Below are 56,732 nucleotides of genomic sequence, written 5' to 3' on the forward strand. Positions count from 1 at the left end.
ACCCAGCGCTCGCCACAAACGCCCGGCTGCACTGTCGCCACCCAGGGCCCGCCCGACCCCCGTCCCCGCACCGTCACCAGGCCCTACGACGTGGCCGGCGCCACCTGTCGCCGCTCCCACCACCACCTCCGGCCGCGGCGGCGGTTAGGCTGACCGTGTCGTACTCGCGGGCGAAGGAGAGGCGTTGGAGTCCAGTCGGTTGGACCTGCCCACTCCGGTGAAGGTGGTCGTGCTCGCCTCCGGCTCCGGCACCCTGATGCAGGCTCTGCTGGACGCGACGGCGAGGTCCGGATATCCGGCCAAGATCGTCGCCGCGGGCACCGACCGGGCCGGGGTCGAGGCGCTGACCAGGGCGGAGCGGGCCTCGGTCCCGCACTTCACCGTGCGGCTGACCGACCATCCGGACCGGGCCGCCTGGGACAAGGCCCTCACCGAGGCGGTCGCCGCATACCAGCCCGATCTGGTGGTCTCCGCGGGTTTCATGAAGATTCTCGGCCCGTCCTTCCTCGCCCGGTTCGCGGGCCGCGTGATCAATACGCATCCCGCGCTGCTGCCGTCGTTCCCCGGAATGCACGCGGTGGCCGACGCGCTGGACATGGGGGTCAAAGTCACCGGGTCCACGGTGCACTTCGTGGACGCCGGTGTGGACACGGGCCCGATCATCGCGCAGGAGGCCGTCGTGGTCGAACCCGACGACGACGAGTCCCGGCTGCACGAGCGGATCAAGACGGTCGAACGGCGGCTGCTCGTCGACGTGGTGGAGCGCCTCGGCCGAGGTGGATGCACGGTGGAAGGACGGAAGGTGAGTTTCCGGTGACAGGACGGCGGGCGATCAAGCGGGCCCTGATCGGTGTTTCGGACAAGACGGGGTTGCTGGAGCTCGGCACCGGCCTGCACGCCGCGGGCGTGGAGATCGTCTCCACCGGAGGCACGGCGAGGACACTGGCCGACGCCGGGGTGCCGGTCACGCCGGTCGAGCAGGTCACCGGGTTCCCCGAGTCCTTCGACGGCCGGGTCAAGACGCTGCACCCACGTGTGCACGCCGGCCTGCTCGCCGACCGCAACCGCGCCGAGCACGAGGAGCAGCTGCGCGAGCTGGACATCGCGCCGTTCGACCTGCTCGTGGTGAACCTCTACCCGTTCCGCGAGACCGTGGCCTCCGGCGCGAGCGAGGCCGACTGCGTCGAGAACATCGACATCGGCGGGCCCGCGATGGTGCGCGCCGCCGCGAAGAACCACGGCAGCGTGGCCGTCGTGGTCGACCCGAGCCGCTACGACTGGCTGCTGGAGCGCGTGCGGGACGGCGGATTCGACTTCGAGGATCGCAAACGTCTTGCCGCGCAAGCGTTCGCGCACACGGCGAGCTACGACATCGCCGTGTCGGCGTGGTTCGCCAACAGCTACGCGCCCGCTGACGACTCCGGCTTTCCCGACGTCACCGGCGCCACCTGGGAGCGCGGCGAGATCCTGCGCTACGGCGAGAACCCGCACCAGAAGGCCGCGGTGTACAAGCACTGGCGCGACGGTCTCGCGCACGCCGAGCAGTTGCACGGCAAAGCCATGTCCTACAACAACTACACCGACACCGACGCCGCCCGCCGGGCCGCCGCCGACTTCGCCGAGCCCGCCGTCGCGATCATCAAGCACGCCAACCCGTGTGGCATCGCGGTCGGCGCCGACATCGCGGAAGCGCACCGCAAGGCACACGCGTGCGACCCGGTTTCCGCCTACGGCGGCGTGATCGCCAGCAACCGGCCCATCACCCTGGAGGCCGCCGAGCAGATCGCCGAGGTGTTCACCGAGGTCGTGCTCGCGCCCGAGTTCGACGCGGATGCGTTGGAAGTACTGCAGCGCAAGAAGAACATCCGTCTGCTGAAGCTGCCCGCGCTGCGTGACCCCGATCCGATCGAGTTCCGGCCGATCTCCGGCGGCATGCTCGTGCAGACCGTCGACCGCATCGACGCACCCGGCGACGACCCCGCGAACTGGACGCTCGCCACCGGTGAGGTCGCCGACGCCGGCACGCTGGCGGACCTCGAGTTCGCGTGGCGGGCGCTGCGTTCGGTGAAGTCCAACGCGATCCTGCTCGCCAACGACCGGGCCACGGTCGGCGTGGGCATGGGGCAGGTCAACCGCGTGGACTCCTCGCGGCTGGCGGTGGCCCGCGCTGGTGAGCGGGCCAAGGGTGCGGTCGCGGCTTCGGACGCGTTCTTCCCGTTCCCCGACGGGCTCGAGGTACTGCTCGAGGCCGGCGTGCGAGCGGTGGTGCAGCCCGGTGGTTCGATCCGCGACGCGGAGGTGATCGCCGCCGCGGAGGAGGCCGGGGTGACGTTGTACCTCACCGGGACGCGCCACTTCACGCACTGAGCGCGGCTGTATCACCTCCGACGATCTGGTCGACGAACCCGTAGGCCAGTGCCTCGTCGGCGTCGAACCAGCGGTCGCGGTCCCCGTCGGCGACGATCCGCTCGACAGGCTGCCCGGTCTGTCGAGCGGTGATCTCGGCGATCCGGCGTTTCATCTTGCCGAACACCTCGGCCTGGATGGCGATGTCGGTGGCGGGGCCGTGGATGCCCGCCGAGGGCTGGTGCATCACGATGCGCGTGTTGGGCAGCAGAAAGCGCTTTCCCGGGGTGCCGGAACTGAGCAGGAACTGGCCCATCGATGCGACGAAGCCGAGCCCGAACGTCGACACATCCGGTTTGACAAGGCACATCGTGTCGTAGATGGCCATACCCGCGGTGACCGAGCCGCCCGGTGAGTTGATGTAGAACGTGATGTCCTTGTCGGGGTCGTCGGCGGCCAGTAACAGAAGCTGCGCGGTGATGCGGTTGGCGACCTCGTCGGTGACCTCGGAACCGAGGAACACGATGCGGTCGCGCAGAAGCTGTTCGTAGACGGAATCGGTGAGGGTCAGGCCGCTGCCCGGCGAACTCAGCCGGGGTAGCAAGTGGACGGTCATGGTGGCGCCTCTCGTCGATGATCGGGACCCGACCGACGGTATTCGGAATTGGTCGTCGCATGCGGCGCCGTTCGCTCTTGGCGAGCTAAGTTCGCTGGTGGCGATCACAGCGGCCTTCGGACGATCCGCCGTCTTGACAGCTCTGGCGGACCCGGGGCAGACTGAAACGGTCGAACACAAGTTCGACTCATCGTCTTCCCCGCGATGAGATTCTCCGGTTCTCGCGAATGACGGCGCGAGCACCGGCTGGACCTGTCGTGGGGAGGAGTCTGTGGTGACGGTCGAGGCACCGGTCGCGCGGTTGGCGGCATTGCCTGGAGTGAGCACGGCGAGCGGAGTCGCCGCCGTCGCCGAGCATGCCCAGGCCACCGGGCGTCTTCTCCCGGTACGCCCGGAACTGCGTGCGCTGCTGCCCGCGGGCGGCTTGCGCCGGGGCAGCACGGTCGTGGTGCGTGGCTCCACCTCCCTGCTGCTGGCGTTGCTGGCCGAAGCGACCGCCGCCGGAGCGTGGGCGGCCGCGGTGGCGATGCCGCATCTCGGGCTCGCCGCGGCCGGGGAGTCCGGGGTCGAGTTGAGCCGGTTCGCCCTGGTGCCAAGGCCTGGCGCCGAATTCGCCCCGGTGACGGCCGCGCTGCTGGACGGACTGGATCTAGTCGCCGTCGCTCCCTCGGACGCGTCCGTCTCGGTGGCGCGGCGGCTTTCGGCGCGGGCGCGGCATCGCGGAGCGGTGCTGCTCTCGCTCGGTCCGTGGCCGGGTGCCGAGGTCGATCTCGCCTGCGAGTCGGCCGAATGGTCCGGGCTGGAGGCGGGATACGGGCATCTCCGGGAGCGGCGGATCGAGGTGCGTGTCGCGGGCCGGGGCGCGGCGGCGCGGCCGCGGTTCGTGAAGCTGATGCTGCCCGGTGGCACGCCCGAGTCGTCCTGGCAGGAGAAATCGTGGGCCGAGGAGGGCGTGGGATGAGCACGAGGATGCTCGCACTGTGGTGCCCCGACTGGCCCGCGGTCGCCGCGGCCATGGCGGCGAACGTGCCGGCGCACCTGCCTGCCGCGGTGTTCGCCGCGAACCGGGTCGTGGCCTGCTCCGCGGTGGCCCGCGCCGCCGGGGTACGCAGGGGGATGCGCCGCCGCGACGCCCAGTCCCGCTGTCCCGAACTGCTGGTGTTCGGCACCGACGAAGGGCGGGACGCGCGCCTGTTCGAGCCGGTGGCGGCCGCCGTGGAGGAACTGGTGGTCGGGGTCGAGGTCGTCCGGCCGGGGCTGGTCGCGGTGCCCGTCACCGGTGCGGCGGGTTACTTCGGCGGTGAGCCGGAACTGGCCGAATTGCTGCTGGACCAGGTGTCCAGCCGTGCCGGGGTGGAGTGCCAGATCGGCATCGCCGACGGCCTGTTCGCCGCCACGCTGGCCGCGCATCGCTCGATGCTGGTGGAACCCGGGTCTACGGCCGGATTCCTTGCGCCCCTTGGCATCCACGAACTCGATGAGCCGGACACCGAGCGGGCGGATCTCGTCGATCTCTTGCGCCGCCTGGGTTTGCGCACGCTCGGCGCGTTCGCCGCGCTCACCGAACGGGATGTCGTGTCCCGGTTCGGCAGCGAGGGCCTGCTGGTGCACCGGCTGGCTCGCGGACTGTCGGAACGGCCGCCGTATCGCCGCAAGCCACCGCCCGAACTGTCGATCACCAAGGAACTCGACCCGCCGCTGGAGCGGATCGACGCCGCCGCCTTCGTGGCGAAAACACTGGCCGAGACGTTCCATGCCGGACTCGCGGCGCACGGGCTGGCCTGCACGAGGCTGGGCATCTACGCCATCACCGAGAACGGCGAGGAGCTCTCCCGCGTGTGGCGGTGCGCCGAACCCCTTACCCCGCAAGGGATCGCCGACCGGGTTCGCTGGCAGTTCGAGGGCTGGCTGCGCAGCGGCGGGCCGACGTCCGGGGTGAGCGTGCTGCGGCTGGTACCCGAGGAGACCGTCGAGGGGCGTTCGCTGCAACTGGGGCTGTGGCGCGGTGGCAGCCCGGGGCTCGAGGACGAGCACGCGGACAAGGCGAACCGGGCACTGGTCCGGGTGCAGGGCTTGCTCGGCCCGGACAGCGTGTTCACCGCGGTGCTCGACGGAGGCCGTGGTCCGGCGGAGCGGGTGCGGCTGGTGCCGTGGGGCGACCAGCGTGCCCTGGAAAGTCCTGCTGAGACGCCGTGGCCCGCACGATTGCCCCGGCCGTCCCCGGCGACCGTGTTCGACCGCGCCCGCCCGGCACGTGTGCTGGATCGCCGCGGAGTGGACGTGGAAGTGCGGCGCCGTCGGCAGCTCACCGCCCCGCCGAAGACGGTGGTGCTCGGTGGTGAACCCCGGCAGGTACTGGAGTGGGCGGGGCCGTGGCACGTGTCCGGCCGGTGGAGTTCCTCCGCCGGTGACTGGAGCCGGATACAGGTGCTGCTGGCCGGCGAGCCCGAGCTCGCGCTGCTGCTCACCAGGACGGCAGACGAAAATCCACAATGGACAGTTGAAGGAGTGTACGACTGATGGACGAGGAATACCTCCGCAGCATCCGGCACTGGCTGTGCGCCGAGCCGCGACCGCTGGAGGAACGGCTCGACCTCGAGGCCGAGATCCCGCTACCGAGAATCCCGGTGGACTAGCTCATGGGCTTCAGCAATCCGCCTGTTCCCTGGCGCACGCTGGAACGGACGCTGTCCGGCGATCCGGTGCCCGACGGCGGGGACAGTCCCGGCTACTCCCGGAAACGGGAGGGGTACCGGCGTCCCAGCGACTTCCCGGCGCTGGTGGCCGACGACCATTCCGGTGGCCGCGTCCGGTTCCCCTACGCCGAGTTGCACTGCCATTCCAACTTCAGCTTCCTCGACGGTGCGAGCAGTCCCGAGGAACTGGTGGAGGAGGCGGCGCGGCTGGATCTGGACGCCATCGCGCTCACCGACCATGACGGAATGTACGGGGTGGCGCGGTTCGCCGAGGCGGCGAAGGAACTGGCCGTGCGCACGGTGTTCGGCACCGAGCTGAGCTTCGGGCTTTCCGCGCCGCAGAACGGGATTCCCGATCCCGAGGGGCAGCATCTGGTGCTGCTCGCCAAACAGCAGGACGGATACGCGGCGTTGTGCCGGGCCATCACCGCGGGCCAGTTGCGGGGGCACGACGTGGACCTGCCGCCCGAGGAACGGGCGGAGAAGGGGCGCCCGGTGTACGACTTGGAGGCGGTGGCCGGCGAGGTGCGCGACAAGGCCGTGGTGCTCACCGGCTGCCGTAAGGGTGCCGTGCGCCAGGCGCTGGTGCGGGAAGGCCCGGCCGGCGCGGCACGTGAACTGTCCGGCCTCGTCGAACTTTTCGGGCGGGACAACGTGTTCGTGGAGCTGATCGACCACGGCAATCCGGAGGACAGCACGTACAACGACGCGCTGACCCTGCTGGCGGAGGACCACGGCCTGCTGACGGTCGCCACCAATGCGGTGCACTACGCGCTCCCGGAACAGGACCGGCTCGCGGGGGCGATGGCGGCGATCAGGGCCCGGCGCGGGCTGGACGAGATGGAGGGCTGGCTGCCGGGCGGCGGGATGGCGTTCCTGCATTCCGGCGAGGAGATGGCGACCAGGTTCCGGCGTTATCCGGGTGCGGTGCAAAGAGCCGCGTTGCTCGGCCTGGAGTGTGAGTTCTCCCTCGACCTGATCGCGCCGAAGCTGCCGCCGTACCCGGTGCCCCAGGGGGAGACGGAAGCGACCTTCCTGCGTGAAAAGGTCTACCAGGGAGCGAAAAGGCTTTACGGCACAAGGGAAAAACGCCCGGACGCGTACCGGCAGATCGAGCACGAGCTGGAGATCATCGAGCGGCTCGGCTTTCCCGGCTACTTCCTCATCGTGTGGGACATCGCGAAGTTCTGCCGGGACAGCGGCATCCTGTGCCAGGGCAGGGGATCGGCCGCCAACTCCGCGGTCTGCTATGCCCTGGATATCACCAAGGTCGATCCGGTGGAGTGGAAGCTGCTGTTCGAGCGCTTCCTCGCGCCGGACCGCGACGGCTACCCGGACATCGATCTGGACATCGAGTCCGACCGTCGCGAGGAGGCCATCCAGTACGTCTACGAAAAGCACGGCAGGTTGTGCGCGGCGCAGGTGGCCAACGTGATCACTTATCGCGCCAAGTCCGCGATCCGCGACGCGGCCCGCGCGCTCGGTCATTCGCCGGGACAGCAGGACGCGTGGAGCAAGCAGATCGATCGCTGGGGCCCGTTGCAGGACACCAAGAACGACCACGATCACGACATCCCGCGGCCCGTGCTCGAACTGGCCGCCGCGTTGGAGGACTTCCCACGTCACCTCGGCATTCACTCCGGGGGAATGGTGATCTGCGACCGCCCGGTGAGCGAGGTCTGCCCCATCGAATGGGCACGGATGGAAAACCGCAGCGTTCTGCAGTGGGAGAAGGACGACTGCGCGTCGGTGGGGCTGGTCAAGTTCGACCTGCTCGGTCTCGGCATGCTGTCCGCGCTGCACTACATGATCGATCTGGTGCGAGAGCACAAGGGTGTGGAGATCGATCTGGCGAAACTGCCTCTGGACGACGAGAACATTTACGAAATGCTGCGCCGCGCCGACGCGATCGGTGTCTTCCAGGTGGAAAGCCGTGCCCAGCTGGCGACCCTGCCCCGGCTCAAGCCGGAAAAATTCTACGACCTCGCGATCGAAGTCGCGCTGATCCGGCCAGGCCCCATCCAGGGCGGTTCGGTACATCCCTACATCCGGCGGAAAAACAACACGGAGGAATGGGAATACGACCATCCGCTGCTGGAGCGAGCGCTCGGCAAGACGTACGGGGTGCCGCTGTTTCAGGAGCAGATGATGCAGATCGCCCTCGACGTCGCGGACTTCACCCCGGCGGAGGCGGACGAACTGCGGCACGCGATGGGGGCCAAACGATCGACGAGGAAGATGGAACGGCTCCGCAAACGGTTCTACGAGGGAGCCGCGCGAAACGACATCGGCGAGGAACTGGCCGCCCGGATCTTCCAGAAACTGATGGCGTTCGCCAACTTCGGATTCCCGGAAAGCCATGCGCTCAGCTTCGCCTACCTGGTTTTCGCCAGCGCCTATATGAAGTACTACCACCCCGAGGCGTTCTGCGCGGGGCTGCTGCGCGCCCAGCCGATGGGGTTCTATTCGCCGCAGTCGTTGGTCGCCGACGCGCGGCGGCACGGGGTGACGGTGCACGGGCCGGATGTGAACGCCAGCCTCCCGCACGCCACGCTGGAGCCCTACGGCGGTGAACTCGCGGTGCGCGTCGGGCTGGGAGCTGTCCGGCTCATCGGCTCGGAACTGGCCGAACAGCTTGTCGCGGAACGGGACCGCGGTGGCGAGTTCGCCGGCATGGCCGATGTGGCGAGACGGGTGCGGCTGACCAGACCGCAGGTGGAGGCGCTGGCCACCGCCGGCGCCTTCGGCTGTTTCGCGGAGGTCGGTACCGACCGGCGCAAGGCGCTGTGGGCGGCCGGCGCGGTGGCCGAGGAACGGCCGGAGAAGCTACCGGGCAGCGTGGTCGGGGCGAGCGCGCCCACCTTGCCGGGCATGGACGAGATCGACCTCGCCGTCGCGGACGTGTGGGCCACCGGGATGTCGCCGGACAGCTTCCCGACGCAGTTCATCCGGGACCGGCTGGACGCGCTCGGGGTGGTCACCGCGGAGAAGCTGCTCGCCGTCGAGGACGGCACACGGGTGCTCATCGGCGGCGCGGTCACGCACCGGCAGCGGCCGGGAACCGCAGGCGGGATCACGTTCCTCAACATCGAAGACGAGACCGGCATGGTCAACGTGGTCTGCTCGAAAGGCTTGTGGGCGCGCTACCACCGGATCGCCCGCAACAGTTCGGCACTGCTGGTTCGTGGGGTCGTGGAGCGAACGGAGGGGGTGGTGAGCCTGCTCGCGGACAAACTGCAGCATCTTCCGATGCGAATCCCGTCGAAGTCCAGGGACTTCCAGTGATGAACTCGCCGATCATGACCAATCCGGCCACAGCCACGGCTGTCCGGCTTGCGTAGCAATAGGCTCCCCGCATGGACGACGAAGCGGAGACCGGGGCCGACTACCGCGACGCGGTGCTTCCTGGTGCGCAGTGGGAGAAGCGCCGGTTCGTGCGCTGCGATTTCACCGAGGCCGATCTGCGGGGACTCGTCACCAGCGGATGCACATTCGACGAATGCGACTTCACGCGGGCCGATCTCGGCGAGTCACGGCACACCGCCTCGGCGTTCCGGTCGTGCGTGTTCGACCGGACCGTGCTCACCGACATTTCCTGGCGGGGATGTTCGCTGCTCGGATCGTCCTTTGTGGACTGCCGGATGCGTGCGATCACGGCCCGGGACACGGACTTCACGCTGGCCGGCCTGAGCCGGCTGGACATGCGCGAATGCGGTCTGTCGGGGCTGCGGTTCAGTGAAGCGAACCTCGTCGATTCGAACCTGTCGGGCGCGGACCTCACCGAGGCCGACCTGAGGGGTGCGCGCCTGCGTGGCACCGATCTGTCCGGTGCGGATCTGCGTGGCGCCAAGCTCGACGCGAACGGTCTGGTGCAGGCGAAGCTCGGCGGCGCACACGTCGACATCGACACCGCGATCGCCTTCGCCGTGGCGCATGGTCTCGTGATCGGCTGACGGAAGAGGGCCCACCGGAGCAGGCCCTCTTCGCGGTCAGTCGATGGGTGGTTCGCCGGGGTCGAGCTCGATGAGGTCGCCCTCGGCCACCAGTTCCTCGATGGAGGCCGGCAGCAGGTAGGCCGAGCCGCCGCCGGGCTGGTTGAACCACGGGATCGCCACACCCGCGAGTGCTTCCAGCGGCCGCTGGACGCGGTACACGTGGTACGGGCGGCTGACCCATTCCGGCACCAGCGACCGCTCCTCGAACGGGGTGCCCGCCACGTAGGTGAGGTTGCCGTTGGGCGCGCCGAAGCGGTCCAGTTCGCTACCGGGCGGCAGCTCGCGCATCTCCTTGCCACGGAACAAGGTCAGCGGCGGCTCTCCGGGCAGCGGCTGGATCGGCCACTGGCTGCTGCCGTTCTGCGCGGAGGAGGCCGCCGGGCGCGCGGGTTCGCGCCGCTGTGGTTCGCGGCGGGCCGGAGGCGGTGCCACCGGCGGCGACAGCATGGTCGGCGGTGCCCCGAGCGCGGGTTCCTCCAAGCGCTCCGCGACGGACTCGGGTGCCTGGTGGACGGGGTCCGGCTCCTCGACGCGGCTGCGCCGGCCACCGTTCACGGGGGCGGCGTCCGGCCGTTCGCCGCCGGTGACCGAGATCGCGTTCGGGATCGGCACCGAGATCGACGACGGCGAGGCCTCCCGCCCGCGCGGGTCGAGCAGGAGCTTGCCGAGCATGAACGCCGCGGCGTCCTCGGGGTCGCCGAAGACGGCGGGGTTGGTGAGCTTGTCGTCGTACCAGCCGACCCGCCAGCCGGCGTCGACCTGCTCCATGCTCCAGCCGTGCTCGGCGGGCTCACCGATGCGGTACGCCGACTCCGGAATGCCGAGGTCGCGCAGCCTGGTGCGCAACGTGTTCACGGCGGGTTCGGGGTGCTCGGGGGCGGGCTGGGGCGCCAGCCGCGGCGAGGCGGGTGGCACGAGCCGTGTGGATGACGGATTCGCCGCGAAGGGTGCTTCGGGCTCGTCCTTGATGGCGGGCTGAACCTGTGTCGGCGCACCCGCACTGGGGTCCACTGCCGGGGTGAAGGTGGTCGGCTGCTCGACCGGCGGCCGTGGCTGATCGGCAGCCTGCTCGCCGGTGTCGTAGCCGCCGCGCCCGAAGTCCCCGTGGGGTCCGGCCGCGGCTGCGGCGTAGTCGCCACGTGCGTCGGCTGCCTGGCCGCCCCGCGGGTCCGTTATGGACGGATCGCCGTCGGGGTCGGCAGGGTTGCCGCGGGCGTTGGCAGGATTGCCACGGGGGTCGGCAGGGTTACCCAGGGGGTCGCCAGGATTGCCGCGTCGGGGTCCCGCCGTTGCGTAATCGCCGCTGCGCGGGTCTGCCGCGTGGCCGGCCTGGGCGTCGGCTGCGGCGTAGTCGTCCCGGGGGTCGGTTACGTGCCCAAGCCTGGGATCGGTCGCGGCATAGTCGGCCTGGACGTCGGCGGCGTGGCCGCTCCTGGGATCGTTCGCGGCGTAGTCGGGCTGGACGTCCGCAGCGTGGCCGCCTCGGGTGTCGGCTGCTGCTGCACGGCCGCCGCGGGGATCGGTTGCCGCTGCCTGGCCACCCCTGGGGTCACCTGCCGCTGGGTTGCCGCCCCGGTCCTCGGCCATGGTCGCGTAGGCGCCTTGGGCATTGGCTGTTGTCGCGTAATCGCCTCTGACGGCGGCGGCTGCCGCGGTCTGGGCGTCGGCGAACTCGCCCGGTGCGGCGTACTCGTCCCGGCCCGTGTGGTCGGCGCGCGAATCAGGGCCTCGGAAAGCGCCGGGCGCTGCGGGCGCGAAGTCGCTCTGGGTGCCGGCGGCGTAGTCGCCACTCGCAGGCTCGGGGGCCCGCCGTCGGCCGGATTCGGGCTGTCCCTGCTCGCGCCCGAACTCCGGCCGGGCCTCGCGCCCGAACTCGGCCTGGGGATCGCGCCCGAACTCGGATTGGGGATCGCGCTCCGACCCGGACTGCGGATCGCGGCCGAAGTCGGCCTGGGGCACGGGCTCGAAGTCGGACTGGGCGTCACGCGCGAACTCGGAGCGCGACTTTTCGTGCGCGAAGTCGGGGTGGCCGGTCTCGGCGTGTGCGGCATCCTGCTGCCCGAAGCCAGGGCCGCCTCGACCGGCCCGGCCGAAGTCGGGGCGGCCCTGACCACCGGGAGCGAAGCCGGGCTGGTCGTGCCCGCCGCGAGCGAACTCCGGCCGCTCCCGGTCGCTGCTGCGGAAGTCGGGGCCGTCCTGGTCGCCGCGGAAGCCGGGACGGTCCTGGTCGCCGCTCCGGAAACCCGGGCGGTCCTGCTCTCCGCGCCCGAAGTCGGGACGATCCTCGTCCGTGCCTCCGAAGCCGGGCCGGTCGCGGCCGAAGTCCGGATGCTCCTGCTCGTCACCGCCGAAGTCCCGGCGGTCCCGGTCGCCGCGCCCGAGGTCAGGCCCGGCTTGACCGTGCCCTTGGTCAGGTGCGTCGTGTCCATGGCCGAACTCCGGCCGGTCTTGCTCGCCGTGGCCGAAGTCGGGGCCACCGCGTTCGCCGTGGCCGAAGTCCGGGCCACCTTGCTCACCTCGGCCGAAGTCCGGGCGGTCCGGACCACCCTGCTCGCCGCGCCCGAAGTCCGCGGCGGGTTGGGGGCGGCCGCGCTCACCGCGGCCCAAGCCGGTGATGTCCGTGCGACCCGGTTCGGTCTGGTCGGGGTCGTCGTGGTCGCTCTCGTCGCGGCCGAAGGCCGAGCGCGGCGGGAGTTCGCGGCCGTAGTCGAGCGGCGGCGTCTCCGGCTGCCCGAACCCGGGCCCCGGCTGATCGAAGTCGGCGCCATGCCCCGGCTCCGCATCGGGCGCCTGGCCGGGAGCCCGACCCGGCGTGTCCGGTGCCAGCGCCCGCGCCATGTCGACCGCACCTGCACCCGCCTCGGCGGCGGCTCGGACGCCCGGGGACGGCGAGCCCTCGCCACCGGAGACGGCGTCCGCCTCGGGGGAAGGCGCGCCAGAACCGCTCCGGACGGCCTCCGCGGGGACGGCGACGCGCGTCTCTTCGGCGGCGGACGTGTCGGACTCGAACTCGGGGCGGGTGATCTCCGGGCGGGTCTCGCGCGGAGCCTCCGCGTGGTCCTCGGTGCCCGGCTCACCGGCGGCCTGCTCCGGCACCGCCGACCGCGACGGCATCGGCGCGGCGGGCTGGTTACCGCGGGTCAGGTACGCGTTCGCCGCCTGGAGGGTCTGCTCCGAGACCTCCGCCGCACCGAAGCCGGTCCCGCGGATGTGCGCCACCAGGTCGGCCTCGGGCGCGATCCCGTATTCGTTCAGGTAGTAATTCGTCGCCGCGGGCCAGATCCACGTGCCGTCGGTGTGGTAGGCCACCGGCACCTTGGGCGTGGGCGGCGACGCGAGGCGGTCCAGGTCGAGGCCGCGCTCGGACAACACGACCGGCGCCGTGTTCAAATACGTGAGCACCCGGTCACGCTCGTCGGCGTCGATCTCGGGGCGGTTGATGATCGGCCTGCCATCGGGGCCCTGACCATCGAAGATCCGGGCGATACGGAAACGCGGCCCCGACTGCTCGGGCCCGAGGCCGGACATGCGGCGCATCAGCCAGTCCGGCACGTTCTCCTCCGAGCGGGGGAACATGCGCAACTCGTCGACGTAGGCCTGCGGCGGTGGCTGCAGATCCCAGTGTGGCTCTTCCCGGTCGTACTCGAGGTTGTAGCTCGATGGGTGGTCGAGCTGATAGTGCGCGTTGAACCACGTACCGCGCCCCTCGCGGTACATCCCGGCACGCAGGCGGCCGAACAGCGTGGTGATGTCGTGGGTGGCCATCCACTCGGCGACGTTGCCGTCCTCGAGCACCACCTCCCCGGTCAGCTCGTGGTAGCGGCCGACAGCCCGATAGTGGGCCGTCACCCTCCGCCAGTCACGAGGGGCCGCCCGCAGCAGGGCCAGCCCGATCTGCTTGACCAGGGTGTCCTGCTCGGTCGCATTCAGCTGGGTCGTCGGTTGAGCCACCAAGCCATTTTGACGGGTCGACCGTGCGAATGCACATCACCCGGATGCTTAGCTCACAGGAGGTACTCACTGTCCATCGGAAACTACTCGCAGTGTCCTCTGCCAGAATGGACCGCGTGACGGCGACGGTTCTCGACGGTAAAGCGACCAAGGACGCCATTTTCGCCGGGCTGAAGCCCCGCGTGGCCGCGCTCGCGGAGCGCGGAATCACCCCTGGGCTGGGCACGGTACTCGTCGGTGACGATCCCGGCTCGCACTCCTACGTCCGGATGAAGCACGCCGACAGCGCGAAGGTCGGCGTCAACTCGATCCGCCGCGACCTGCCCGCCGACATCACCCAGGCCAAGCTCGAGGCCGTGATCGACGAGCTCAACGCCGATCCCGCCTGCCACGGCTACATCGTGCAGCTGCCCCTGCCGAAGCACCTGGACACCGGCCGCGTCCTGGAGCGGATCGCGCCGGAGAAGGACGCCGACGGCCTGGCCCCGATCAGCCTCGGCCGCCTGGTGCTCGGCCAGGAGGGGCCGCTGCCGTGCACCCCGTTCGGCATCATCGAGCTGCTGCGCCACCACGACGTGCCGATCGCGGGCGCGAACGTCACCGTGGTCGGCCGCGGGATCACCGTCGGCCGGACGATGGGCCTGCTGCTCACCCGCCGCAGCGAGAACGCGACCGTCACCCTCTGCCACACCGGCACCCGTGACCTGGCCGCCGAGGTCCGCCGTGCGGACATCGTGATCGCGGCCGCGGGCGTGCCGGGGATCATCGAGCCGGACATGGTCAAGCCCGGCGCCGCCGTGCTCGACGTCGGCGTGTCCAAGGTGGACGGCAAGCTGGCCGGGGACGTCGCGCCCGGCGTCGAGGAGGTCGCGGGCTGGCTGTCGCCGAACCCCGGCGGTGTCGGCCCGATGACCAGGGCGATGCTCATCACCAACGTCGTGGAGGCAGCCGAACGTGCCCTCGCATCGCGGTAGCGGTACGCGCCCGGCGTACCTGGAGCAGGTGCCGTTCGGCATCGTGCTGACGCTGGTGGCGGTGGCGGCGGTGCGGGTCGCGCAGTACCACTGGCGGCAGGGCGCCGCCATCGTGGGCGGCGCCCTGCTCATCGCGGCCGTGTTCCGCGCGGTGCTGCCCAGCGTCCGGGCCGGGCTGCTCGCGATCCGTGGCCGCCCGGTGGACGTGCTGAGCTACACGGGCCTGGGCGTGCTGCTGCTCTTCCTGGCCTTCACCATCACCGACGGCCCGTTCGGCTCCTAGGCCGGCACCGGCACCGGCTGCTGCTGCTGCTCGCGGCGGTCCAGCACGCCGGAGACCGCGGCGATGGACAGGCCGAGCACCGACAGCGTCGCCCCGACCACGTTGGGCGCGACCAGGCCGAGCCCGCCCGCGATCACCAGGCCGCCGAGGTAGGCGCCGATCGAGTTGGCGGTGTTGAACGCCGACTGCACCGCCGCCGACACCAGCGACGGGCTGCCACCGGCCTTCTGCATGATCCTGGTCTGCATCATCGGGCCGATCATGAATCCGGCGATGCCGACCGCGAAGATCGTGATCGCCGCGCCGACCTTGCTGTGCGCGGTGATCGTGAAGATCCCGAGCACCAGCGCGAGCGCGAACAGTGCCACGTACAGGCTCGGCATCAGCGCCTTGTCGGCCAGCCTGCCGCCGAGCAGGTTGCCGATGGTCATGCCGACCCCGGCCAGCGCGAGCAGCAGCGTGACGTTCGCCGGGTCGTACCCGGCGACGTCGGTGAGCATCGGCGTGACGTAGGACAGCGACGCGAACACCCCGCCGAACCCGAACGTGACGATCGCCAGCGCGAACCACACCTGCGGACGCAGGAACGCGCTCAGCTCGCCGCGCAGCGAGGCCTGCTCCGGGCGGCCCTGGTGCGGGATCAGCTTGACGATCGCCGCGATCGCGACCAGGCCGATCAGCGCGACCACGCCGAAGGTCGCGCGCCAGCCGACCTGCTGCCCGAGCAGGGTGCCCAGCGGCACGCCGACGACGTTGGCCAGCGTCAGGCCGAGGAACATCATCGACACGGCCTTGGCCCGGTCCCCGGGCTTGACCAGGCTCGACGCGACGACCGCGCCGGCGCCGAAGAACGCGCCGTGCGGGAGTCCGGCGAGGAAACGGAACGCGACGCCGAACTCCTGGTTCGGCGACAGCGCGAAAAGCGTGTTGCCCAGCGTGAACAGGGACATCATCGCCAGCAGCATGGTCTTGCGCGACAGCTTCACGGCGAGGGCGGTCAGCAGCGGTGCGCCGACGACGACGCCGAGCGCGTATCCCGTGATCAGGTAGCCGGCGGAGGGGATGGACACCCCGAAGTCGGCTGCCGTCTGCGGGAGCACACCCATCATGACGAACTCGGTGGTGCCGATTCCGAAGGCACCGATGGCCAGCGCGAGCAGCGCGATGGGCACGGTTCTCCTCTCGAGGGACTGGATCGATTAAGGACAGGTGCACAAATATGGACAGCTCCATCCGCCCGCTGTGGCGGCCGAGCTGTCCGGCAATCAGTTCAACCGATCATGGACACGCTGTCATCCCGGCATCGGCGTGATGCTTCCCACGGCGCGTGGTCAATCACACACGACAACGACCGCGCGCGACGGCCATGCCCTCCTCGCGCGCGGCCGCTCGTGCCGGGTCAGGACTTGCCCGAGTCCACTTCGCAGTCGGACCCGGGAAAGACCAACCCCTCGTGCCCGTCGGTGAACTTCACCAGGTAGGGCGGCTCACCGTGCTCGCCACGCACCTCGACGATCTGGCCGGTCTGCTCGACCGAACCGACGGTGCGCCCGTGTACACGGATCCGGTCGCCAACGGTCGCGTGCTTCATTCGCCACCTCCGCGGGGACATCGACTTCCGCGTATTTCAGCGTAGTTGTGCGGCCCCGCGCAGTCGAGATTCGGCAGGCCGATGAAAAAACAACTAAAATGACTAGCCGAACTAGGAGGTGTCCACGCGTCGTGTGTGGAATCGTCGCCGCGGTTGGCGAAGTCGATGTTCAGCTCTGCCGGGAAATGCTGGCCCGTATCAAGCATCGAGGGCCTGACGACACTGGGGAAATCCGCAGGGGAAATGTGTGGCTGGGCCACCAGCGTCTATCCATTATGGACGTAGCAGGTGGCCATCAGCCGATGACCGATACCGAACGCACCACATATCTCGTCACCAATGGCGAGATCTACAACCATCGCCATATTCGCGAGGATCTCGGGCATGACCTGTTCGAGACGGGGTCCGACAGCGAGGCGGCGCTGCACGCGCTGATCGTCGACGGCCCCGCCGGACTGGCCCGGTTGCGCGGCATGTTCGCGCTGGCGTTCATGACCGAGGACGGGGACTTCCTCGTCGCCCGCGATTCGCTCGGCGTCAAGCCGCTGTACTGGGCGCGCCGGGACGACGTGACCCTGTTCGCCAGTGAGCTGCGCGCGTTCGACCCCGCGGACCGGCCGCTGGTGGAAAGCTTCCCGCCCGGCCATTGCTGGAGCCCGAACGGCGGACTGGTGCGCTTCGCCGACGCGGTGCCCGCACGGGTGCGCCCGGCGCGGCGGGCCGAGGAGCCCGGTGTGTGGGACGAGGCGCTGCTGAAGTCCGTGCGCGAGACCATCGTGACCGCGGTGGAGAACCGGATGATGAGCGACGTCGGCATCGGCGTGTTCCTCTCCGGCGGGCTCGACTCGGCGATCGTGGCGGCGGTCGCCGCCGAGTACGCGCGCAGGCACAACCAGCCGCTGCCGACGTTCGCGGTCGGCGCGCCCGGCAGTTCCGATCTCGCCGCAGCGCGGATCGTCGCCGACTACCTCGGCACCGAGCACCACGAGATCGTGATGAGCAAGGAAGACGCGCGGGCCGCGTTGCCCAAGGCGGTACGCGCGATCGAGCACTATGACCCGTCTCTGGTGCGCAGCTCCGTGCCGAACCTGCTGCTCGCCGAGTACGCCTCGAAGCGTGTGCACGCCGTGCTGACCGGTGAGGGTGCGGACGAGCTGTTCGCGGGCTACTCCTACTACCACGAGGAGCCCTTCACCGATCCGGATGCGCTGCAGGCCGAGCTGGTGCGCACCGTCAAGGAGCTGCACCACCTGAACCTGCAGCGCTGCGACCGCACCACGATGGCCTTCGGCATGGAGGCGCGCGTGCCGTTCCTCGACCGCGACGTCATCGAGCTGGCGCTGTCCATCCCGCCCGAGCACAAGCTCGTGACCCCGGAGAAGAAGTTGCTCCGCGAGGCGTTCGAGGGCTGGGTGCCGGAGGAGATCCTCTGGCGCGGCAAGGAACAGTTCGGCGACGGCTCCGGTGCGAAGGACGTGCTGGAGGACGCGGTGCGCACGTCGCCGGACGTGCGCGCGGCGGACGGGGTCGAGCTGCGCACCCGTGAGGAGGCGGCGTTCTACTCGATCTGGCGCGAGGAGCTGGCGGGGATTAGGTCGGAGTCGACGCTCGGACTGTTCGCCACCACCTGATCGCGGCGCCCAGGTTGCCGGTGCCGGTGGCCGCGCGCACGCTGAGGCCATGGCTAAGTGCGATGTATGCGGCAACGACTACCCGATGTCCTTTGAGGTGCGCACTCTGACCGGTGACACCTACACCTTCGACAGCCTGGAATGCGCGGCCCAGCGCATCGCCCCGGTGTGCGAGCACTGCGGCTGCCGCATTCTCGGGCACGGTGTTGCCGTCGAGGGCCGGTTCTTCTGCTGTGCGCACTGCGCACGGGAAAGCGGGTCCGGCCTTGGCACCGAGATCCGCGACACAGTGGGCGCGAATTCCTGAAACCCGGCCGCGCGGGCCTGGCGGAATGTCCGGCTCGAACGGTTAGAGTGCGGCGAGTCGGACCGACTCGCGAGGGGGCAACGCGCTCATGACTTATCCGCCGCAACAGCCCGGTGGCCAGGATCCGTACGGCAACCAGGGCCAGTGGGGTCAGCAGCCCGGCGGCTATCCGCCGCCTGGTGGCCAGCCCGGTCAGCCCGGTGGGTACCCGCCACCGCCCGGTGGCGCGCCTGGCTACCCCGGCGGCCAGCCCGCCGGCGGGTTCCCGCCTGGTGGGCCCCAGCAACCCGGCCAGCCGGGCCAGCAGCACTGGGGCCAGCAGCAGCCGTGGGGACAGCCCGGTGAGCAGCAGTCGATGGGCCATCCGGGCGGGTTCGGCGCCGAGCCGCCCAAGAAGAAAAAGACCGGTCTGATCATCGGGATCGTCGCGGCCGTGGTGGTCCTCGTCGGTGGTGGCGTCACCGCGGCGGTACTGCTGCTCGGCGGTCCGGACCTGTCGACGCCGGAGGGGCTGCAGGAAGCCGTCGTCGACGCGTACAACGGCAGGAACGTCGACGACTTCCGTCCCCTGCTCTGCGCGGCTCCCAGCGACGGGGACATGAAGAGCCTCGGTGACGTGCTGGCCAAGATCCCGGCCGGCGTGACCTATTCGGTCGCGAAACCGCCCGCGGTCAAGGGCGACAGCGCCCAGCTGACCCTGCAGGCCGGGGCGGGCGGGCAGCAGAAGTCCTTCCCGCTGCCGATCAAGAAAAACGGTGACAAATGGTGCGTACCCAACTCCTGAGCTTTCGGCGTTGTGGACCGGCCGGCCGGTCTTGAGCGTTAGAGTGCTGCACGACGACTGGGGACTCCTGAAGTCGGCACATCCGATCCACCGATTTCCAAGGAACGAACGCGCTCATGACCTATCCGCCGCAACAGCCAGGGCCCTATGGCGGCCAGAACCCGTACGGCAACCAGGGCCAGTGGGGCCAGCAGCCGGGCCAGCCCGGTGGCGGCCACCCGCCCGGCGGTGGCCAGCCCGGCGGCGCCTATCCGCCCAGCGGTCCGCAGCAGTTCGGCCAGCCGGGCCAGCCAGGACAGCAGCCTTGGGGGCAGCAGCCGGGGCAGCCGCAGCAGGGCCAGTGGGGCCAGCAGCCCGGCCAGCCCGATCCGTGGGGTCAGCAGCCGACCATGGCCTACCCGGGCGGGCCGGGCGGTGAGCCGCCGAAGAAGAAGACCGGCCTGATCATCGCGATCGTGGCGGCGGTCGTGGTCGTCGTCGGTGGTGGTGTCACCGCCGCGGTGCTGCTGACCGGCAATGACAACAACACCGCCGCGCCCGCGCCGAGCAACACCGCGCAGCCGCCGGCCGCCAGCAGCAAGAAGAGCTCCGCTTCGAGCAGCTCGGCGCCGTCCTCGAGCGGAGGTGCGGGCGGGACGATCGGCGTCGCCTCGCCCGAGCTGCTGCAGCAGGGCATCATCGACATGTTCCAGACCAGGGACGCGTCGAAGGTCACGCAGCTCGTCTGCGGCGGTGCCAACCAGCAGGAAGTCCAAAGCCTCCAGCAGATTCTCAACGCGTCGCCGCAGGACGCGCAGTACAGCTCCCCGGCGCCTCAGGTCGACACGACGGGCGGCACGGGCACGCTCACGCTCCACGGTGAGAGCGCCTCGACCGGGAAGAAGAACGACAGCTCCATCAAGATCATGCGGGTCGGCGGCAACTGGTGCTTCCAGAACGAGTGAGCCCGGCTACTTCGCCTTGACGGCGGCCTTCGCGGCCTTCTTGAACGCGCGGACCTCGGCCAAGGACTCGGCGCTGGTGACGTCGGCGATGGAGCGGTGCGAGCCCTCCTCGCCGTACGCGCCGGCCGCCTCGCGCCAGCCCTCCGGGGTCACGCCCAGCTGCTTGCCCAGCAGCGCGACGAAGATCCGCGCCTTCTGGTCGCCGTAGCCGGGCAGTGCCTTCACCCGCCGCAGCACCTCCTTGCCATCGGGCTTGCCGGACTTCCAGACCTTGTCCGTCCTGCCGTCGTAGTGCTCCAGGATGTGGTGCGCCAGCGCGTGGACCCGCCGGGCCATCGAGCCTCCGTAGCGGTGGATGGCGGGCGGCTGCACGCACAGCTCCACGAACTCCTCGACCGGAGTCTCGGCGATCTTGGTGATGCTGAACCCGTCCATCCGGTCCGCGATCTTCTTCGGCCCCATGAAGGCGTGCTCCATCGGGAACTGCTGGTCGAGAAGAAGACCGGTGAGCAGCGCGAACGGGTCGCTGCTCAGCAGCTTGTCGGCCTCTGCGTCACCGGTCAGGCGGAGTTTCTTCGGCATGTCAGCAGCATCTCACGCGAGTGGTGCCAGCGCGTTCGCCAGCGGTTCCAGTACGGCGGGCTCGGCGTTGTGCGGCAGGTTCAGCACGACCAGGTCCGCCCCGGCCTCCCGCCACGCGGCCGCGTCCTCGGCGGCCTGCTCGACACCGCTGTTCATTCGCACGTTGACCGAGCAGGTGATCTCGGCGGGGTCGCGGCCCACCTCGGCGCAGTGCGCGTGCAGTGTCTGCTTGAGCTCTCGCCACTCGGCCTGGTTCAGGTTGATCGCGTTCCACTGTTGCGCCCACCGCGCCACCGCGCGCAGCGTGCGCTTCGGGCCGCGGCCGCCGATGACGATCGGTGGGTGCGGCCGCTGCACCGGCTTCGGTTCGCAGCGGGCGTCGGTGAGCCGGAAGTAGTCGCCCGCGAAGGTCGTGGTCTCCTGCGACAGCAGCCCGATGATCACCTGCACGCCCTCGTCGAACTGGTCGAACCGCTCCCGCAGCGGCGGCAGTTCGATGCCGTAGGCGTCGCATTCCTGCTGGTTCCAGCCTGCGCCCAGACCGATGTCGAGCCGTCCGCCGGAGATGATGTCGACGGTCGCGGCCATGTTCGCCAGCACGGCCGGATGCCGGTAGATCATGCCCGTGACCTGGCAACCGATGCGGATCCGCCGGGTGGCCTGCGCCATCGCGGCGAGCATCGTCCATCCCTCGTGGTTCGGTCCGGCGAGGTCGCCGGAGAGCGGATAGAAGTGGTCCCAGTTCCAGGCCGATTCGAAAAGCTCGATGTCGTCCGCGGCGACCCACACGTCGCGCATCCGAGCCCAGGTCGTGTGTTCCGGTCGCGTCTTGATCCCGAACCGCATGAGAGGCAACCTACGCCGAAGGTGGAACGAGCACACCTGCGAAACTGGCATTCGTCACGCTTTGCGGCGCCGGACGGTGTGCTAGCAGTACGCTTGTACCGCATAGACGCATGTGCTGAGACTACGAAACGCGAGGATCCGCGAGAGGAGCACCGCTGCTCATGGCCAAAATCAAGGTCGAGGGCACCGTCGTCGAACTCGACGGCGATGAGATGACCCGAATCATCTGGCAGTTCATCAAGGACAAGTTGGTCCACCCGTACCTGGACATCAACTTGGAGTACTACGACCTGGGCATCGAGGAGCGGGACCGCACCGACGACCAGATCACCGTCGACGCCGCGAACGCGATCAAGAAGCACGGCGTCGGCGTCAAGTGCGCCACCATCACCCCGGACGAGGCGCGGGTCGAGGAGTTCGGCCTCAAGAAGATGTGGCGGAGCCCCAACGGCACCATCCGTAACATCCTCGGCGGCGTCGTGTTCCGCGAGCCGATCATCATCCAGAACATCCCGCGGCTGGTACCGGGCTGGACCAAGCCGATCATCATCGGCCGTCACGCGCACGGTGACCAGTACAAGGCCACCGACTTCAAGGTGCCCGGCCCCGGCACGGTGACGATCACCTACACGCCCGAGGACGGCTCCGAGCCGATGGAGTTCGAGGTCGCCAAGTTCCCCGAGGGCGGCGGCGTCGCGATGGGGATGTACAACTTCCGCAAGTCCATCGAGGACTTCGCGCGCGCCTCCCTGCAGTACGGCCTCGATCGCGGGCTGCCGGTCTACCTCTCGACGAAGAACACGATCCTCAAGGCCTACGACGGTCAGTTCAAGGACGTCTTCGCCGAGATCTTCGAGAACGAGTTCAAGGCCGACTTCGACGCCAAGGGCCTGACCTACGAGCACCGGCTGATCGACGACATGGTCGCCGCGTCGCTGAAGTGGGAGGGCGGCTACGTCTGGGCGTGCAAGAACTACGACGGTGACGTGCAGTCCGACACGGTCGCGCAGGGCTTCGGCTCGCTCGGCCTGATGACCTCGGTGCTGCGCACACCGGACGGCCGCACCGTCGAGGCCGAGGCCGCGCACGGCACCGTGACCCGGCACTACCGCCAGCACCAGCAGGGCAAGCCGACCTCCACGAACCCGATCGCGTCGATCTTCGCGTGGACCCGGGGTCTGGAGCACCGCGGCAAGCTGGACGGCAACTCCGAGTTGGTCGGCTTCGCCAACAAGCTGGAGCAGGTCGTCATCGAGACCGTCGAGAGCGGCAAGATGACCAAGGATCTGGCGCTGCTGATCGGCAAGGACCAGCCGTTCCAGACCACCGAGGAGTTCCTCGCGACGCTGGATGCGAACCTGGCCGCGAAGATCAACCGCGGCTGAATCCCCGTTCGCCGCAAAGGGGCGCGCACCGGTTCGCCGGGCGCGCCCTTTTCGTATCGTTTCCTGGTGCTGATCAAGGACGGCGACGGCAGGCAGTGGTCGGTCAAGCGGCGGTTCACCGTGGCACCGGGTGGTCCAGCCCCTGAACATCGCCGCGGGGGAGTACGTCCGCTACCGGGTGCGGCCGCCGCCCGAAGAACGCGTCACGGCGAAGGAACGCAGGCAGCAGCGCAAGCAGCGGCGGGACGCCCGCTTCGGTGACCGGGAGCTGAAGGGCTGGCAGTGGCTGTTGTTCCCGGTGCTGCTCGCCGGCGCGCTCGTCGTCGGTTTCGTCGGTGAGGCGGTGGAAGCGCTGGTGGCCCTGTTGCGGCTGGTGGTCTGGCTGGTGCTGTTGCCGTTCTGGTTCGCCGAGTTGCTGGCGCGGGGTGCGATGGGTGTGCCGCTGTGGCTGGCCAGGGTCACCGGGCTCGCGGGCGAACGCCGCCGGGCCGTTCGATGCCTACCGTGAGCCGGTGCTCGCGTCGGCCCGGGCGGAGGTCGCGGAGCACGCCACCATCTGGTCACAAAAAGTAGTCACTCGGTAACTCTCGTTGGCGCCTCCGGGTGGTTTCGCCTTTTCGCCCTGTCCGCCGTCAACTGTGTGTGGCTACGCTTGTCGAGACGTTCGTGTGCGGCATTCGGCGAGGAGCCTCCCCGTGATCCTGGGAATTCCGAAGCGGGTCTTCATCATCGTCGTGGTCCTGGTCGGCATCGGCATCATCTACCTGATGGGCATGGACAAGCGGAACTCGGAGGCCACCGGCGGCTCGACCGGCTGCAAGGTCACCGTCACCGCGGACGTGCTGAACGTGCGCGCCGCTCCCGACGCGAAGTCCGACGTGGTCGGCAAGTTCAACCAGAACGCGGTCACCGGCGCCGAACCCGAGATCCAGAACGGTTTCCGCAAGCTGGCCGAGAACAAGTGGGCCGCGAACGAGTTCCTGCAGCCGGTGGCCAACACCAACTGCGGGTAGCCGCCTCATTCCCGGTGCGGGGCGCCGGCGGCCGCCACATCGTCGTAGTGGGGCAGGCCCACGAGGCTCGCGACCTTGCGTAGCTTGCTCGCCGGCGGAATGACCACCGTCAGGTCCCGCCGCGACAGCAAGGCGTCGAGCGCGGCGAACCCGGCGCTGTCGAGATAGTCCAGCCCGCCGAGGTCGAGGACCAACGGACCGGAAATCGCCTTCACCTCCGTCTCGAACTCTCCCGCGTTGACGACGTCGATCTCGCCGGCCACTCTCACCGTGACCGGCCCGGCGGTGCCGGGCTCGATGTGCAGTGTGTAGGCCACTGGTGCTTCCCTTCATCCACGGCGGAATCGCAGGGTCACGTGCGTGCCGCGCGGCGTCGGCGCGATGTCGACGTGCTCGGCGAGCCCCTTCATAATCGTGAGGCCCCGGCCGCGCCGCCGCGCGCCGGACGCAGAGTCGGCCGGCCACCGGCCCGTGTCGCTCACGGTCGCGGAAATGGTGTCCGCGTCGGCGAAGACCTCGACGAAGACCGTCTCCCGGCCCGGCCCGCTGCCGTGCTCGATCGCGTTGCCGACCGCTTCGCCGACGCTCGCCACGATGTCGTACCTCTTCTGCTCGCTGGGCTCCACCGTGGGCAGCCACGCACTGAGGCGCCCGCGCAGCGACGGCAGTTCCGTCACCTCGGCGGGCAACGAGGCCACGAAGCTTCTGGGGGCAGCACCCGAGGGGCGTACGGCCAGGATGGCGACGTCGTCGTTGTAGCCGCCGGGTGGGGCGAGCCGGGAGAGCAGTTCGGCGCAGACCTCGTGCACCGGCAGCCGCCACAGATCGCGGGCCGCCGCGGCGAGCCGATCGAAACCGTCCGAAATGGACTCTCCGGCTCGTTCGATGAGCCCATCGGTGTAGAGCACGACCAGCGATCCGGGCGGCAGCTCGGCCTGGCCGACTGGGCTCGAGGTGTGGAAGTTGGCCGCCGCCAGCGGTGGATGGCGGCCCTGTTCGAGGTAGCGCACCTCGTCGGGGGTCACCAGCAACGGGTAGGGATGACCGGCGCAGGCGTAGGAAATCGTGTGCGCTGCGGGAGCGAGCACGGCATAAGCGACCGTGGCACAGGTGGCGCGCGGCACGTCGGCGGCGTAGCGCTCGGTGAACTCCAGCACCGCGGAGGGCGAGGTGATGGTGAGCGCGGCGGCCCCGATCGCACTGCGCAGCCTGCTCATGACGGTGGCCGCGGCGAGCCCGTGTCCCACCACGTCGCCGACCGACAGCGCGATCCGGCCCGACTCGCCGATGGGTGTCACGAGGTACCAGTCGCCGCCGACGCGCATCGACTTGGTGGCGGGCTGGTAGACCGCCGCCACCACCGCGTCCGCCGAACTTCGGTCGAGATCGAGCAGTTGTTCCTGGAAGTCGGCGGCGATCCGGCGTTCTCGCTCCGCGGCCAGCATTCTTTCCACCGCGGGTCCGGCCAGCTCGGCGATCCGGGCCAGCAGCTCCAGTTCGGGCGGGTTCAGCGCACGAGGTTCGGCCCAGTGGAGGCTGATCGCCCCGAGCATGGCGCCGGTTTCGTCGCGGATCGGATAGGCCGCCTCGGTGCGGATACCGGCACCGGCTTGGCCTGCGTCCGTGATGATCAGGGGCTGCCCCGAGCGGATCACTTTCGCCATCGGCGCGGACGCGTCCAGGGGCACCGTGTGGTCGCGCTCTCGCGTTTCGGCGTGCCCGCCGCCCGCGTGGTCGACGCGGATCCGCGCGTGCGCGCGGTCGACCAGCCCGATCGCCGCCGAATCCGGCGCGAGAACGGGGGTGGCCACCAGGGCGGCGAGAATGTCGGGCACCGATCTCGCCGCGCCGAGCGCCGAACCACATCGTGCGAGCGCGGTGGCGCGCGCCGCCTCGGTCTCTTCCTGTTCCCGCGAGATGCGTTCCCGGTCGGCCGCGGTCAGCCGTGCCGCAACCCGGTTCACCAGATCCGCCGAGCTGAACGGTTTCGGCAGGTAGTCGTCGGCGCCGCTGGCGAGCCCCTCCCCGGCGGCCTCCACACCGGCACGGGCGGAGAGCATCAGCACCGGCGTGGAGGCCACCGCCGGATCGGCCCGGATCGCTTCGACGAGCTCGAACCCGTCCAGCACCGGCATCATCACGTCGGTCACCACGACGTCGGGCCGGTGCTCACGCAGACCACGCAGCGCGGACTCCCCGTCGCCGTAGACCACCGTGTCCCAGCGGGCGGACAGGATCCGTTCCAGGTGACGCCGCATGTCGGCGTTGTCGTCGGCGATCAGCACCAGCCTGCGCCCGGTCCGCGCGCTCGCGGCCGGGTCGTCGAGCCACTGCCGCACCTCGGCCAGATACGGGTTTTCCCCTGTCACAGCGGCAGTTTCGGCGACCGGGCCGGCGGGCACGGCGGGCAGCCGGACGGTCACAGTGGTGCCCTGGCCGAATTCGCTGTCGATGTCGATCGTGCCGCCGTGCAGTTCGACCAGCCCGCGCACGAGCGACAGACCGATGCCGCTGCCCTCGACGGTGCGGCCCCGCGTGTTGTCCGCCCGATAGAACCGGTCGAACAGCCGGGGCAGCTCCTCCGGCGCGATCCCGGTGCCGGTGTCGCGCACCGCGACCCGCACCCGCCCGTCACCTTCGGGCCCCACCTCGACGGTGATCGAACCGGACAGGGTGAACTTCACCGCGTTGGACAGCAGATTCAGCACGATCGTCTCCCACATCTGCGGGTCGACGGCGGCGAAGACCGAACGGCAGGCGAGCACGAGCTCGATCCCGGCCTTGCGGCACAGCTCGGTGAACGACGAGGCGATCTGGGCGGTGAGCGCGCCGACGTCGGCGCGGACCAGGTTCGCCGTGGCTCGGCCCGCTTCGGTGCGCGAAAACTCCAGCAGCGAGTTGACCAGGCGCAGCAGCCGTTGCGCGTTGCGGCGCACGATCTCCAGCCGTGCCAGCTGCGCCGGCCGGCCCCGCGCCGCGGCGATGGCCTCCTCGACCGGGCCGAGCAGCAGGGTCAGCGGGGTGCGGAACTCGTGGCTGATGTTGGCGAGGAACGCGGTCTTCGCCCGGTCCAGCTCGGCCAGCGCGTCCGCCCGCCGCCGTTGTTCCTCGTACGAACCCGCGGTGGTGAAGGCGGCGTTGAGCTGGTCGGCCAGCAGCCGGCAGAAGCCCAGATACCGCTCGTCCGGGTGCTGACGGGGGCTCAGCCCCAGCACGAGGGCGCCCGCGGCGGAGGCTTCGCCGACCGGGATCACCAGTGCCTGCTCCGGCGTCAGATCGTCGAGCCGCGCCGCCAGCCCGGGCACCCGCTGCCCGAGATCGGTCACCCGGCGGCTTTCCGGCACCGTGCCGTCCGTGGGCGGGAGAAGCTCATCGAGTGTCGCGGGCAGCAGTCCCTGCGCCGATGGGGTCACCCCACGCAGCACCGCGGTGTGCGTCGCCGGGTCTTCGAGATAGACGGCGGTGAACGGAAGATCGAGGGTCTGGTCCGCGCACGCGCCGATCAGGGCGCGCACGGCGTCTGCCACCGTTCGCGTCCCCATCAGGGCGGCCGCCAACGTGTTGAGGATGTCCAGCCGCCGCTGGCCGAGCACCGTCGCCGTGGTCTCGTGCGCGACGACCACGACACCGTCCACCACGCCGCCGGCTGTCACGATCGGGCTGAAGCTGACGGTGAAATACCGGTGGCAGAACCTGCCGTGATCGGTGAGCGTGTACAACACGTTGTCGAACTGGGTGGCCTCGCCGGTGGCGAACAGGCCCTCCATCGTCGCTTCGATGGTGTGCCACTGCTCCCACCACACTTCGCCACCCGATCTGCCCAGCGCCGCCGGATGTTTCTCACCGAGAAGCACGATGTAGGCGTCGTTGTAGAGCAGTAGCGTGCGGTCGGCGAACAGAAACAGCCCGATCGGAAGCGGTGAGGTGAGCGCCAGCGCGAGTGCGGTCCGTCGTGGCGGCGGCCACCGCGCGAGCGGCCCCAGTTCGTGGGTGTCCCAGTCGAACTCCGCGATCCGCCGGCCCATTTCACCGCCGAGCTTGATCGCCGCGGCCAGGTCCTCGGGTAGGTCTTCGCGCATCCGCCGCACACCTCCTCGAAGCCGTGCCGCGCGACGAGCGTAGCGCGGGAGCGGGGTTCGCGGTTCTGTCGGTGGTGCCGGGTAGCCTGCCGGACGTGCTTACCGTTTCCACCGTCAACGTCAACGGCATGCGTGCCGCCGCCAAGAAGGGCTTCGTCGAGTGGCTCGCCGCGAGCGGGGCCGACGTGATCGCCTGCCAGGAGGTGCGTGCCGAGACGAGCCAGCTTCCCGGGCACGTCGTGTCGCCCGAGGGCTGGCACACCTACCACGCGCCGTGTGCGACCAAGGGGCGCAACGGCGTTTCGGTGTACAGCAGGCAGGAGGCCGACGAGGTGCGCGTCGGCTTCGGCGAGGCGGAGTTCGAGGACAGCGGGCGCTACCTGGAAGTGCACCTGCCGGGGCTCGTCGTGGCCAGCCTGTACCTGCCCAGCGGCGAGGTCGGTACCGAGCGGCAGGACGAGAAGGAGCGGTTCATGGACGCGTTCCTGCCGTACCTGAGCGAGCTGCGCAGCAAGGCGGAGGCCTCCGGGTCCGAGGTGATCGTGGCCGGTGACTGGAACATCGCGCACGCCGAGGTGGACCTGAAGAACTGGAAGAGCAACCAGAAGAACTCGGGCTTCCTGCCGGAGGAACGGGCCTGGCTGAGCCGCGTGTACGACGACGCCGGTTTCGTGGACGTGCAGCGCAGGCTCGCGCCGGAGGGGCCGGGGCCGTACACGTGGTGGTCCTACCGGGGCAAGGCGTTCGACAACGACTCCGGCTGGCGGATCGACCTGCAGGTGGTCACGCCGGGCCTGGCGGAGCGTGCGGTACGGGCACGGGTCGAACGGGCCGCGAGCTACGCGGAGCGCTGGTCGGACCACGCGCCGCTGACGGTCACGTACGAGGGTGCGTGAATGGAGACGCCGCTGACCGGCCGCAATCCGCTGCCGGACGTCGGCGAGCGGCTCGGCGCCCAGCTACGGTTCCTGATCGAAGTGGACAAGCTCAAGACCGTGCTGCGTCAGTCGCCGCTGGCCGCGGCGTCGCGACGGGAGAACGACGCCGAGCATTCGTGGCATCTGGCCATGATGGTCACGGTGCTGGCGGAGTACGCCGACGAACCGATCGACGTCGGGCACACGATCACGCTCGTCGTGGTGCACGATCTGGTCGAGATCTACGCCGGCGACACCCCGCTGTATGACGACGAGGGCCGCGAAACCCAGGAGCGGCGCGAGCGCGAGGCGGCGGAGAAGCTGTTCGGGCTGTTGCCCGCCGACCAGGCGCGGGAACTGCGTGCGCTGTGGGACGAGTTCGAGGGCCGTAAGACGGCGGAGGCCCGGTTCGCCAAGGCGATGGACCGGCTGCAGCCGTTGCTGCTGAACTGGATGGCCCGCGGCGGCACGTGGCACACGCCGGGCGTCACGGCCGACACGGTGCGAGCGCGGAAGTCCGTCATCGGCGATGCCTCGGCTCCACTGTGGACGGCCGCGAGCGCGATCATCGCCGAGGGCGAGCGGCGCGGCTGGGTCGCGCCGGGGTCTTAGGACATTTCCGATGAGGCGGGCCGTCGCCACGTCGACCGGGTAGTCGCGTTCCTTGGGGAGGAACGCCCGCGCCGCATCGGGATCGGTCATGGCCCGGCGCCGGCTGCGGCCTCAGGTCGAGATCCTAGTCAGGGTCCCTGAGTCTCTTGTCCGTCAGCGCAATTCAGCCAGCCGATCGAGAAAAGGCACCTGACCTTTCACGATCTTCTCCCGTGCCTGCTCGACCGCGAACCATTCGACGCGGTCGATTTCCGGGAACTCGCGCATCCTGCCGGAGCCCTTCGGCCACTCCATCTCGAACGTGCCGGGCACGACGAGCGCGGGATCGAGGGTGCCTTCCAGCGCCCATACGGTCACCACCTTGCCGCCGGACTGGCGCACCTCGCCCAGTGTGACGAGTGCGCCGTCCGGGACCGGGAGCCCCAGTTCCTCCTGGAACTCCCGGCGTGCGGCCGCCTCCGGGTGCTCATCCGCGTCGTACTCGCCCTTGGGCACCGACCAGCCGCCGGCGTCGCGCCGGGCCCAGAACGGGCCGCCCATGTGTCCCAAGAGGACTTCGAGCTGCCCGTTCATCCGGCGGTACAACAGAATTCCCGCGCTGCGTTTCACCCGGCGAAGACTCCGTTCAGCCAGCTCTGCCACGCCTGCCCGGTCTTGTCGGCGTCGGCGCCCGCACCGAACAGGTGGTGCGTCGTATCCACGGTAGCGCCGAAGTGGTTGCGGCCGAAGACCCGGTGCAGCGCGTCCGGCGTGCGCAGCCCGATGAAGTACGGGTTGAGGTAGTCGACCACCGCGTCGACCGGGTCGGCGCCCGGCACGTCCAGTCGCACGGTCTGGCCTTCATGAGTGACGCCCAGCGCCCGCTTGACCTTCTCCAGCCCGTCTGGCGTCGAGGAGGCGGCGGGACCGGTCGTCTGGGCGAAGGCCGCGGTCCGGTCGGCGAAGTATGTCAGGTACTGGGCCAGCGTGTGGTGGTAGAAGTCGGTGTGCTTGCTGGCGCCGTCGTACTGGTTGTCCCAGTCGTCGGTGAACACTCCACTGTGGACGTACCGCAGCGTTGTGGTGCCACCGTCTCTGGCTTCGATGACGTATTCGAGTGCGTTGAACCAGTCGCCGCTCTCCTGGCGGAACGCGACGTGGTGGGGTGGCTCCCATACCTTGACCGCCGGATCGCCCGGCGAGGGCTCCGGGGTCGGGAACATCCAGTTGCCCGTGCCGGTGGTGGCCGCCGCGAACACCTGCTCCGGGGTGGCCGGCAGCACGACCTCACGCTTGATCTCGAATTCCTTGCCCATGTCAGTGCTCCTTCTTCTTCAAACTGGGGTGCAGTGCGACGACGAGGCGGTGCTTGCGGCCGGCCTCGGCGTGTTCGTCGTGGTACTTCCCGACGAGGTTCTTGACGGTCTCGCCGAGCTCCTCGGCGAACGCGGCGCGGTCGGCGGCGCTGGCGAAGCGGACCTCCGCGTCGATGGCGTAGGTCGCCAGCCGTTGCCGCGCGGCCGAGGCGCCGGCGATGAGGTCGCCGAGCTCGCGGACCAGCCGGGCGGCCAGCGCGAGCAACCAGCGCGCGGACAGCTCATCCGGCGCGCGGCCGGGATCGGGCGCGACGTCGGCGAGCGCGGTCGGGGAGATCACGTAGGAGGCGGCGGTGGCCCGCATGACGCGCTCGGTGACGTTGCCCTTCTTGCGTTCCTCGACCAGCTCGATCAGGCCGTGCTTCTCCAGCGCGCGCAGGTGGTAGTTGACCTTCTGCCGGGCGAGGCCGACCTGCGCGGCGAGCGTGGTGGCCGACCCCGGCTCGGCCAGCGCGGCGAGCAGCTTCGCCCGGACCGGGTCGAGGGAAACCTCGGCGGCTGCGGGGTCATCGATCACGGCGACTTCAAGCATGCGTCCACAGTCCCACCGACAACAAATTTTGTCAAGACAGCTTCCATTGTCGGTCCCCCCGCGCGAGTCGAGGCTTGCGGTCGCGCGAGTCCGGCTTTCCCGGCGTCCGAGTCGGGCCTTCCGGGCGCCCGAGTTGGGCTTTCCCGGCGCGCGAGGCGAACCCCTGAACGCAGACGCCGTCGCCACAGACCCCTGCGATGGCCAGCGGCCCGAATATGAACGCCGGCACCGAAGACCGCCCAGGCGGCTGCAACCACCCCAGCAGGAACGTCGCCACCGAGACTCGCGCGACGGTTGACGCCCCGAATACGAAGATCGCCACCGCCACTCCCGCGATGGTTGCCGCTCCGAATACGAACGCCCGCAAACCGCGCGCTGTCCAGGCGCGCCCGCGGCTCAGGCGGGGGCTGGCCGCAGGTGCGGACAGCGCGACGAGGAAGCCCGTGTTGGCGCCCCTGTGGCGGCCGTCGCGACCCCGAACCGGACTCGCGCGCCGGGGAAGGCCCGACTCGGGCACTTGGAAGGCTGGACTCGGGCACGCGGAGGGCAGGACTCGGACGCCGGGAAGGCTTGACTCGCGCGCTCGGAAGGCCCAACTCGCGCGCTGGGAAGTCTGGACTCGCGCAGCCGGAAGGCCCGACTCGGGCGCTGGGAAGTCTGGACTCGGGCGCTCGGAAGGCCCAACTCGCGCAGCCGGAAGGCTGGACTCGGGCGCTCGGAAGGGTGGACTCGCGGGGTGTGGTGGGAGCCGCGTGGGTGGGGTGTGGCTAGGGCCGTGTGGTGCCTCGTACTTCGAGGGTCGCCAGTAGGTCGGCCGTTGCCTTTTCGATCTCGGCCACGGCGCGTTCGAAGGCCTCGGCGTTGTGGGCGGCCGGCTTGCGGAAGCCCGAGATCTTGCGGACGTACTGCAGGGCGGCTGCCCGGACGTCCTCGCTGGTCACCTGCTCCGCGTAGGGCGGGCGGAGGGTTTTGATGCTGCGGCACATAACCGGCATTCTCCGCTCACCGGGCCCCGCACGACACGCCCACGACCGGACCCCTTGTTCCGTGCACTCGGATGGGCGCTAGTCTCTGCCCCCGTGCTGATCGGAAACGGCCGGGGTTGACACGCTCGGTAGTTTCCATCCTGGCAACCTTCACCCAATACGGTGACGGACGTGTGTGAACGGCAGTCTCTTCACTGGAGGCACCCGGTGCGCAACCGAACGACTGTGCTCAAGCGCTCCCTGTGCGCGGGCACGACGCTGCTGGCCTTACTGGCCTCGGGTACCGGCGTGGCCGGTGCGACGGAGACGGTCAACGCCGACACCGACACCTCGTTCGGTCTGCTGGGCCCGGTCGGCCTCGTCGCGGTGGTGCTGGGTGTGCTCGGCATGGCGCTGGGCGCCCTCCGCCACCGCCGCAAGGCCCAGGCCGTCGAACCGCAGCCGGCGGAACCGTCCGCCGAGGAGACCACCCGTCCCAGCCTCACGCCCTACAGGCAGCCTCCGTTCTGACCGCGCCGGCCGCCCGACGGGGTCGACCTGCGGCACGCGGTTCGCGCGTGGCCTGAAACAATCGGCGCGTGTCCGAAACTGAGCAGACTCAAGCCCGGTTGCGCGTGCTGTCCGGCATCCAGCCGACCGCCGACTCGTTCCACCTCGGTAACTACCTCGGTGCGGTGCGGCAGTGGGTGCGGTTGCAAGACACGCACGAGACCTTCTACATGATCGCCGACCTGCACGCGATCACCGTCGAGCAGGATCCGAAGGTGCTGCGGCAGCGCACGCGGGTCTCGGTGGCGCAGTTGATCGCGGCCGGCGTCGACCCGGAGCGCAGCGCCCTGTTCGTGCAGAGCCAGGTGCCCGAGCACGCGCAGTTGAACTGGGTGCTGGAATGCCTGACCGGTTTCGGCGAAGCCAGCCGGATGACGCAGTTCAAGGACAAGTCGACGCGGCACGGCAGCGACCACGCCAGCGTCGGGCTGTTCACCTACCCGATCCTGCAGGCCGCCGACATCCTGCTCTACCAGGCGAACGCGGTGCCGGTCGGCGAGGACCAGCGCCAGCACCTCGAGCTGTCGCGCAACCTCGCGCAGCGCTTCAACCACCGCTACGGCAAGACGTTCGTGGTTCCCGAGCCGCACATCGTCAAGGACACGGCGAAGATCTTCGACCTGCAGGACCCGACGGCGAAGATGAGCAAGTCCGCGTCCTCCCCGAACGGGCTCATCGAGTTGCTCGAGGACCCCAGGCGCTCGGCGAAGAAGATCCGCTCGGCGGTCACCGACACCGGTCGAGAGATCGTTTTCGACACCGAGAACAAAGCGGGCGTCTCGAATCTGCTCACGATTTACTCGGCGCTGACCGAACGGGACATTTCGGACCTCGAGTCGGCTTACGAGGGCAAGGGCTACGGCGATCTGAAAAAGGACCTCGCCGAAGTGCTCGTCGAGTTCGTCACGCCGTTCCAGGAACGGGTCCAGTCCTATTTGGGCGATATCGCCGAATTGGACAAGATCCTTGCGCGAGGCGCGGAACGGGCACGCTCGGTGGCGACGGAAACGCTTTCCGCCGTGTTCGACCGGGTCGGTTTCCTGCCCGCCGGCCGATAAACGAGTCTTTACCGAAAAAAGGCCGGATACACATCTGATTCACAGCTGGACGAGGAATTTTCTCAGACGCTTCTAAGAATGACGGGTAATGCTTTCGCCCGTCGGTTCCGTGGTGCAGAGAGAAGGTCCCCGTGCTGGGCAGACTCGGAAAAAAGAGAAGGTGGGCGATCGGCGGCGTCGTAGTCGTCGTCGTTGCCGCCGCAGGCGTGACGGCCTACCTCGTGACCCAGCCGTCCGCCGCGCCCAGTTACCGCTTGGTCGCCGCGAGCACGACCACGCTGAAACAGTCCGTCTCCTCGTCCGGCACGATCGAACCGGCGCAGGAAAGCGACCTCGACTTCGGGGTGTCCGGCCAGGTCACCGCTGTCGACGTGACGGTCGGGCAGCAGGTTAGCGCCGGGCAGGCGCTCGCCACGGTGCAGTCCGCGTCGCTGTCGGCGAGCGTGGCGCAGGCACAGTCGGCGCTGGCCTCCGACCAGGCCAAGCTGTCCTCCGATCAGAGCGCGAGCGCGTCCTCGGCACAGTTCGGCGCCGATCAGGCCGCGATCACGGCCGCGCAGAACCAGCTGAACAACGCCCAGAACGCGCTCAACGAGGCCACGATGACCTCGCCGATCAACGGCACCGTCGCGGCGGTGAACCTGACCATGGGGCAACAGGTTTCGGCGGGCTCGTCCTCATCCTCGTCCTCCTCCTCGGGCTCGGGAGGTTCCTCCTCCGCGACCAGCGCATCGGGACAGGGCGGCACCAGCGCCGGGGGCGGCCAGAGCGGCAACAACAGCAACAGCTCCTCCAGTTCGAGCAGCTCCTCGACCGCGCAGATCGTGGTGATCTCGGCCGGTTCCTACATCGTCAATGCGGGCGTCGACGACACCGAGGTCGGCCAGATCAAGACCGGCGACCAGGCCGTCATCACGCCCGACGGCTCGACCACCCCGGTCTACGGCACGGTCAGCTCGATCGCGGTCATGCCCTCCGGCTCGTCCTCGGTGCCGAGCTACCCGGTCACGATCACCGTCACCGGCAGCCCGGCCGGCCTGTTCGCGGGTGCGGGAGCGACGGTGTCGATCGTCGTCAAGCAGCTCACCGACGTGCTCGCGGTGCCGAGCCAGGCGGTTCACTACAGCGGCTCGCAGGCAACCGTCGACGCGATGGTGAACGGCAAGCAGACCAGTAAGCCGATCAACGTCGGGGTGTCGGTGAACGGGATGTCCCAGGTCCTCAGTGGACTGTCCGAAGGCGACCAGGTCATGGTGAGCACACCCGCGGGCGGCACCGGCGGTACGGGCGGCACCAACCGGACCGGAGGCGGCGGGCAGGGCAACCGCACCGGCGGCTTCGGCGGGCCGGGCGGCGGCGCCGGCGGTCGCTTCGGCGGGTTCGGGGGCTGATCGTGCTCGAAGCGGTCATCGACATCCGGGACGTGCGCAAGGTGTACTCGACCGGTGTGGTCGAGGTCGAGGCGCTGCGCGGCGTCTCGCTGCTCGTGGAAACGGGCGAGTACGTGGCGATCATGGGCCCGTCCGGCTCGGGCAAATCGACCCTCATGCACATCCTCGGTTGCCTCGACGTGCTCAGCACGGGCAGTTACGCGCTCGCGGGTGAGGACGTCAGCAACCTGTCCGAAATGGACCTGGCGGCGATCCGCAACCGGCGGATCGGCTTCGTGTTCCAGCAGTTCAACCTCCTGCCGGGGCTCTCGGCGTGGCGGAACGTCGAACTGCCGCTGTGTTACGCGGGGGTGCGGCGGGCCGAACGCAAGGCCCGCGCCATCGAACTGCTCGAACGCGTCGGGCTCGGCGACCGGGTCGAGCACCGGCCCAACGAGCTTTCCGGCGGTCAGCAGTCCCGCGTGGCACTGGCCCGCGCGCTGGTCAACCGGCCTTCGCTGGTGCTGGCCGACGAGCCGACCGGTGCGCTGGACTCGACGGCGACCGCCGACGTGCTGTCGGTGTTCGCCGAACTTCACCAGGCCGGCCACACCATCGTGCTGATCACGCACGAAGAGGACGTGGCCGCGCGCGCCGAACGCGTCGTGCGCCTGCGGGACGGGCTCATCGAGTCGGATACGGCGGTGCTGGCATGAGCTGGCTGGAGACGTTCCGCACGAGCCTCGAGGCGATTCGCGGGCACCGCCTGCGATCCGGGCTGACCATGCTCGGCATCCTGATCGGGATCGCCGCGGTGATCCTCACCGTCGGCCTCGGCGAGGGCGCGCAGGCGCAGGTCGCGTCGGCGATCAACTCGCTCGGTACGAACCTGCTGGTCGTGTCGCCGGGCAGTTCGACGAGCACCACCGGCGTGCGCGGCGGCAGCGGTTCGGCGACCACGCTCACCGCGCACGACGCCTCGGCGCTGTCCGCGCCCGGGGTCGCGCCGGACATCGCGGCCGTCGCACCGACCACGAGCCGCAGCACCTCGCTCGCGGTCGGCTCGAACACCTGGACCACCAGCGTCGTCGGCACAACGCCGCCGTGGCTGTCGGTGCGCGCCAGGACCCTGGACCAGGGCCGGTTCCTCACCGATGCCGACGAAACGAGCGAGGCGGCGGTCGTGGTGCTCGGCCCGACCACCGCGGAGGAACTGTTCGGCAGTACCAACGCCGTCGGCCGCACGGTGACGATCGGCAACACACCGTTCAGCGTCGTCGGCGTGCTCACCTCCGCGGGCACCTCCGCCGCGCAGAACCAGGACGACCAGGCCGTCGTGCCACTGTCCACCGCCGCCGACCGGCTCATCGGAGGCGCGACCCGCACGAGCGTCCAGTCGATCTACCTGGAAGCGTCCACATCGGACACGCTGTCCGCGGCGTACCAGGAGGCGAACCAGGAACTGCTGGCACTGCACCACATCACGAACCCGACTGCGGCCGATTTCACCATCGCCAGCCAGGAATCGCTGCTGAACACGGCCAGTTCGGTCAGCCAGACGCTGACCCTGCTGCTCGGTGGCGTCGCCGCGATCTCGTTGCTGGTGGGCGGAATCGGCGTCATGAACATCATGCTCGTGTCGGTCACCGAGCGGATCAGGGAGATCGGGCTGCGCAAGGCGGTCGGTGCGAGCCCGGTCGTGATCCGGCGGCAGTTCATGGTCGAGGCATCGGTGCTCGGCCTGGCCGGCGGCTTGCTCGGCGCGCTGCTCGGCATCGTCGGCGCACTCGTGCTGCCGCATCTGATCGGCATCCAGATAGCCATTTCCCCGTGGGCCACCGTGGTCGCGATCCTCACCGCGATCGCCATCGGCCTGGTCTTCGGGGTCTACCCCGCGAGCAGGGCCGCGCGGCTCGCTCCCATCGACGCGTTGCGAAACGAGTAGGAGAAATCATGTTCCGACGCCTTGTGCCTGCCGTGATCGGCGGCGCGCTCGTGCTGCTCGTGGCAGCGTGTGGCTCTTCGTCCGGCACTCCCACCGCGGCGGCCCCGACCAGTGCGGCACAGCCCTCGGCCGGCCGCGGGGGCGGCCCGGCAGCCTCCGGCACCGTCGCGGCGCTCGCCCAGTCGAGCCTCGAATTGCAGAACGCGAGCTCCGGCCAGGTCACCGTGAACTACTCCGGCGACACGACGTTCACCAACCGGGTCGCGGCCGCGCTGGCCGACGTGACCACCGGATCGTGCGTCGTGGTCACCGGCACGGGCACGCCGGTCGCCGCCAAGACCGTGGAGATCAGCGCGGCGACGGCAGGCGGCTGCACCGCCGGATTCGGCGGCGGACCCGGCGGGATGCGGCCGCAGAACGGCACCGGCAGCCGCGCGCCGCGGCCGTCGGGAACCAACGGCAACAACCCGGCGGGTGGCGGGCGCGCATTCGGCACGGTGACCGCCGTGAGCCCGACCGGATTCACCGTGCGGCAGGACAACCGCCAGACCGGCGCCACCACCGACGTGCAGGTCTCGGTGGACTCCTCGACCACGTACACGAAGTCGGAAGCGGCGAACTCGTCGGCGCTGAAGGTGGGCGAGTGCGTGGCGGCCACCGGGCAGACCGACGACACCGGCGCGGTCACCGCGAAGACGATCGTGATCAGCCAGGCCGGTCCGAACGGATGCGGAACCGGACGCCAGCGCAACGGCGGCCCGAACGCGGGCGGGGGCACGAATGGCTAAGCGCGCCATCGCCATCGCCATCGCCGGTGCGGTCGTGGTCGTCGCGGGCGGGGTCGTCTTCTGGACGACGTCGGCGTCCAGCTCACCCGGTTACCGCACGGCGGTCGCCGGGCCGGCCCCGGTGACCGCGACGCTCGACACGGCGGGCACGATCCAGGCCGTCACGCAGGCGGCACTGTCGTTCCCGACCAGCGGCCTGGTCTCCGCGGTCGACGTCGCGGCGGGACAACAGGTCACGGCGGGACAGCCGCTGGCACAGCTGGACACCACGTCGCTGGCCGGGCAGGTCGCCTCCGCACAGTCCACTTTGGCCACCGCACAGGCGAGGCTGGCGGCCGACCAGAGCGGGCAGAGCACGGCGGCGAGCAGCCGTGCCACGCCCGCGGTGTATCTGATGTCGGCGTCGGCGCCCTCGGATCTCAAATCGCAGCAGGACGCCGTGACCTCCGCGCAGCATCAGGTGGACGAGGACCTCACGGCCGCGTCGGCCGCGGTTTCGGCGCAGCAGAAGGCGTGCCAGCCGGTGATGGACGCGAAACAGCCGAGCGACCAGAACACCGTCGACGCGTGCACCTCGGCGATCCAGCAGGCGCAAAACGCCCAGCACACCACCGCCGTCGACGAACAGAAACTCGCCGACGCCGAGAACACGTTGTCGGCGACGCTGGCCGCGAACGCCGCGGCGAGCAAACCCGTCGAGCCCACCCCGAGCACCCCGGCACCGAGCACCCGCACGCCCAGCGCGCAGACGCCGAGCACGAAGGCGCCCAGCAACTCGGCGCCGAGCGGGGGCTCGTCCAAGAGTTCGGGCGGGAGCCAGTCCTCCCCGGGAACGAGCGGCAGCACGAAGACCAGCACCCCGGCCTCGGCGGAGCAACTCGCCGCCGACCAGGCCGCGATCGACGCCGCCAACGCGCAGATCGCGGTGGCACAACAAAATCTCGCGGCGGCCACACTGGTCAGCCCGATCACCGGCACGGTCGGCGAGGTCGGGTTCAGCGCGGGCAAGAACGCCTCGAACCAGCAGCACATCGTCGTGTTCGGGCCCGGCGCGAACCAGGTCAGTACGGCGGTCAGCGACACGCAGGCCGGGCAGATCAAACCGGGGCAGCGGGTGAGCGTGACCCCGGACGGCAGCGGCAAGCCCATCGACGGGCAGGTCGTGTCGATCGGGTTGCTGTCGAGCACGACCTCCTCGGGATCGCCCAGCTATCCGGTGACGGTGTCGTTGCCCGCCAGTACGGAACTGCACCAGGGCGCGACGGCCGCGGTGTCGATCATCACGAACACGGCGAACGCGGCCGTCACGGTGCCCACCTCGGCGGTGCACCTCGTCGGCGGCGGCGCCTTCGTGGAAACGCTTTCCGGCGGCGCGACGAGCGAGCGGCGGGTCACCCTCGGCGTGGTCGGAGCGTCGACCACCGAGGTCACCTCCGGGCTCAAGGCGGGCGACGAGGTGGTGCTGGCCGATCTGAGCCAGGCGTTGCCGACGTCGAACACCAACGCCCGCGGCTTGGTCGGCGGAGGTGGTGGCGGCGCGGTGCGGCGCGGCGGCTGAGCCAACCGTCCACTGTGGTCGAATTGCGGGCCGGGCCGGAGCTGGTTAACGTCCGTATGTGGCGGAGAAGGAAAAGCTCGTCCCCAGGTTGCGCAGGAAATACCCGTGGCTCGACCACGTGATCAGAGCGAACGAGGCCTTCGGGGAGCGCTACGGCAACCACTACGCCGCCGCGATCACCTACTTCAGCGTGCTGTCGTTGTTCCCGCTGCTGATGGTCGGTTTCTCGGTCGTCGGGTTCGTGCTGGCGGGCAACCAGGCCGCGCTCGACAAGCTGAGCCAGGGCATTCTCTCGTCCGCTCCGCCCGGGCTCGGCGGGCTGTTCAACCAGCTGGTCACGGCGGCGCTCGCGTCCAGGGGCGCCACCGGGATCATCGGGCTGCTGCTGGCGCTGTACTCGGGGCTCGGCTGGATGACCAACCTCCGCGACGCGCTCACCGCGCAGTGGGGGCAGGAGAAGAAGAAGCTTCCGCTGGTGAGTACCACGATCAAGGACCTGCTCTCGCTCGCCGGGCTCGGGGCGGCGCTGCTGGTGTCCTTCGGGCTGACCGCGGTCGGCGGCGGCGTCGGGAAGTGGCTGCTGGAGCAGATCGGGCTCGCCAACCAGGGCTGGGCGTTGTTCCTGCTCCGGGTGGCGACGATCGTGCTGGGGCTGCTGGCCAACATGCTGGTGTTCCTGTGGGTGCTGGCCAGGTTGCCGAGGGAGCGGGTCACCGTGCGCAGCGCGGTGCGTGGCGCGCTCATCGCCGCGATCGGGTTCGAGGTGCTCAAGCAGGTCGCGTCGGTGTACCTGGCGAGCGTCACCAGCTCGCCCAGCGGCGCGATCTTCGGGCCCATCATCGGTCTGCTGGTGTTCGCGAACCTGGTTTCCCGGTTCCTGCTGTTCGTCACGGCGTGGACGGCCACCGCGCGCGAGAACATCGTCCGGGTCGTCGAACCGCCGCCGCCCGCGGTGATCAGTCCCGTGGTCCAGGTGCGGCGCGGCCCCGGTGCGGGTTCGGTCGCGGGGGCCTTCGGGCTCGGCGCGATGCTCGCCTGGATGGGGCGGCGCAGGTCCTAGCTCGGACGTCGGGCGCGGCGCCGCACCCTAGTGGCGGGCGGTGGCGCGCCGGTGGTGCACGACGAACCCGGCGATGATCAGCAACGCCACCACGAGCGTGATGATCCAGCCGGTCACGCCGAACTCGTCGTGGGTGCTCGTGCTCGTGCCGGAATCCGACTGCGCGGCCACCGGCTGGGTGCCGTCGGACGAGGTGCTCTCGGTGGCGCTCGGCCGCACCAGTTCGCCGACCGGCGCCGCGCCGGCCTTCGCCAGGCCGAAGCCGTAGTCCAGCAGCTGCGCGGCCTGGTTGACCACGAGCGTCGGACGCTGTTCGGCGCGCACCATCACCACCGCGAGCCGCTTGCCGTCCTTCTCGGCGCCGCCCACGTAGGTGTGCCGCGCGTCGTCGGTGAACCCGGTCTTGCCGCCGAGAAAGCCCGGGTACACGCCGAGCAGTTTGTTGTCGTTGACGATCGAGAACGGCGGTTTGCCCAGCTGGGCGGGGAACTGGAAGCCCTTCGTGGCGACGGCGCCGGCGAACTCCGGCTGGTTCATCGCCGCGTGGAAGATCAGGCTCAAATCGTAGGCCGAGGTCGACATGCCCGGCCCGTCCAGCCCGGACGGCGTCGCGGCGCGCGTGTCCATCGCGCCCAGCGACACGGCCTTGGCGTTCATCTTCCGCAGCGTCGCGGGCACTCCGCCGAGCCTCGTCGCCAGCGCGTGCGCGACGTCGTTGCCCGAATGCATGAGCAGGCCGTGGATCAGCTGGTCGACCGTGTACGACCCGCCCGCGACCAGGCCGACACAGGTGCACTCCTGCTTCGCGTCCTCGTCCGTCGCGACCACGACGTCGGTGGGCTTGAGCTCGTCCAGTGCGACCAGCGCCAGCAGGGTCTTGATCAGCGACGCGGGCCGTTCACGCGCGTGCGGGTTCTTGGCCGCGACCACGGCGCCGCTGTCGAGGTCCTGGACGACCCAGGAGGCCGCCGTGGTCTCCGGCGGGGCCGCGGCGCCGGACGGGAACACGGCTGCGCACTCGCCCATCCTGGCGCCGCCGATGGGCTGCGCGGGCACCGGCAGGGCGGCGGGCACGGCCTGGCCGGGCGCCGGTCGTTCGGACGTGTCCACCGGCGGCGGCGGGGCCTGTTGATCAGGACAGGTCTGGACCGCTTGTGCCTGCGGTGTGCCCAGCAGAAAACCGGACAACAGGGCGACAACGACTCCCAGCGCCCATCGCGGGCTCAACCTGCGCACCAGGCGAGCGTAGAACACCACTCCAACAGTTCCCCGAAGCGGCGTGGCAATTCGATCGAGGGATACTCAAGGGCATGTCTTCGAAAGTCGCCTGGTTCCTGCTCGGTTTCGGTATCTGGTCCGGGATCATCTGGATCACGTTCGTGAAGAACCTGTGGGCCAGCGACAATTCCTGGGCACCTGACGGTTCGGCGACCGCGTTCTTCGTGGTGCACCTGATTCTCGCGATCGTGTCGTTCATTCTCGGCACGATCATCGGCGTGATCGGGTTGCGCGGCCTGCGTGCGCGGAAATCCGAGAAAACCGCGGCCTGAGCGGGCTCAGCCCAGCTCGTCCAGCCCGCCCCGCAGGATCGGCCAGTGCAGGGCGGACCCACCCGGCATCGACCCACCCACGAAAAAGGCCCGGCCGGGAAAACCGGCCGGGCCCTTCTGCGGGAAACTCAGACGCGCTTGAACAGCAGCGCGCGCTTGACCTCCTGGATCGCCTTCGTCACCTGGATGCCACGCGGGCACGCGTCGGTGCAGTTGAACGTCGTGCGGCAGCGCCACACGCCCTCGGCGTCGTTGAGAATGTCCAGCCGCTCCTCCGACCCCTCGTCACGCGAGTCGAAGATGAACCGGTGCGCGTTGACGATCGCGGCGGGGCCGAAGTAGGACCCGTCGTTCCAGTACACCGGGCACGACGAGGTGCAGCAGGCGCACAGGATGCACTTGGTGGTGTCGTCGAAACGCTCCCGGTCGGCCTGCGACTGGATGCGCTCACGCGTCGGCTCGTTGCCGTAGGCCATCAGGTAGGGCTTGACCGCGCGGTAGGCCTCGAAGAACGGCTCCATGTCGACATAGAGGTCCTTCATGGTGGGCAGGCCCTTGATCGGCGCGATCGTGACGACCGTCTGCTTGCCCTCCTTGGCCAGCAGGTCCTTCACCAGCACCTTGCAGGCCAGCCGGTTGATGCCGTTGATCTGCATGGCGTCGGACCCGCAGATGCCGTGCGCACAGGACCTGCGGAACGACAGGGTGCCGTCCACGTAGTTCTTGATGCTCATCAGCACGTTGAGCACGCGGTCGGTGGGCAGCGCCGGGACGTCGTAGGACTCCCAGTGCGGCTCCGAATCGACCTCCGGGTTGAACCGGAGGATCCGCATCGTGATGGTGACCGAGCCCTCCGGCGCGGGGACCTGCGACGTGTCGTTCGCGGTCGGTTCTGCTACTGCGGTCATCAGTACTTCCGCTCCATCGGCTCGTACCGGGTGAACACCACCGGCTTGTAGTCCAGCCGGATGTCGGCCGTGAACCCGTTGATACCCAGCGGGGCGTCCGGGTCCGCCTTCTCCGGCAGCATCTTGTACGACATCGAGTGCCGCATGAAGTTGACGTCGTCGCGGTTGGGGTAGTCCTCGCGGGCGTGCCCGCCACGGGACTCCTTGCGCGCGAGCGCCGCGTTGACCAGCGCCTCGGCCAGGTCGAGCAGGAAGCCGAGCTCCACGGCCTCGAGCAGGTCGGTGTTGTACCGCTTGCCCTTGTCCTGCACCGAGATCCGGCCGTAGCGCTCCTTGAGCCGCTGCACGTCGGTCAGCGCCGTCTTCAGCGTGTCCTCGGTGCGGTAGACGGCGGCGTTGGTGTCCATCGTCTGCTGCAGCTCGGTGCGGATGTCGGCGACGCGCTCGCCACCGTGCGCGGTGCGCAGGTGCTCGACCATGCCCTCGACCAGCCGCGCCGGGGTCTCCGGCAGCTCGACGTGCTCGTGGCCCTGCGCGTACTCGGCGGCGGCGATGCCCGCGCGGCGGCCGAACACGTTGATGTCCAGCAGCGAGTTGGTGCCCAGCCGGTTCGCACCGTGCACCGACACGCACGCGACCTCACCGGCCGCGTACAGGCCCGGGATGACGTTGTCGTTGTCCCGCAAGGCTTCCCCGTGCACGTTGGTGGGGATGCCGCCCATCGCGTAGTGCGCGGTCGGGTACACCGGCACCGGCTCCTTCACCGGGTCCACACCGAGGTAGGTGCGGGCGAACTCGGTGATGTCCGGCAGCTTGGTCTCCAGCACCTCGGCACCGAGGTGAGTGCAGTCGAGGTACACGTAGTCCTTGTGCGGCCCGGCGCCGCGGCCCTCCAGCACCTCCAGCACCATCGACCGGGCGACGATGTCGCGCGGCGCGAGGTCCTTGATGGTGGGGGCGTAGCGTTCCATGAACCGCTCGCCGGACTCGTTGCGCAGGATCGCGCCCTCGCCGCGGGCACCCTCGGTGAGCAGGATGCCAAGGCCCGCGAGGCCGGTCGGGTGGAACTGGTAGAACTCGATGTCCTCCAGCGGCAGGCCCTTGCGGTAGTAGATGCCCATGCCGTCGCCGGTCAGCGTGTGCGCGTTCGACGTGGTCTTGAAGACCTTGCCGAAACCACCGGTGGCGAACACGATCGACTTCGCCTGGAAGACGTGGATCTCACCGGTCGCCAGCTCGTAGGCGACGGCGCCGGAGGCGACCGGGCCGTCCTCGGTCTCGGTCATCGCGATGTCGAGCACGTAGAACTCGTTGAAGAACTCGATGCCGTGCTTGACGCAGTTCTGGTACAGCGTCTGCAGGATCATGTGACCGGTGCGGTCGGCCGCGTAGCACGCCCGGCGCACCGCGGCCTTGCCGTGGTCACGGGTGTGCCCGCCGAAACGCCGCTGGTCGATCTTGCCCTCGGGCGTCCGGTTGAACGGCAGGCCCATCTTCTCCAGGTCGAGCACGGCGTCGATGGCTTCCTTCGCCATGATCTCGGCCGCGTCCTGGTCGGTCAGGTAGTCGCCACCCTTGACGGTGTCAAAGGTGTGCCACTCCCAGTTGTCCTCTTCGACGTTGGCCAGCGCGGCACACATGCCGCCCTGTGCGGCACCCGTGTGCGAGCGCGTCGGGTAGAGCTTGGTCAGCACCGCGGTGCGGGCCCGCTGCCCCGACTCGATGGCGGCGCGCATTCCGGCGCCGCCCGCGCCGACGATCACCACGTCGTACTTGTGGAACTGCATATCCGCTTCCTTGGTGGTGGGGTCAGCTGGCGATGTTCGGGTCGAACGTGAAGATCACCAGTGTGCCGACGAACAGGATGATCGCCATGGCGACGTACAGGACGATCTTCAGCCAGAACCGGGTGACGTCCTTGCGGGCGTAGTCGTCGATGATCGTGCGGAGGCCGTTGCCACCGTGGATCTCGGCCAGCCACAGCATCGCCAGGTCCCAGAACTGCCAGAACGGCGACGCCCAGCGGCCTGCCACGAAACCGAAGTTGATGCGGTGCACGCCGCCGTCGAGGATGTTCATGATGAACAGGTGGCCGAGCACCAGCACGATCAGGGCGAGGCCCGAGATCCGCATGAACAGCCAGCTGTAGAGCTCGAAGTTGCTCCGCCGGGCCGCCGGGCGGCGCGGGGAGCGCGGCTTGTCGAGCGCGAGGGATTCGGTGCTCATCAGGAGGCACCTCCGAAGAACGTGCGCCACACCATCGCGAGCGCGCCGGGAATCATCACGACCACCCAGATGACGATGATCGCCCACAGCATGTGCTTCTGGTACTTGGGGCCCTTGGACCAGAAGTCGACCAGCATCACGCGGATGCCGTTGAGCGCGTGGTAGAGGACGGCGGCGACGAGGCCGACCTCCATCAGGTTCACGATCGGCGTCTTGTACGTCTCGATGACCGAGTCGTACGTCTGCGGCGAGACCCGGACCAGCGCCGTGTCGAGTACGTGGACGAACAGGAAGAAGAAGGTGAGTACCCCGGTGATCCGATGCAGGACCCAGGACCACATGCCGGGGTCGCCCCGGTAGAAGGTCCCTTTCCGGCGTGAGGCACCCGCCCGATCGCTCGCCTCCGCCGCCGGCTCAGCGGCGGGGGTAGCCGTGGTGGACATCGGTGAACGGCCTCCAACGTCGTGGTTGGACTGTGCCCGGTGAAATCGTCAACGAGCCTGGATAGACGGATGCTAAACCCGCGCGCGTGAGGGCACTCAACCTCGGGTTGTCGTGTGTGATCGACCAGACACGGTGCGCGTGTCCTACGTCACTCGCCCAGGTGATGTTTTCGATGATGTGCCGGATGGATAGCCGTGCCGCGACACAAGCAAACATTTAGGTTACAGGCGGTGGTATTCGCCTGGCGTAAAGCTCACCGGCCGGTAGCGTTCGCCCGTCGAACCCGGCCGACTCGCGCCGGGTCGTGCTCGGGTCCGCTGTAACTCAGCGGGGAGGGAGAGAAAAGCGTGCGTAGAACACGTGCCACAGCGCTGGCAGCCACCGCCATGGCCGGGGTGCTCGCGCTGGCCGGTTGCGCCAAGGATTCCGGCGGCAGCGGGAGTGGCAACACCAACAACGCGGCCGGCTCGTGCGTGACCAGTACCGCACCGGCCGCGCCGGCGGGGGCCACCTCGTCCAGTTCCACCGGCAACAAGCCCAACGCCGGCTCCATGCGGGTCGGTCTCTCGTTCGACATCGGCGGGCGCGGGGACGCCTCATTCAACGACGCCGCGGCCGCTGGGGTGGACAAGGCCAAGGCCGACTTCGGCATCAAGGACGTCAACGAGAGCACCGCGGGCCCGAGCGAGGACGAGGCGGCCAAGGAGCAGCGCCTGTCCCAGCAGGCCACCAACGGCTACAACCCGGTCATCGCCGTGGGCTTCGCCTACGCCGACGCCGTCAAGGCCGTCGCGCCGAAGTTCCCGAACACCAAGTTCGCGATCATCGACGACGACTCCATCACCCAGCCGAACGTCACGCCGCTGGTGTTCTCCGAGGAGCAGGGTTCTTTCCTCGTGGGCGTCGCCGCGGTCTACAAGAGCAAGAACTGCCACATCGGCTTCGTCGGTGGCGTGAACACGCCGCTGATCCAGAAGTTCCAGGCGGGCTACGAGCAGGGCGCGAAGGCGGCCTCGAACAAGGTCGCCATCGAGAAGGAGTACCTGACCCCGGCCGGTGACTTCACCGGCTTCCAGGACCCGGCCAAGGGCAACACGGTCGCCGCCGCCCAGATCAGCAAGGGCGCGGACGTGATCTACCAGGCCGCGGGCGCGTCGGGCAAGGGCGTGTTCGAGGCCGCGAAGTCGGCGGGCGCCATGGCCATCGGCGTCGACTCCGACCAGTACAACCAGGCCACCGTCGCGGCGAGCAAGGACGTGATCATCACGTCGATGCTCAAGCGCGTGGACGTCGCGGTCTACGACTACCTGATGGCGGTCGCGACCAACACGATCGGCTCGCTGCCCAAGCGGTTCGACCTCAAGGTCGACGGTGTCGGCTACGCCACCTCCGGCGGCAGGATCGACGACATCAAGCCGGTGCTCGAGGGCTACAAGTCGCAGATCATCAACGGCAAGATCACCGTTTCCTCCACTCCCAGCAACTGACCAAGGCAGTCCCGTGCGGGGCTCGGGAAGGCGACCCCTTCCCGGGCCCCTTACGCCTTTCGGGGAGCTTCACACGATATGAGCAATCCAAGCCCGGTCGTCGAACTGTCCGGGATAACCAAACGATTTCCCGGGGTCGTCGCCAACTCCGACGTGAACCTCACCGTCAACGCGGGCGAAGTGCACGCCGTCTGCGGTGAGAACGGGGCCGGCAAGTCCACCCTGATGAAGATCCTCTACGGCATGCAGCAGCCCGACGAGGGCACGATCACGATCAACGGCGGCCAGGTGCGGCTGCGCAACCCGCAGGACGCCATCCGGGCCGGGATCGGCATGGTGCACCAGCACTTCATGCTCGCCGACAACCTGACCGTGCGCGAGAACGTGCTGCTCGGCGCGGAAAGCCTGCACGGGATCGGCCGCAAGGCCGGCGCGCGGCTGGCCGAACTGGCGAAGCAGACCGGGCTGGAGGCCCCGCTGGACGCGCTGGTCGAAAGCCTCGGTGTGGCCGACCGGCAGCGCGTCGAGATCGTCAAGGTGCTCTACCGCGGCGCGAAGATCATCATCCTGGACGAGCCCACGGCGGTGCTCGTGCCGCAGGAGGTGGACGCGCTGTTCGACACCGTGCGCGAGATGCGGGAGCAGGGCTTCACCTTCATTTTCATCTCGCACAAGCTCGACGAGGTGCGCGCGATCGCCGACACCGTGACGGTCATCCGCCGGGGCACCACGGTCGGCACCGTGGACCCGAAGACGGTCAGCTCGCGGGAGCTGGCCGAGATGATGATCGGCTCGCAGCTGCCGAGCCCGCAGACGCGAGAGTCCACTGTGACCGATCGCGAGGTGCTGCGGGTGCGCGGTCTCGGGCTCAAGGCCGAAGGAACCGACCGCTCCGTACTGGACGACATCTCGTTCACCGTGCACGCGGGTGAGGTGCTGGGCATCGCGGGCGTCGAGGGCAACGGGCAGACCGAACTGGTCGAGACCATCATGGGCCTGCGCAAGCAGACCGCCGGCAAGATCGAGCTGGTCGACGCCGACGGCAAGGCACGCGAGCTGAGCCGGCTGGGCACGCTCGCGCGGCGCGAGGCCGGTATCGGCTACATCGCCGAGGACCGCACCCGGCACGGGCTGCTGCTCACACAACCGTTGTGGGCCAACAGGATTCTCGGCTACCAGTCCCGCGAGCCGGTGTCACGCGGGCAGCTGCTGGACATCTCGGGAACGCGTAAGGACACCGAACGGATCGTGCACGACTACGACGTGCGCACCCCCGGCATCGACGTGCCCGCCGGCGCGCTCTCCGGCGGTAACCAGCAGAAACTCGTGGTGGGACGGGAACTTTCCGGTGCGCCGGTGCTGCTGATCGCCTCGCATCCGACGCGCGGTGTCGACGTCGGCGCGCAGGCGCTGATCTGGGAACAGATCCGCCAGGCCCGGCACCAGGGGCTCGCGGTGCTGCTGATCTCGGCCGACCTCGACGAGCTGATCGGCCTTTCCGACACGATCCAGGTCATGCTGCGCGGCCGCCTGGTGTCCGAAGCGGACCCGGCGACGGTCACCCCGCAGGAACTGGGCTCGGCCATGACCGGAGCGGAGGAGGCCGCATGACTTCCTGGCGTACCAAGATCCTGCCGCCGCTGCTGGCGATCGTCTTCTCGCTGCTGATCTGCTCGGTCGCGTTGCTGATCTCCGGCTCGGATCCGCTGCGGGCGTTCGGCACGATGGTCGAACAGCTCTTCCGCGGCACCACCGCGATCGACACGCTCAACCTCGGATGCGTGTACTACCTCTCCGGGCTCGCGGTGGCCATCGGCTTCCAGATGAACCTGTTCAACATCGGTGTCGAGGGCCAGTACCGGTTCGCCGCGGTGATCGCCGCGATCGCCGGGGGCGCCATGCACCTGCCGCCGGTGATCCACACGTCCGTGATCATCCTGATCGCCGCGCTCGCCGGTGCCGCCTACGCCGCGCTGCCCGCGATCCTCAAGGTGACGCGTGGCGTGAGCGAGGTCATCTCCACGATCATGCTGAACTCGATCGTCGGCGGCATCGTGGCTTTCCTGATCAATCCGCAGCAGTTCGGCGTGCTGACCGGCAACAACCTGCGCACCCAGCAGATCGACAAGTCCGGCCAGGTGCCCGGCATCCCCATCGGCGGCGGTGAGCTGTTCGGGTTCGTGATCATCGCCGCGGTCATCGGGCTGGCGTACTGGTTCATGCTCAACCGCACGAGGTTCGGCTTCGAACTGCGAGCCAGCGGCGAGTCCGCGACGGCCGCCGCCGCGGGCGGGGTGAGCGCGAAGAAGATGACGCTCATCGCGATGCTGCTCTCCGGCGGTGTGGCGGGTCTGGTCGCGATGCCGGAACTGCTCGGCCGCGACTTCTCCTACGCGATCACCTCGACCCAGAACTACGGCTTCACCGGTATCGCGGTCGCGCTGCTCGGCCGCAACCATCCGGGCGGTATCGCGCTGGGCGCGCTGCTGTGGGCGTTCCTCGACAAGTCCGCGGTGTCGCTGGAACAGGTCGACGTGCCCAAGGAGATCGCGGTCATCATGCAGGGCGCGATCGTGCTGTCGGTCGTCGTTGCCTACGAGGTCGTCAAGCGTGCCGACCTGGCCGCCGCGCAGCGCCGCGTCGGGCGCGCGCTGACGGGCAGGCAGGCGAGCGTCGCCGAAGGGGGAGCGGTATGAGCATCACGACGGACGAGAACCCCTCGGCCACGCCGCTGACGGTGCCCACACCGCAGCGGAAGCGCCGGATTCCGGGCTGGGCAAGGGGATTGCTGTGGGCGGTCGGCGTCATCGCGATCCTGTCCACCGCGTCCTATCTGACCGGCGTCAACACGCTGACGTCCACCAACACCGCGCAGACCGCGCTACGGCTGGCCCTGCCGATCCTGCTGGCCGCGCTCGGCGGGCTGTGGGCCGAACGCGCGGGCGTGATCAACATCGGGCTCGAGGGCATGATGATCCTCGGCACGTGGGGTGCGGCGTGGGGCGCCTACTACGGCGGCGTGTGGGCCGGTCTCGGCGCGGCGATGCTGTTCGGCGCGCTGGGCGGGCTGCTGCACGCGATCGCCACGGTCACGTTCAACGTCAACCACATCGTCTCCGGTGTGGCGATCAACCTGCTCGGGCTCGGCGTCGCGAAGTACCTCGCGACGCTGATCTTCGAGCCGTTGTCGAACAACCCGCGCCAGTCGCCGCCGGTGCCGACCTTCGACACGTACTCGGCGACGTTCTTGTCCAACTGGCTCAGCCGTCTCGAGGCGCAGCAACGGGTCGGCATCTCCGACGCGGCCGGGCTGATCAACGGTCTGGTCACGAAGGTCTCGCCGCTCGCGATGATCGCGATCCTGCTGGTACCGGTCAGCTACTACGTGCTCTGGCGGACACGGTTCGGGCTGCGGCTGCGCTCGTGTGGTGAGAACCCGGTGGCGGCGGAGTCGCTGGGCGTGAACGTTTACCTGTACCGGTACATCGGCGTGCTGTTCTCCGGCGCGCTGGCCGGCATGGGCGGTGCGTCGCTGGTGCTGCTCGCCGGTGGCGGCGGCTACCTGGAGAACCAGACCGGCGGTCGCGGCTACATCGGCCTCGCGGCGATGATCTTCGGCAACTGGCGGCCAGGCGGGCTGCTCGGCGGTGCGGCGCTCTTCGGATACGCCGACGGGCTGCGGCTGTCCGGTGGTGGCACGGCCGTGCTGGCGCTGTTGTACGGCGCGGTGCTGCTGCTGGCCGTGATCGTCGTGGTGCAGCTGATCCGGCGGCGGTGGGTCGCGGCGGCGCTCGGCGTGGTCGGCGCGGCGGTGCTGTACTGGATCTACTGGGCCAACGACGACCTGCCCAGCGAGCTGACTCCTTACACCGCGCACTTCGTGACGCTGATCGTGCTCGCGGTGGCCTCCCAACGGTTGCGTCCGCCGAAGGCCGACGGGGCGCGATACCGGAGGGGGGAGGGCGACTGATGTCCACTCCGGACTGGGAGGCGCTGCGCTCCGCGGCGGTCGAAGCCGCGCGGAACGCGTACGCGCCGTACTCGAAGCTGCACGTCGGCGTCGCCGGCCTGGTCGACGATGGTCGCGTCGTGCTGGGCTGCAACGTGGAGAACGCCTCCTACGGCCTCGGCCTGTGCGCGGAGTGCACGATGGCGGGGCAGTTGCGGCTCACCGGCGGCGGCCGTCTGGTCGCGGTCGCCTGCCGGTCGGGCGCCGGCGAGCTGCTGATGCCGTGCGGGCGGTGCCGCCAGATCCTGTACGAGCTGGGCGGCCCGGAGTGCCTGGTCGACACGCCGTCCGGGGTGCTGCCCATGTCGGCGGTGCTGCCGGACGCCTTCGGCCCGGCGGATCTACCGTGATCACCGCGGTGGACGTCATCCGGCGCAAGCGTGACGGCGAACGGCTTTCCGACGACGAGATCCGGTGGGTGGTCGACGCGTACACGCGCGGCGCGGTCGCCGAGGAACAGATGGCCGCACTGGCGATGGCGATCTTCCTGCGCGGCATGGACGCGGCGGAGACGGCCACGTGGACGGGCGCGATGATCGACTCGGGTGAGCGGCTGTCGCTGCGGGTGGACCGGCCGACCGTGGACAAGCATTCGACGGGCGGGGTCGGCGACAAGATCACCTTGCCGCTGGCGCCGCTCGTGGCCACGTGCGGGGCGGCCGTGCCGCAGCTGTCCGGGCGGGGGCTCGGACACACCGGCGGCACGCTGGACAAGCTCGAGTCGATCCCGGGCTGGCGGGCGGCGCTGTCCACGGAGGAAATCGTCCGGCAGCTCAACACGGTCGGTGCGGTTGTCTGCGCCACCACCGAAGGCCTGGCCCCGGCGGACCGCAAGCTCTACGCGTTGCGGGACGTGACGGGCACGGTGGAGTCGATCCCGCTGATCGCCAGTTCGATCATGAGCAAGAAGATCGCCGAGGGATCGGCGGGGCTGGTGCTCGATGTCAAGGTCGGATCCGGCGCGTTCATGAAGACGCGGGCGCAGGCAGGCGAACTGGCGCGCACGCTGGTCGGCATCGGCACGGCACACGGGGTGGCCACCACGGCGGTGTTGACGGACATGAGCACGCCGCTGGGGCGGGCGGTCGGTAACGCGGTCGAGGTCGCCGAGGCGGTCGAGGTGTTACGTGGTGGCGGGCCTGCCGACGTCGTGGCGCTGACCGTCGCGCTGGCCAGGGAGATGCTGGCGCTGGCCGGACTGTCCGAAGTGGATCCCGCAGCGGTCCTGGCGTCCGGCGAGGCGTACGAGACGTGGGCGCGGATGATCCGGGCACAGGGCGGGGATCCCGCGGCACCGTTGCCCCGGCCCGCACATGTGCACGTGGTTCCCGCGCCCGCGTCCGGGGTGTTGTCCGCTTTGGATGCCTACGCCGTCGGGGTCGCGGCCTGGCGGCTGGGGGCCGGACGGGCGCGGCGGGAGGATCCGGTGCAGGCGGCGGCGGGGGTGCTGTGCCTGGCGAAGCCAGGGGATCCGGTCGTCTACGGGGAGCCGCTGCTGGAGCTGCACACCGACACGCCGGAGGCGGTCGCCGGGGCCTTGGAGGCGCTGGAGGGGGCGGTGCGGGTGTCGGCGTCCGCTCCGCCATCGGCGTCGTTGGTACTGGAGACCGTGCGGGGCCGTTGACGCGAAAAGGGCCGTCCCTCCGGAATCGGAGGAACGGCCCTTCGTGGCGCTCGCTCAGTTCTCGGTCGACTCGTCGTCGCTCTTGGGCTTCACCTCGGCGCCCTTGGGGGCGCGGCCGTTGCGGGCGCGACGGGGCTGGCGCGGAGCGGGGGGCGGCGCGGCGATCTGCGGGACGGCCGGGCCGCCGCCGAGCATCAGCTCCGCGAAGGTCGCCATCGCCTCGTCCAGCTGGCCGCCGATGCGCCGCTCGGACTCCTCGTTGTGCTTGCGCACCAGGCTGCTCACCGAATCGGTGTCCGGCTGGCCGGACAGCGTGCCCTCGACCCGCGAGAATCCGGTCTTGACCGTGCCGCCCAGGTCGCCGAACTGGGCGGTGACCCCGTCCTCGACCTTGTCGATCCGGCCGGCCAGCTCGTCCAGCCTGCTGGTGATCGTCTCCAGTTTGCCGGTCATCGAGTCCAGGCGCTCGGACGCGTCGATCATCTCGCCGGTCTCCTCCAGCGCCGTGCGCAGCGACTGGCCGGTGGCCTCGATGCGCTCACGGGTGGCGGCGTCCAGCGCCTCGACCTTCGCCCTGAGGTCGGCGTCACCCGCGTCTACCCGCGAGCGCAGGTCGGCGTCCCCGGCCTCGATGCGCTCCCGCAGGGTGGACTCGGCATGCTCGATGCGTTCCTTGACCGGACCGGTCACGGCGGCGGGCAGCGCGTCGATCTTCGCGTCCTGCTTGTCCAGGTGCGCGCCCAGCTCGTCGATCCGGCGGTGGATGCCCTGCAGCTTGTCCTCGAGCCCGTCCATCCGGCCGACCACGGCCTCGAACCGCGCGGCGACGCCGTCGAGCCGCCCGTCCAGCTGCGCGAACGGCTTCGCCAGCTTGTCGACGATGCTCTCCACCGCACGAGCCAGGTCCGCGATCGCGTTGTCCTGCGCCTCCAGCTTGGACATGGCCTCGTCCAGCCGCTCGGCCAGCACACTGACCTCGGTCCGGTCGGGCAGTTCGGACAGCCGCTTGCGCACGGCACCGAGCGAGTCGACCGGCGCCAGGCGCGCGTAGATGTCGTCGAGCGCGTCGAAGATCTGCTGCTGCTCGCTCTCCCGGACTTCGGCCGCGCGCACCAGCATGTTGCGCATCCGGTCGAAGGACGGAGCTCCAATGTGATTGTCAGTGGTCACTTCGATGTCCTTCGTCGGCGGGGAAAGAAGGGACGTGGGCCGAAGCTTAACCATTGGGAAATTGCTCTGAGTATCGCCCCCGTAAAGGCAGCTTCGGCTAGCCCTACTCGCATGGCCCATTCCACATGACTGTGTCGGAGCTGAGGGTTAAGTGGAGGCTGAGAGTTGTGCGGCCATGTAGGTGAAAAGCCCTGGGTACGGTGAGGACATGTCCTCTTCCATACCGCCGCTGACCTTGGACTCGATTCGGAGCGTGCCCAAGGTGTTACTCCATGATCACCTGGACGGTGGCCTGCGTCCGGGCACCGTGATCGAGCTCGCCGAGGCGCACGGATACTCCGCATTGCCCAGTACCGACGTCGCTGAGCTGGGCCGATGGTTCCGCGAAGCCGCCGACTCCGGCTCCCTGGAGTCCTACCTGGAGACCTTCGCGCACACGTGCGGAGTCATGCAGACCGAGGACGCGCTGGTCAGGGTGGCCGCCGAATGCGCGGAGGACCTCGCCACGGACGGTGTCGTCTATGCCGAGGTGCGGTATGCGCCGGAGCTGTTCGTCGAGCGCGGCCTGTCGCTCGACGCCGTCGTGGAGGCTGTTCAGGCGGGGTTTGCCGAGGGTGAACGTCGGGCCGCTGATCAGGGGAAATTCATCCAAATGGGTACTCTTCTGTGTGCGATGCGTCAGCACGCTCGCGCGCAGGAGATCGCCGAGCTCGCGGTGCGTTACCGCGACCACGGCGTCGTCGGTTTCGACATCGCGGGACCCGAAGCGGGATTTCCACCGACCCGCAATCTCGACGCATTCGAATATCTGCGGACCAATAATGCGCATTTCACCATTCACGCCGGTGAGGCGTTCGGGCTCGCCTCAATTTGGGAGGCAATTCAGCATTGCGGCGCGGAACGGCTCGGGCACGGCGTGCGCATTGTCGACGACATCAAAACCGATCCGGACGGCACCGTGCATCTGGGCAGGCTCGCCGGCTACGTGCGCGACCGGCGCATCCCGCTGGAGATCTGCCCCTCCTCCAATGTCCAGACCGGGGCGGCTTCCTCGATCGCCGATCATCCCATCGGGTTACTGGCCAGGCTCCGCTTCCGGGTGACGGTCAACACCGACAACCGGTTGATGAGCGGATGCACCGTCAGCAGCGAGTTCGCCGCACTGGTGGAGGCGTTCGGTTACGGCTGGGCCGATCTTCAGTGGTTCACGATCAACGCGATGAAGTCGGCGTTCATCGATTTCGACCGCCGCCTCGACCTGATCAACAACGTGCTCAAACCGGGCTACGCGCCGCTGGTGTGAAAATCCCGTTGCGGTAGTTAGCCGACGCAAGTAAAGTTCAAGATGTAAGACGATCATCTCGCATCTTGGGACGGGTGTCATGGCACTGGCGGCGGAGGCGAGCACGGAGAGCGCACGGCGGTGGGGCATCCTCGCGCTCGGGCTCGCCGCGCAGACCGCGAGCTGCTCGTTCCTCTACGGCATCCCGTTCCTGGTGCCGGAGATGCGCGCGGACGCGGGGTTCTCGCTGGCGCAGGCGGGCACGGTGGTCGCGGCGCCGAGCATCGGCCTGCTGTTCACGCTGATCGCGTGGGGCGCGGCGGCCGATCGTTACGGCGAGCGGCTGGTCATGGCCCTCGGACTGGGCGCCTCCGGTCTGCTGCTGCTCGGGGTCGGGCTCGGCGCACCGTCCGCGGGCCTGATGTTCGCGCTGTTCCTGCTCGCCGGGGCCGCCTCGGCATCGGTCAACGCGGCGAGCGGCCGCGCCGTGATGGGCTGGTTCAAACCGTCCGAACGCGGTGTCGCGATGGGTATCCGGCAAACCGCGCAACCACTGGGGGTCGGCGTCGCCGCGCTGGCGCTGCCGCCGCTGGCGCAGCACTGGGGTTTCCGCGCGGCGATGCTGTTCCCCGCCGGGTTCGCGATCGTCGTCGCGCTGCTGGCCGCCTGGCTGGTCATCGACCCGCCGCGGCCGGCGAAGAAGGCGGGCGAGGCCAAACCCGCCTCGCCGTACCGGCATCCCACACTGTGGCGGTTGCACGGGGCGAGCGCGCTGCTGGTGGTGCCGCAGTTCGCGGTGTCGGCGTTCGCGCCGGTGTATCTGGTCAGCGCGCACCACTTCAGCCCGCTGGCGGCGGGCTGGTTCCTGGCCGCGGTGCAGGCGCTGGGCGCGCTCGGCAGGCTGGGCTCGGGTTACTGGTCGGACCGGGTGGGCAGCAGGCTGCGGCCGATGCGGCAGCTCGCGGTGGCGAGTGCGGCGGTGATGCTGCTCGTCGCGGTGGGCGACGCGACGTGGCCGTGGCTGGTGCTGCTCGCGCTGGTGCTGGCCGCGGTGATCACGGTGGCGGACAACGGGCTCGGCTTCACCGCGTCCGCGGAGCTGGCGGGCATCTCGTGGGCGGGCCGTGCGATGGGCGCGCAGAACACGGCGCAGAACATCGCCGCGTCGCTGACGCCGCCCCTGCTGGGCCTGGTCATCGGCGACTCACGCTACGCACTGGCCTTCTGCGTCGCCGCGATCTTCCCAACCCTGGCCATCCCCCTGACCCCAGTACACGCC

The 56,732-nt window shown here is 69.5% G+C and carries 52 protein-coding genes; 34 read left to right on the forward strand and 18 right to left on the reverse strand.

Going from position 1 to position 56,732, the window contains the following annotated elements:
• The first annotated feature begins 199 nt into the window (after nt 1–199).
• Nucleotides 200–817: a phosphoribosylglycinamide formyltransferase gene (purN, locus tag HFP15_RS34195; protein WP_168521329.1), complete on the forward strand. Its 618-nt coding sequence runs from the start codon at nt 200–202 to the stop codon at nt 815–817.
• Nucleotides 781–2,367, forward strand: a complete 1,587-nt coding sequence (gene purH, locus HFP15_RS34200; protein ID WP_168521251.1) for a bifunctional phosphoribosylaminoimidazolecarboxamide formyltransferase/IMP cyclohydrolase — start codon at nt 781–783, stop codon at nt 2,365–2,367. The genes purN and purH overlap by 37 nt, the downstream gene beginning before the upstream one ends.
• Here the strand turns inward: purH and HFP15_RS34205 are convergent.
• Nucleotides 2,357–2,962, reverse strand: coding sequence for a ClpP family protease (locus HFP15_RS34205; RefSeq protein WP_168521252.1), 606 nt, complete (start codon nt 2,960–2,962; stop codon nt 2,357–2,359). The genes purH and HFP15_RS34205 overlap by 11 nt on opposite strands.
• A gap of 271 nt (nt 2,963–3,233) precedes the next feature.
• Here HFP15_RS34205 and imuA' point away from each other — a divergent pair, with 271 nt between their 5' ends.
• The 4 genes from imuA' (at nt 3,234) to HFP15_RS34225 (ending at nt 9,611) form a co-directional block, all read left to right on the forward strand.
• Nucleotides 3,234–3,923 carry a DnaE2-dependent mutagenesis accessory factor ImuA' gene (gene imuA' / locus HFP15_RS34210; protein ID WP_312871888.1) on the forward strand — a complete coding sequence of 230 codons (690 nt, stop codon included), beginning with the start codon at nt 3,234–3,236 and terminating at the stop codon, nt 3,921–3,923.
• An 8-nt stretch (nt 3,924–3,931) separates the two neighbouring features.
• Nucleotides 3,932–5,482 carry a DNA polymerase Y family protein gene (locus HFP15_RS34215; protein ID WP_168521331.1) on the forward strand — a complete coding sequence of 517 codons (1,551 nt, stop codon included), beginning with the start codon at nt 3,932–3,934 and terminating at the stop codon, nt 5,480–5,482.
• Between the two features lie 119 nt (nt 5,483–5,601).
• Nucleotides 5,602–8,943: an error-prone DNA polymerase gene (locus HFP15_RS34220; protein WP_168521256.1), complete on the forward strand. Its 3,342-nt coding sequence runs from the start codon at nt 5,602–5,604 to the stop codon at nt 8,941–8,943.
• Between the two features lie 71 nt (nt 8,944–9,014).
• Nucleotides 9,015–9,611, forward strand: a complete 597-nt coding sequence (locus tag HFP15_RS34225; protein ID WP_168521258.1) for a pentapeptide repeat-containing protein — start codon at nt 9,015–9,017, stop codon at nt 9,609–9,611.
• A gap of 36 nt (nt 9,612–9,647) precedes the next feature.
• Here the strand turns inward: HFP15_RS34225 and HFP15_RS43135 are convergent, their stop codons facing one another.
• Nucleotides 9,648–13,604, reverse strand: coding sequence for a glycohydrolase toxin TNT-related protein (locus HFP15_RS43135; RefSeq protein ID WP_312871889.1), 3,957 nt, complete (start codon nt 13,602–13,604; stop codon nt 9,648–9,650).
• A 116-nt stretch (nt 13,605–13,720) separates the two neighbouring features.
• Between HFP15_RS43135 and HFP15_RS34240 the strand changes: the two genes are divergently transcribed.
• Complete coding sequence (locus tag HFP15_RS34240; protein ID WP_168521260.1) at nt 13,721–14,578, forward strand: bifunctional methylenetetrahydrofolate dehydrogenase/methenyltetrahydrofolate cyclohydrolase; 858 nt, start codon at nt 13,721–13,723, stop codon at nt 14,576–14,578.
• Complete coding sequence (locus HFP15_RS34245) at nt 14,559–14,861, forward strand: DUF3017 domain-containing protein (protein ID WP_168521262.1); 303 nt, start codon at nt 14,559–14,561, stop codon at nt 14,859–14,861. Before HFP15_RS34240 ends, HFP15_RS34245 begins: the two co-directional genes overlap by 20 nt.
• Here HFP15_RS34245 and HFP15_RS34250 read toward each other — a convergent pair.
• Both HFP15_RS34250 and HFP15_RS34255 read right to left on the reverse strand, forming a co-directional pair.
• Entirely contained in the window at nt 14,858–16,033 is a 1,176-nt protein-coding gene (locus tag HFP15_RS34250) for an MFS transporter (protein ID WP_168521264.1), read from the reverse strand. The two genes, HFP15_RS34245 and HFP15_RS34250, sit on opposite strands and share 4 nt — an antisense overlap.
• Nucleotides 16,034–16,260: 227 nt before the next feature.
• Nucleotides 16,261–16,452, reverse strand: coding sequence for a DUF1918 domain-containing protein (locus tag HFP15_RS34255; protein WP_168521266.1), 192 nt, complete (start codon nt 16,450–16,452; stop codon nt 16,261–16,263).
• Between the two features lie 98 nt (nt 16,453–16,550).
• On the opposite strand from HFP15_RS34255, the gene asnB reads away from it, so the two are divergent.
• The 4 genes from asnB (at nt 16,551) to HFP15_RS34275 (ending at nt 20,118) form a co-directional block, all read left to right on the forward strand.
• Nucleotides 16,551–18,083 carry an asparagine synthase (glutamine-hydrolyzing) gene (asnB, locus tag HFP15_RS34260; protein WP_168521268.1) on the forward strand — a complete coding sequence of 511 codons (1,533 nt, stop codon included), beginning with the start codon at nt 16,551–16,553 and terminating at the stop codon, nt 18,081–18,083.
• 49 nt (nt 18,084–18,132) lie between these two features.
• Nucleotides 18,133–18,390 carry a metallothionein gene (locus tag HFP15_RS34265; protein WP_168521270.1) on the forward strand — a complete coding sequence of 86 codons (258 nt, stop codon included), beginning with the start codon at nt 18,133–18,135 and terminating at the stop codon, nt 18,388–18,390.
• 88 nt (nt 18,391–18,478) lie between these two features.
• A complete protein-coding gene (locus HFP15_RS34270) occupies nt 18,479–19,174 on the forward strand; it encodes a hypothetical protein (RefSeq protein ID WP_168521272.1) in 696 nt (231 codons plus the stop codon).
• A gap of 116 nt (nt 19,175–19,290) precedes the next feature.
• On the forward strand, nt 19,291–20,118 hold the full coding sequence (locus HFP15_RS34275; protein ID WP_168521273.1) for a hypothetical protein: 828 nt from the start codon (nt 19,291–19,293) through the stop codon (nt 20,116–20,118).
• A 6-nt stretch (nt 20,119–20,124) separates the two neighbouring features.
• On the opposite strand, the gene HFP15_RS34280 is transcribed toward HFP15_RS34275, so the two are convergent.
• Together HFP15_RS34280 and HFP15_RS34285 are read right to left on the reverse strand one after the other, a co-directional pair.
• Nucleotides 20,125–20,700, reverse strand: coding sequence for an HhH-GPD-type base excision DNA repair protein (locus tag HFP15_RS34280; RefSeq protein WP_168521274.1), 576 nt, complete (start codon nt 20,698–20,700; stop codon nt 20,125–20,127).
• A gap of 12 nt (nt 20,701–20,712) precedes the next feature.
• A complete protein-coding gene (locus HFP15_RS34285; protein ID WP_168521275.1) occupies nt 20,713–21,546 on the reverse strand; it encodes an LLM class F420-dependent oxidoreductase in 834 nt (277 codons plus the stop codon).
• A 161-nt stretch (nt 21,547–21,707) separates the two neighbouring features.
• Between HFP15_RS34285 and HFP15_RS34290 the strand changes: the two genes are divergently transcribed.
• The 3 genes from HFP15_RS34290 (at nt 21,708) to HFP15_RS34300 (ending at nt 23,944) form a co-directional block, all read left to right on the forward strand.
• Entirely contained in the window at nt 21,708–22,931 is a 1,224-nt protein-coding gene (locus HFP15_RS34290; RefSeq protein ID WP_168521276.1) for an NADP-dependent isocitrate dehydrogenase, read from the forward strand.
• 130 nt (nt 22,932–23,061) lie between these two features.
• Complete coding sequence (locus tag HFP15_RS34295) at nt 23,062–23,439, forward strand: hypothetical protein (protein ID WP_168521277.1); 378 nt, start codon at nt 23,062–23,064, stop codon at nt 23,437–23,439.
• A gap of 187 nt (nt 23,440–23,626) precedes the next feature.
• A complete protein-coding gene (locus HFP15_RS34300) occupies nt 23,627–23,944 on the forward strand; it encodes an SH3 domain-containing protein (protein WP_168521278.1) in 318 nt (105 codons plus the stop codon).
• Between the two features lie 5 nt (nt 23,945–23,949).
• On the opposite strand, the gene HFP15_RS34305 is transcribed toward HFP15_RS34300, so the two are convergent.
• On the reverse strand, nt 23,950–24,261 hold the full coding sequence (locus HFP15_RS34305) for an STAS domain-containing protein (protein ID WP_168521280.1): 312 nt from the start codon (nt 24,259–24,261) through the stop codon (nt 23,950–23,952).
• Nucleotides 24,262–24,273: 12 nt separating this feature from the next.
• Nucleotides 24,274–28,023 (reverse strand): SpoIIE family protein phosphatase, encoded by a 3,750-nt coding sequence (locus tag HFP15_RS34310; RefSeq protein ID WP_168521282.1) that lies wholly within the window; start codon nt 28,021–28,023, stop codon nt 24,274–24,276.
• 86 nt (nt 28,024–28,109) lie between these two features.
• Here HFP15_RS34310 and HFP15_RS34315 point away from each other — a divergent pair, with 86 nt between their 5' ends.
• Together HFP15_RS34315 and HFP15_RS34320 are read left to right on the forward strand one after the other, a co-directional pair.
• Nucleotides 28,110–28,919 (forward strand): exodeoxyribonuclease III, encoded by an 810-nt coding sequence (locus HFP15_RS34315; protein ID WP_168521335.1) that lies wholly within the window; start codon nt 28,110–28,112, stop codon nt 28,917–28,919.
• Nucleotides 28,920–29,552, forward strand: a complete 633-nt coding sequence (locus HFP15_RS34320) for an HD domain-containing protein (protein WP_168521284.1) — start codon at nt 28,920–28,922, stop codon at nt 29,550–29,552. It abuts the gene before it with no gap.
• A gap of 153 nt (nt 29,553–29,705) precedes the next feature.
• Here the strand turns inward: HFP15_RS34320 and HFP15_RS34325 are convergent, their stop codons facing one another.
• The 4 genes from HFP15_RS34325 to HFP15_RS34340 form a co-directional block, all read right to left on the reverse strand.
• Nucleotides 29,706–30,161: an NUDIX hydrolase gene (locus HFP15_RS34325; protein WP_312871890.1), complete on the reverse strand. Its 456-nt coding sequence runs from the start codon at nt 30,159–30,161 to the stop codon at nt 29,706–29,708.
• On the reverse strand, nt 30,158–30,847 hold the full coding sequence (locus tag HFP15_RS34330; protein ID WP_168521286.1) for an SRPBCC family protein: 690 nt from the start codon (nt 30,845–30,847) through the stop codon (nt 30,158–30,160). Before HFP15_RS34330 ends, HFP15_RS34325 begins: the two co-directional genes overlap by 4 nt.
• Before the next feature lies 1 nt (nt 30,848).
• On the reverse strand, nt 30,849–31,439 hold the full coding sequence (locus tag HFP15_RS34335; protein ID WP_168521288.1) for an ArsR/SmtB family transcription factor: 591 nt from the start codon (nt 31,437–31,439) through the stop codon (nt 30,849–30,851).
• A 767-nt stretch (nt 31,440–32,206) separates the two neighbouring features.
• Nucleotides 32,207–32,425, reverse strand: coding sequence for a DUF2277 domain-containing protein (locus HFP15_RS34340; RefSeq protein ID WP_168521290.1), 219 nt, complete (start codon nt 32,423–32,425; stop codon nt 32,207–32,209).
• Between the two features lie 207 nt (nt 32,426–32,632).
• On the opposite strand from HFP15_RS34340, the gene HFP15_RS34345 reads away from it, so the two are divergent.
• From HFP15_RS34345 to yhjD, 8 genes are all read left to right on the forward strand, one after another.
• A complete protein-coding gene (locus tag HFP15_RS34345) occupies nt 32,633–32,935 on the forward strand; it encodes a hypothetical protein (protein WP_312871891.1) in 303 nt (100 codons plus the stop codon).
• A gap of 68 nt (nt 32,936–33,003) precedes the next feature.
• A complete protein-coding gene (gene trpS, locus HFP15_RS34350; protein ID WP_168521292.1) occupies nt 33,004–34,032 on the forward strand; it encodes a tryptophan--tRNA ligase in 1,029 nt (342 codons plus the stop codon).
• A gap of 131 nt (nt 34,033–34,163) precedes the next feature.
• Nucleotides 34,164–35,423, forward strand: coding sequence for an efflux RND transporter periplasmic adaptor subunit (locus HFP15_RS34355; RefSeq protein WP_168521294.1), 1,260 nt, complete (start codon nt 34,164–34,166; stop codon nt 35,421–35,423).
• 2 nt (nt 35,424–35,425) lie between these two features.
• The gene (locus HFP15_RS34360; protein ID WP_168521296.1) at nt 35,426–36,118 is read left to right on the forward strand and encodes an ABC transporter ATP-binding protein; all 693 of its coding nucleotides are present in this window, start codon (nt 35,426–35,428) and stop codon (nt 36,116–36,118) included.
• Nucleotides 36,115–37,347, forward strand: coding sequence for an ABC transporter permease (locus HFP15_RS34365; protein WP_168521298.1), 1,233 nt, complete (start codon nt 36,115–36,117; stop codon nt 37,345–37,347). Before HFP15_RS34360 ends, HFP15_RS34365 begins: the two co-directional genes overlap by 4 nt.
• Before the next feature lie 8 nt (nt 37,348–37,355).
• On the forward strand, nt 37,356–38,135 hold the full coding sequence (locus HFP15_RS34370; protein WP_168521300.1) for a DUF5666 domain-containing protein: 780 nt from the start codon (nt 37,356–37,358) through the stop codon (nt 38,133–38,135).
• Nucleotides 38,128–39,693 (forward strand): efflux RND transporter periplasmic adaptor subunit, encoded by a 1,566-nt coding sequence (locus HFP15_RS34375; RefSeq protein ID WP_168521302.1) that lies wholly within the window; start codon nt 38,128–38,130, stop codon nt 39,691–39,693. The genes HFP15_RS34370 and HFP15_RS34375 overlap by 8 nt, the downstream gene beginning before the upstream one ends.
• A 58-nt stretch (nt 39,694–39,751) precedes the next feature.
• Nucleotides 39,752–40,753, forward strand: coding sequence for an inner membrane protein YhjD (gene yhjD, locus HFP15_RS34380; protein WP_168521304.1), 1,002 nt, complete (start codon nt 39,752–39,754; stop codon nt 40,751–40,753).
• Between the two features lie 27 nt (nt 40,754–40,780).
• Here yhjD and HFP15_RS34385 read toward each other — a convergent pair whose 3' ends face one another.
• Nucleotides 40,781–41,980, reverse strand: a complete 1,200-nt coding sequence (locus HFP15_RS34385; RefSeq protein ID WP_168521341.1) for a D-alanyl-D-alanine carboxypeptidase family protein — start codon at nt 41,978–41,980, stop codon at nt 40,781–40,783.
• A gap of 83 nt (nt 41,981–42,063) precedes the next feature.
• Here HFP15_RS34385 and HFP15_RS34390 point away from each other — a divergent pair, with 83 nt between their 5' ends.
• Nucleotides 42,064–42,303: an SCO4848 family membrane protein gene (locus tag HFP15_RS34390; RefSeq protein ID WP_168521306.1), complete on the forward strand. Its 240-nt coding sequence runs from the start codon at nt 42,064–42,066 to the stop codon at nt 42,301–42,303.
• A gap of 128 nt (nt 42,304–42,431) precedes the next feature.
• Here the strand turns inward: HFP15_RS34390 and HFP15_RS34395 are convergent, their stop codons facing one another.
• Genes HFP15_RS34395 through sdhC form a run of 4 tightly spaced genes read right to left on the reverse strand, consistent with a single transcriptional unit; the run spans nt 42,432 to nt 45,880 of the window.
• Nucleotides 42,432–43,211 (reverse strand): succinate dehydrogenase iron-sulfur subunit, encoded by a 780-nt coding sequence (locus HFP15_RS34395; RefSeq protein ID WP_168521308.1) that lies wholly within the window; start codon nt 43,209–43,211, stop codon nt 42,432–42,434.
• A complete protein-coding gene (gene sdhA, locus HFP15_RS34400; RefSeq protein WP_168521310.1) occupies nt 43,211–44,998 on the reverse strand; it encodes a succinate dehydrogenase flavoprotein subunit in 1,788 nt (595 codons plus the stop codon). The genes HFP15_RS34395 and sdhA overlap by 1 nt, the downstream gene beginning before the upstream one ends.
• Before the next feature lie 22 nt (nt 44,999–45,020).
• Nucleotides 45,021–45,437, reverse strand: coding sequence for a succinate dehydrogenase hydrophobic membrane anchor subunit (locus HFP15_RS34405; RefSeq protein WP_168521311.1), 417 nt, complete (start codon nt 45,435–45,437; stop codon nt 45,021–45,023).
• Nucleotides 45,437–45,880 carry a succinate dehydrogenase, cytochrome b556 subunit gene (gene sdhC / locus HFP15_RS34410; protein WP_168521313.1) on the reverse strand — a complete coding sequence of 148 codons (444 nt, stop codon included), beginning with the start codon at nt 45,878–45,880 and terminating at the stop codon, nt 45,437–45,439. The genes HFP15_RS34405 and sdhC overlap by 1 nt, the downstream gene beginning before the upstream one ends.
• Before the next feature lie 387 nt (nt 45,881–46,267).
• On the opposite strand from sdhC, the gene HFP15_RS34415 reads away from it, so the two are divergent.
• The 6 genes from HFP15_RS34415 (at nt 46,268) to HFP15_RS34440 (ending at nt 53,001) form a co-directional block, all read left to right on the forward strand.
• Nucleotides 46,268–47,368 carry a BMP family lipoprotein gene (locus HFP15_RS34415; RefSeq protein WP_168521343.1) on the forward strand — a complete coding sequence of 367 codons (1,101 nt, stop codon included), beginning with the start codon at nt 46,268–46,270 and terminating at the stop codon, nt 47,366–47,368.
• Nucleotides 47,369–47,446: 78 nt separating this feature from the next.
• Nucleotides 47,447–48,979: an ABC transporter ATP-binding protein gene (locus tag HFP15_RS34420; protein ID WP_168521315.1), complete on the forward strand. Its 1,533-nt coding sequence runs from the start codon at nt 47,447–47,449 to the stop codon at nt 48,977–48,979.
• Nucleotides 48,976–50,064 (forward strand): ABC transporter permease, encoded by a 1,089-nt coding sequence (locus tag HFP15_RS34425; RefSeq protein WP_168521317.1) that lies wholly within the window; start codon nt 48,976–48,978, stop codon nt 50,062–50,064. The genes HFP15_RS34420 and HFP15_RS34425 overlap by 4 nt, the downstream gene beginning before the upstream one ends.
• Nucleotides 50,061–51,338: an ABC transporter permease gene (locus HFP15_RS34430; RefSeq protein WP_168521319.1), complete on the forward strand. Its 1,278-nt coding sequence runs from the start codon at nt 50,061–50,063 to the stop codon at nt 51,336–51,338. The genes HFP15_RS34425 and HFP15_RS34430 overlap by 4 nt, the downstream gene beginning before the upstream one ends.
• Nucleotides 51,338–51,727, forward strand: coding sequence for a cytidine deaminase (locus HFP15_RS34435; protein WP_168521321.1), 390 nt, complete (start codon nt 51,338–51,340; stop codon nt 51,725–51,727). The genes HFP15_RS34430 and HFP15_RS34435 overlap by 1 nt, the downstream gene beginning before the upstream one ends.
• Complete coding sequence (locus HFP15_RS34440; protein WP_168521323.1) at nt 51,724–53,001, forward strand: thymidine phosphorylase; 1,278 nt, start codon at nt 51,724–51,726, stop codon at nt 52,999–53,001. Before HFP15_RS34435 ends, HFP15_RS34440 begins: the two co-directional genes overlap by 4 nt.
• 54 nt (nt 53,002–53,055) lie before the next feature.
• On the opposite strand, the gene HFP15_RS34445 is transcribed toward HFP15_RS34440, so the two are convergent.
• Nucleotides 53,056–54,171, reverse strand: coding sequence for a coiled-coil domain-containing protein (locus HFP15_RS34445; protein WP_312871892.1), 1,116 nt, complete (start codon nt 54,169–54,171; stop codon nt 53,056–53,058).
• A gap of 208 nt (nt 54,172–54,379) precedes the next feature.
• On the opposite strand from HFP15_RS34445, the gene HFP15_RS34450 reads away from it, so the two are divergent.
• Nucleotides 54,380–55,474 (forward strand): adenosine deaminase, encoded by a 1,095-nt coding sequence (locus HFP15_RS34450; protein WP_168521325.1) that lies wholly within the window; start codon nt 54,380–54,382, stop codon nt 55,472–55,474.
• Between the two features lie 79 nt (nt 55,475–55,553).
• The coding region (locus tag HFP15_RS34455; protein ID WP_168521327.1) for an MFS transporter at nt 55,554–56,732 on the forward strand (1,179 nt) is incomplete at its 3' end.

It is taken from the genome of Amycolatopsis acididurans (assembly GCF_012328925.1).
In the GTDB taxonomy this organism is placed as follows: Bacteria; Actinomycetota; Actinomycetes; order Mycobacteriales; family Pseudonocardiaceae; genus Amycolatopsis_E; species Amycolatopsis_E acididurans.

What these genes read in the sequence shown, in the direction of transcription:
- HFP15_RS34450 (WP_168521325.1), top strand. Translation starts at nt 54,380, where the DNA reads ATGTCCTCTTCCATACCGCCGCTGACCTTGGACTCGATTCGGAGCGTG.
- HFP15_RS34405 (WP_168521311.1), bottom strand. Translation starts at nt 45,437, where the DNA reads ATGAGCACCGAATCCCTCGCGCTCGACAAGCCGCGCTCCCCGCGCCGC.
- sdhA (WP_168521310.1), bottom strand. Translation starts at nt 44,998, where the DNA reads ATGCAGTTCCACAAGTACGACGTGGTGATCGTCGGCGCGGGCGGCGCC.
- HFP15_RS34290 (WP_168521276.1), top strand. Translation starts at nt 21,708, where the DNA reads ATGGCCAAAATCAAGGTCGAGGGCACCGTCGTCGAACTCGACGGCGAT.
- HFP15_RS34430 (WP_168521319.1), top strand. Translation starts at nt 50,061, where the DNA reads ATGAGCATCACGACGGACGAGAACCCCTCGGCCACGCCGCTGACGGTG.
- HFP15_RS34415 (WP_168521343.1), top strand. Translation starts at nt 46,268, where the DNA reads ATGGCCGGGGTGCTCGCGCTGGCCGGTTGCGCCAAGGATTCCGGCGGC.
- HFP15_RS34320 (WP_168521284.1), top strand. Translation starts at nt 28,920, where the DNA reads ATGGAGACGCCGCTGACCGGCCGCAATCCGCTGCCGGACGTCGGCGAG.
- HFP15_RS34280 (WP_168521274.1), bottom strand. Translation starts at nt 20,700, where the DNA reads ATGCCGAAGAAACTCCGCCTGACCGGTGACGCAGAGGCCGACAAGCTG.
- HFP15_RS34375 (WP_168521302.1), top strand. Translation starts at nt 38,128, where the DNA reads ATGGCTAAGCGCGCCATCGCCATCGCCATCGCCGGTGCGGTCGTGGTC.
- HFP15_RS34425 (WP_168521317.1), top strand. Translation starts at nt 48,976, where the DNA reads ATGACTTCCTGGCGTACCAAGATCCTGCCGCCGCTGCTGGCGATCGTC.
- HFP15_RS34215 (WP_168521331.1), top strand. Translation starts at nt 3,932, where the DNA reads ATGCTCGCACTGTGGTGCCCCGACTGGCCCGCGGTCGCCGCGGCCATG.
- HFP15_RS34205 (WP_168521252.1), bottom strand. Translation starts at nt 2,962, where the DNA reads ATGACCGTCCACTTGCTACCCCGGCTGAGTTCGCCGGGCAGCGGCCTG.
- HFP15_RS34365 (WP_168521298.1), top strand. Translation starts at nt 36,115, where the DNA reads ATGAGCTGGCTGGAGACGTTCCGCACGAGCCTCGAGGCGATTCGCGGG.
- HFP15_RS34340 (WP_168521290.1), bottom strand. Translation starts at nt 32,425, where the DNA reads ATGTGCCGCAGCATCAAAACCCTCCGCCCGCCCTACGCGGAGCAGGTG.
- HFP15_RS34285 (WP_168521275.1), bottom strand. Translation starts at nt 21,546, where the DNA reads ATGCGGTTCGGGATCAAGACGCGACCGGAACACACGACCTGGGCTCGG.
- sdhC (WP_168521313.1), bottom strand. Translation starts at nt 45,880, where the DNA reads ATGTCCACCACGGCTACCCCCGCCGCTGAGCCGGCGGCGGAGGCGAGC.
- HFP15_RS34370 (WP_168521300.1), top strand. Translation starts at nt 37,356, where the DNA reads ATGTTCCGACGCCTTGTGCCTGCCGTGATCGGCGGCGCGCTCGTGCTG.
- purH (WP_168521251.1), top strand. Translation starts at nt 781, where the DNA reads ATGCACGGTGGAAGGACGGAAGGTGAGTTTCCGGTGACAGGACGGCGG.
- HFP15_RS34420 (WP_168521315.1), top strand. Translation starts at nt 47,447, where the DNA reads ATGAGCAATCCAAGCCCGGTCGTCGAACTGTCCGGGATAACCAAACGA.
- HFP15_RS34270 (WP_168521272.1), top strand. Translation starts at nt 18,479, where the DNA reads ATGACTTATCCGCCGCAACAGCCCGGTGGCCAGGATCCGTACGGCAAC.
- HFP15_RS34330 (WP_168521286.1), bottom strand. Translation starts at nt 30,847, where the DNA reads ATGGGCAAGGAATTCGAGATCAAGCGTGAGGTCGTGCTGCCGGCCACC.
- HFP15_RS34395 (WP_168521308.1), bottom strand. Translation starts at nt 43,211, where the DNA reads ATGACCGCAGTAGCAGAACCGACCGCGAACGACACGTCGCAGGTCCCC.
- HFP15_RS34335 (WP_168521288.1), bottom strand. Translation starts at nt 31,439, where the DNA reads ATGCTTGAAGTCGCCGTGATCGATGACCCCGCAGCCGCCGAGGTTTCC.
- HFP15_RS34265 (WP_168521270.1), top strand. Translation starts at nt 18,133, where the DNA reads ATGGCTAAGTGCGATGTATGCGGCAACGACTACCCGATGTCCTTTGAG.
- HFP15_RS34435 (WP_168521321.1), top strand. Translation starts at nt 51,338, where the DNA reads ATGTCCACTCCGGACTGGGAGGCGCTGCGCTCCGCGGCGGTCGAAGCC.
- HFP15_RS34390 (WP_168521306.1), top strand. Translation starts at nt 42,064, where the DNA reads ATGTCTTCGAAAGTCGCCTGGTTCCTGCTCGGTTTCGGTATCTGGTCC.
- HFP15_RS34220 (WP_168521256.1), top strand. Translation starts at nt 5,602, where the DNA reads ATGGGCTTCAGCAATCCGCCTGTTCCCTGGCGCACGCTGGAACGGACG.
- asnB (WP_168521268.1), top strand. Translation starts at nt 16,551, where the DNA reads ATGACTAGCCGAACTAGGAGGTGTCCACGCGTCGTGTGTGGAATCGTC.
- HFP15_RS34225 (WP_168521258.1), top strand. Translation starts at nt 9,015, where the DNA reads ATGGACGACGAAGCGGAGACCGGGGCCGACTACCGCGACGCGGTGCTT.
- HFP15_RS34275 (WP_168521273.1), top strand. Translation starts at nt 19,291, where the DNA reads ATGACCTATCCGCCGCAACAGCCAGGGCCCTATGGCGGCCAGAACCCG.
- HFP15_RS34255 (WP_168521266.1), bottom strand. Translation starts at nt 16,452, where the DNA reads ATGAAGCACGCGACCGTTGGCGACCGGATCCGTGTACACGGGCGCACC.
- HFP15_RS34310 (WP_168521282.1), bottom strand. Translation starts at nt 28,023, where the DNA reads ATGCGCGAAGACCTACCCGAGGACCTGGCCGCGGCGATCAAGCTCGGC.